This is a genomic window from Kitasatospora sp. MMS16-BH015, assembly GCF_002943525.1.
In the GTDB taxonomy this organism is placed as follows: Bacteria; Actinomycetota; Actinomycetes; order Streptomycetales; family Streptomycetaceae; genus Kitasatospora.
The window spans coordinates 5,208,264-5,265,934 of record NZ_CP025394.1; the positions used below are offsets into that span (position 1 = coordinate 5,208,264).

45 protein-coding genes, 1 tRNA gene and 1 pseudogene (2 of these 47 cut by a window edge) are annotated in these 57,671 nt (G+C 72.4%); 26 read left to right on the forward strand and 21 right to left on the reverse strand.

Translation table 11 applies throughout. The features are described from left to right. The 12 genes from CFP65_RS22605 to CFP65_RS22660 form a co-directional block, all read left to right on the forward strand. Positions 1 to 1,056 carry the 3' portion of an NADH-quinone oxidoreductase subunit D gene (locus CFP65_RS22605; RefSeq protein ID WP_104817903.1) on the forward strand. 291 nt of this gene lie to the left of the window's left edge, so the window shows 1,056 of its 1,347 coding nt (coding positions 292–1,347); its start codon lies beyond the left edge, outside the window; the stop codon is at positions 1,054 to 1,056. Positions 1,057 to 1,076: 20 nt separating this feature from the next. Beyond that, positions 1,077 to 1,796 (forward strand): NADH-quinone oxidoreductase subunit NuoE, encoded by a 720-nt coding sequence (nuoE, locus tag CFP65_RS22610; RefSeq protein WP_104821048.1) that lies wholly within the window; start codon positions 1,077 to 1,079, stop codon positions 1,794 to 1,796. Continuing rightward, a complete protein-coding gene (gene nuoF, locus CFP65_RS22615; protein ID WP_104817904.1) occupies positions 1,796 to 3,154 on the forward strand; it encodes an NADH-quinone oxidoreductase subunit NuoF in 1,359 nt (452 codons plus the stop codon). Before nuoE ends, nuoF begins: the two co-directional genes overlap by 1 nt. Continuing rightward, entirely contained in the window at positions 3,151 to 5,607 is a 2,457-nt protein-coding gene (locus CFP65_RS22620; RefSeq protein WP_104817905.1) for an NADH-quinone oxidoreductase subunit G, read from the forward strand. The genes nuoF and CFP65_RS22620 overlap by 4 nt, the downstream gene beginning before the upstream one ends. Then, the gene (gene nuoH, locus CFP65_RS22625; protein WP_104817906.1) at positions 5,604 to 6,932 is read left to right on the forward strand and encodes an NADH-quinone oxidoreductase subunit NuoH; all 1,329 of its coding nucleotides are present in this window, start codon (positions 5,604 to 5,606) and stop codon (positions 6,930 to 6,932) included. Before CFP65_RS22620 ends, nuoH begins: the two co-directional genes overlap by 4 nt. Positions 6,933 to 6,936: 4 nt before the next feature. Then, positions 6,937 to 7,536: an NADH-quinone oxidoreductase subunit NuoI gene (nuoI, locus tag CFP65_RS22630; RefSeq protein WP_104817907.1), complete on the forward strand. Its 600-nt coding sequence runs from the start codon at positions 6,937 to 6,939 to the stop codon at positions 7,534 to 7,536. Continuing rightward, on the forward strand, positions 7,533 to 8,390 hold the full coding sequence (locus tag CFP65_RS22635) for an NADH-quinone oxidoreductase subunit J (RefSeq protein WP_104817908.1): 858 nt from the start codon (positions 7,533 to 7,535) through the stop codon (positions 8,388 to 8,390). Before nuoI ends, CFP65_RS22635 begins: the two co-directional genes overlap by 4 nt. Beyond that, positions 8,387 to 8,686, forward strand: a complete 300-nt coding sequence (gene nuoK, locus CFP65_RS22640; RefSeq protein ID WP_104817909.1) for an NADH-quinone oxidoreductase subunit NuoK — start codon at positions 8,387 to 8,389, stop codon at positions 8,684 to 8,686. Before CFP65_RS22635 ends, nuoK begins: the two co-directional genes overlap by 4 nt. 8 nt (positions 8,687 to 8,694) lie before the next feature. Beyond that, a complete protein-coding gene (gene nuoL / locus CFP65_RS22645) occupies positions 8,695 to 10,614 on the forward strand; it encodes an NADH-quinone oxidoreductase subunit L (RefSeq protein WP_104817910.1) in 1,920 nt (639 codons plus the stop codon). A 34-nt stretch (positions 10,615 to 10,648) separates the two neighbouring features. After that, on the forward strand, positions 10,649 to 12,265 hold the full coding sequence (locus CFP65_RS22650) for an NADH-quinone oxidoreductase subunit M (protein WP_104817911.1): 1,617 nt from the start codon (positions 10,649 to 10,651) through the stop codon (positions 12,263 to 12,265). Next, entirely contained in the window at positions 12,262 to 13,899 is a 1,638-nt protein-coding gene (gene nuoN / locus CFP65_RS22655) for an NADH-quinone oxidoreductase subunit NuoN (RefSeq protein ID WP_104817912.1), read from the forward strand. The genes CFP65_RS22650 and nuoN overlap by 4 nt, the downstream gene beginning before the upstream one ends. Positions 13,900 to 14,087: 188 nt before the next feature. After that, the gene (locus CFP65_RS22660; protein ID WP_104821049.1) at positions 14,088 to 15,101 is read left to right on the forward strand and encodes a polyprenyl synthetase family protein; all 1,014 of its coding nucleotides are present in this window, start codon (positions 14,088 to 14,090) and stop codon (positions 15,099 to 15,101) included. Between the two features lie 196 nt (positions 15,102 to 15,297). On the opposite strand, the gene CFP65_RS22665 is transcribed toward CFP65_RS22660, so the two are convergent. After that, complete coding sequence (locus tag CFP65_RS22665) at positions 15,298 to 16,440, reverse strand: IS30 family transposase (RefSeq protein ID WP_371682514.1); 1,143 nt, start codon at positions 16,438 to 16,440, stop codon at positions 15,298 to 15,300. A gap of 184 nt (positions 16,441 to 16,624) precedes the next feature. Between CFP65_RS22665 and CFP65_RS22670 the strand changes: the two genes are divergently transcribed. From CFP65_RS22670 to CFP65_RS22680, 3 genes and pseudogenes are all read left to right on the forward strand, one after another. Next, on the forward strand, positions 16,625 to 17,287 hold the full coding sequence (locus tag CFP65_RS22670; RefSeq protein ID WP_168219622.1) for a response regulator transcription factor: 663 nt from the start codon (positions 16,625 to 16,627) through the stop codon (positions 17,285 to 17,287). A 328-nt stretch (positions 17,288 to 17,615) separates the two neighbouring features. Then, a pseudogene (locus CFP65_RS22675) lies at positions 17,616 to 19,490 on the forward strand (2-oxoacid:acceptor oxidoreductase subunit alpha); the annotation flags it as partial. A gap of 97 nt (positions 19,491 to 19,587) precedes the next feature. Continuing rightward, entirely contained in the window at positions 19,588 to 20,634 is a 1,047-nt protein-coding gene (locus CFP65_RS22680) for a 2-oxoacid:ferredoxin oxidoreductase subunit beta (RefSeq protein ID WP_104817915.1), read from the forward strand. Between the two features lie 65 nt (positions 20,635 to 20,699). On the opposite strand, the gene CFP65_RS22685 is transcribed toward CFP65_RS22680, so the two are convergent. After that, entirely contained in the window at positions 20,700 to 21,095 is a 396-nt protein-coding gene (locus CFP65_RS22685; protein WP_104817916.1) for a helix-turn-helix domain-containing protein, read from the reverse strand. A gap of 98 nt (positions 21,096 to 21,193) precedes the next feature. Here CFP65_RS22685 and CFP65_RS22690 point away from each other — a divergent pair, with 98 nt between their 5' ends. The 3 genes from CFP65_RS22690 to CFP65_RS22700 all read left to right on the forward strand — a co-directional run bounded on the left by CFP65_RS22690 (position 21,194) and on the right by CFP65_RS22700 (position 23,608). Then, a complete protein-coding gene (locus tag CFP65_RS22690; RefSeq protein WP_104817917.1) occupies positions 21,194 to 22,042 on the forward strand; it encodes an SDR family oxidoreductase in 849 nt (282 codons plus the stop codon). A 154-nt stretch (positions 22,043 to 22,196) separates the two neighbouring features. Continuing rightward, complete coding sequence (rarD, locus tag CFP65_RS22695) at positions 22,197 to 23,117, forward strand: EamA family transporter RarD (RefSeq protein ID WP_104817918.1); 921 nt, start codon at positions 22,197 to 22,199, stop codon at positions 23,115 to 23,117. Positions 23,118 to 23,251: 134 nt separating this feature from the next. Next, a complete protein-coding gene (locus CFP65_RS22700) occupies positions 23,252 to 23,608 on the forward strand; it encodes a hypothetical protein (RefSeq protein WP_104817919.1) in 357 nt (118 codons plus the stop codon). A gap of 14 nt (positions 23,609 to 23,622) precedes the next feature. Here CFP65_RS22700 and CFP65_RS22705 read toward each other — a convergent pair whose 3' ends face one another. Genes CFP65_RS22705 through CFP65_RS22715 form a run of 3 tightly spaced genes read right to left on the reverse strand, consistent with a single transcriptional unit; the run spans position 23,623 to position 26,722 of the window. Beyond that, a complete protein-coding gene (locus tag CFP65_RS22705) occupies positions 23,623 to 24,495 on the reverse strand; it encodes an ABC transporter permease (protein ID WP_104817920.1) in 873 nt (290 codons plus the stop codon). Next, entirely contained in the window at positions 24,482 to 25,453 is a 972-nt protein-coding gene (locus CFP65_RS22710; protein WP_174805563.1) for an ABC transporter ATP-binding protein, read from the reverse strand. The genes CFP65_RS22705 and CFP65_RS22710 overlap by 14 nt, the downstream gene beginning before the upstream one ends. Beyond that, complete coding sequence (locus tag CFP65_RS22715; RefSeq protein ID WP_104817921.1) at positions 25,454 to 26,722, reverse strand: DUF2092 domain-containing protein; 1,269 nt, start codon at positions 26,720 to 26,722, stop codon at positions 25,454 to 25,456. It abuts the gene before it with no gap. A gap of 232 nt (positions 26,723 to 26,954) precedes the next feature. On the opposite strand from CFP65_RS22715, the gene CFP65_RS22720 reads away from it, so the two are divergent. Next, positions 26,955 to 29,486, forward strand: coding sequence for a bifunctional FO biosynthesis protein CofGH (locus tag CFP65_RS22720; protein WP_371682545.1), 2,532 nt, complete (start codon positions 26,955 to 26,957; stop codon positions 29,484 to 29,486). A gap of 140 nt (positions 29,487 to 29,626) precedes the next feature. Further along, positions 29,627 to 30,730, forward strand: a complete 1,104-nt coding sequence (locus CFP65_RS22725) for an ADP-ribosylglycohydrolase family protein (protein ID WP_104817923.1) — start codon at positions 29,627 to 29,629, stop codon at positions 30,728 to 30,730. A gap of 82 nt (positions 30,731 to 30,812) precedes the next feature. Here the strand turns inward: CFP65_RS22725 and CFP65_RS22730 are convergent, their stop codons facing one another. From CFP65_RS22730 to CFP65_RS22740, 3 genes are all read right to left on the reverse strand, one after another. Beyond that, a complete protein-coding gene (locus CFP65_RS22730; RefSeq protein WP_104817924.1) occupies positions 30,813 to 31,010 on the reverse strand; it encodes a DUF397 domain-containing protein in 198 nt (65 codons plus the stop codon). Then, a complete protein-coding gene (locus CFP65_RS22735; protein WP_104817925.1) occupies positions 31,007 to 31,864 on the reverse strand; it encodes a helix-turn-helix transcriptional regulator in 858 nt (285 codons plus the stop codon). The genes CFP65_RS22730 and CFP65_RS22735 overlap by 4 nt, the downstream gene beginning before the upstream one ends. A 341-nt stretch (positions 31,865 to 32,205) precedes the next feature. After that, positions 32,206 to 32,925 carry a GPP34 family phosphoprotein gene (locus tag CFP65_RS22740; RefSeq protein WP_104817926.1) on the reverse strand — a complete coding sequence of 240 codons (720 nt, stop codon included), beginning with the start codon at positions 32,923 to 32,925 and terminating at the stop codon, positions 32,206 to 32,208. 305 nt (positions 32,926 to 33,230) lie between these two features. Between CFP65_RS22740 and CFP65_RS22745 the strand changes: the two genes are divergently transcribed. Further along, positions 33,231 to 35,672 (forward strand): D-alanyl-D-alanine carboxypeptidase, encoded by a 2,442-nt coding sequence (locus tag CFP65_RS22745; RefSeq protein WP_158702318.1) that lies wholly within the window; start codon positions 33,231 to 33,233, stop codon positions 35,670 to 35,672. Positions 35,673 to 35,696: 24 nt separating this feature from the next. Here CFP65_RS22745 and CFP65_RS22750 read toward each other — a convergent pair whose 3' ends face one another. The 7 genes from CFP65_RS22750 to CFP65_RS22780 form a co-directional block, all read right to left on the reverse strand. After that, complete coding sequence (locus CFP65_RS22750) at positions 35,697 to 36,614, reverse strand: YhjD/YihY/BrkB family envelope integrity protein (protein WP_104817928.1); 918 nt, start codon at positions 36,612 to 36,614, stop codon at positions 35,697 to 35,699. Between the two features lie 42 nt (positions 36,615 to 36,656). Next, complete coding sequence (locus CFP65_RS22755) at positions 36,657 to 37,424, reverse strand: polyprenol monophosphomannose synthase (protein WP_104817929.1); 768 nt, start codon at positions 37,422 to 37,424, stop codon at positions 36,657 to 36,659. Between the two features lie 34 nt (positions 37,425 to 37,458). Next, positions 37,459 to 38,928, reverse strand: a complete 1,470-nt coding sequence (locus tag CFP65_RS22760) for a glycosyltransferase family 39 protein (RefSeq protein ID WP_104817930.1) — start codon at positions 38,926 to 38,928, stop codon at positions 37,459 to 37,461. 179 nt (positions 38,929 to 39,107) lie between these two features. Next, positions 39,108 to 41,885, reverse strand: a complete 2,778-nt coding sequence (locus CFP65_RS22765; protein ID WP_104817931.1) for an FtsX-like permease family protein — start codon at positions 41,883 to 41,885, stop codon at positions 39,108 to 39,110. Next, complete coding sequence (locus CFP65_RS22770; protein WP_104817932.1) at positions 41,885 to 42,688, reverse strand: ABC transporter ATP-binding protein; 804 nt, start codon at positions 42,686 to 42,688, stop codon at positions 41,885 to 41,887. Before CFP65_RS22770 ends, CFP65_RS22765 begins: the two co-directional genes overlap by 1 nt. A gap of 127 nt (positions 42,689 to 42,815) precedes the next feature. Further along, a complete protein-coding gene (locus CFP65_RS22775; RefSeq protein ID WP_104817933.1) occupies positions 42,816 to 43,325 on the reverse strand; it encodes a histidine kinase in 510 nt (169 codons plus the stop codon). A gap of 201 nt (positions 43,326 to 43,526) precedes the next feature. Beyond that, positions 43,527 to 44,198, reverse strand: a complete 672-nt coding sequence (locus CFP65_RS22780; protein WP_104817934.1) for a phosphotransferase — start codon at positions 44,196 to 44,198, stop codon at positions 43,527 to 43,529. A gap of 115 nt (positions 44,199 to 44,313) precedes the next feature. On the opposite strand from CFP65_RS22780, the gene CFP65_RS22785 reads away from it, so the two are divergent. Then, positions 44,314 to 44,386 (forward strand) — tRNA-Arg (locus CFP65_RS22785). Between the two features lie 301 nt (positions 44,387 to 44,687). On the opposite strand, the gene CFP65_RS22790 is transcribed toward CFP65_RS22785, so the two are convergent. Continuing rightward, the gene (locus CFP65_RS22790; protein ID WP_104817935.1) at positions 44,688 to 45,116 is read right to left on the reverse strand and encodes an ester cyclase; all 429 of its coding nucleotides are present in this window, start codon (positions 45,114 to 45,116) and stop codon (positions 44,688 to 44,690) included. 199 nt (positions 45,117 to 45,315) lie between these two features. Here CFP65_RS22790 and CFP65_RS22795 point away from each other — a divergent pair, with 199 nt between their 5' ends. Together CFP65_RS22795 and CFP65_RS22800 are read left to right on the forward strand one after the other, a co-directional pair. Further along, entirely contained in the window at positions 45,316 to 46,932 is a 1,617-nt protein-coding gene (locus tag CFP65_RS22795; protein WP_104821051.1) for a ubiquinol-cytochrome c reductase cytochrome b subunit, read from the forward strand. 28 nt (positions 46,933 to 46,960) lie between these two features. Then, entirely contained in the window at positions 46,961 to 47,404 is a 444-nt protein-coding gene (locus CFP65_RS22800; protein WP_104817936.1) for a PPOX class F420-dependent oxidoreductase, read from the forward strand. A 19-nt stretch (positions 47,405 to 47,423) separates the two neighbouring features. On the opposite strand, the gene CFP65_RS22805 is transcribed toward CFP65_RS22800, so the two are convergent. Beyond that, positions 47,424 to 48,104, reverse strand: coding sequence for a TetR/AcrR family transcriptional regulator (locus CFP65_RS22805; protein ID WP_104817937.1), 681 nt, complete (start codon positions 48,102 to 48,104; stop codon positions 47,424 to 47,426). A gap of 241 nt (positions 48,105 to 48,345) precedes the next feature. On the opposite strand from CFP65_RS22805, the gene CFP65_RS22810 reads away from it, so the two are divergent. Together CFP65_RS22810 and CFP65_RS22815 are read left to right on the forward strand one after the other, a co-directional pair. Further along, a complete protein-coding gene (locus CFP65_RS22810; protein ID WP_254552522.1) occupies positions 48,346 to 49,047 on the forward strand; it encodes a maleylpyruvate isomerase family mycothiol-dependent enzyme in 702 nt (233 codons plus the stop codon). Positions 49,048 to 49,213: 166 nt separating this feature from the next. After that, on the forward strand, positions 49,214 to 50,602 hold the full coding sequence (locus CFP65_RS22815; protein WP_104817938.1) for an MFS transporter: 1,389 nt from the start codon (positions 49,214 to 49,216) through the stop codon (positions 50,600 to 50,602). A gap of 9 nt (positions 50,603 to 50,611) precedes the next feature. On the opposite strand, the gene CFP65_RS22820 is transcribed toward CFP65_RS22815, so the two are convergent. The 4 genes from CFP65_RS22820 to murJ all read right to left on the reverse strand — a co-directional run. After that, positions 50,612 to 51,814 carry a UbiD family decarboxylase domain-containing protein gene (locus CFP65_RS22820; RefSeq protein ID WP_104817939.1) on the reverse strand — a complete coding sequence of 401 codons (1,203 nt, stop codon included), beginning with the start codon at positions 51,812 to 51,814 and terminating at the stop codon, positions 50,612 to 50,614. Positions 51,815 to 51,909: 95 nt separating this feature from the next. After that, positions 51,910 to 52,347, reverse strand: coding sequence for a hypothetical protein (locus tag CFP65_RS22825; protein ID WP_104817940.1), 438 nt, complete (start codon positions 52,345 to 52,347; stop codon positions 51,910 to 51,912). A 90-nt stretch (positions 52,348 to 52,437) separates the two neighbouring features. Beyond that, positions 52,438 to 55,698, reverse strand: a complete 3,261-nt coding sequence (locus CFP65_RS22830; protein ID WP_104817941.1) for an N-acetylmuramoyl-L-alanine amidase — start codon at positions 55,696 to 55,698, stop codon at positions 52,438 to 52,440. A 329-nt stretch (positions 55,699 to 56,027) separates the two neighbouring features. Continuing rightward, a protein-coding gene (gene murJ, locus CFP65_RS22835) for a murein biosynthesis integral membrane protein MurJ (protein WP_104817942.1) crosses the window boundary here: on the reverse strand, positions 56,028 to 57,671 show its 3' portion. It continues 525 nt past the right edge of the window; the window shows 1,644 of its 2,169 coding nt (coding positions 526–2,169); the start codon falls outside the window, past its right edge; its stop codon occupies positions 56,028 to 56,030.

Here is a 57,671-nt window from a genome sequence, read left to right on the forward strand (position 1 = left end):
CAGGGCACCACCTTCGTGACCCGGATGGACTACCTCACCCCGCTGTTCAACGAGACGGCCTACTGCCTCGCGGTGGAGAAGCTGCTCGGCATCACGGCGGACGTGCCGGACCGGGCCAGCGTGATCCGGGTGCTGATGATGGAGCTCAACCGGATCTCCTCGCACCTGGTCTGCCTGGCCACCGGCGGCATGGAGATCGGCTCCACCACGCTGATGATCTACGGCTTCCGGGATCGCGAACTCATCCTGGACGTTTTCGAGTTGGTCACCGGCCTGCGGATGAACCACGCGTACGTCCGCCCCGGCGGGCTGGCCCAGGACCTGCCGCCCGGCGCGGTGGACCAGATCCGCGAGGCGGTGAAGACGCTCCGCTCGCGGATGCACGAGTACGACAAGCTGGCCACCGGCAATCCGGTGTTCAAGGCCCGCCTGGTGGACGTCGGCTTCCTCGACCTGCCCGGCTGCCTGGCCCTCGGCGCCACCGGCCCGATCCTGCGGGCCACCGGTCTGCCGCACGACCTGCGCAAGACCGACCCGTACTGCGGCTACGAGAGCTACGACTTCGAGGTCGCCACCGCCGACACCGCCGACTCCTACGGGCGCTTCCTGATCCGCCTGGAGGAGATGCACCAGTCGCTGCGGATCGTCGAGCAGTGCCTGGACCGGCTCAAGCCCGGCCCGGTCATGGTGGCCGACAAGAAGATCGCCTGGCCCGCCCAACTGGCCGTCGGGCCGGACGGGATGGGCAACTCGCTGGACCACATCCGGAAGATCATGGGCACCTCGATGGAGGCCCTGATCCACCACTTCAAGCTGGTCACCGAGGGCTTCCGGGTGCCCGTCGGCCAGGCGTACGCGGCGGTCGAGTCGCCCAAGGGTGAACTCGGGGTGCACGTGGTCAGCGACGGTGGGACGCGCCCGTACCGCGTCCACTTCCGCGACCCCTCGTTCACCAACCTGCAGACGATGGCGGCGATGTGCGAGGGCGGCCAGGTCGCCGACGTGATCGTCGCGGTGGCCGGGATCGACCCGGTGATGGGAGGCGTGGACAGGTGAGCAACAGCACTGATCTCGGGCTGCCGGCCCTGCCGGCCAGGCCCTACCCGGCCGAGGTGCAGGCCCGACTGGTCCAGGACGCGCGGGAGTTGATCGGGCGCTACCCGGTCTCCCGGTCCGCCCTGCTGCCGCTGCTGCACCTGGTGCAGGCCGAGGAGGGTTTCGTCTCCCCGAGCGGGATCCGCTTCTGCGCCGAGCAGTTGGAGCTCACCACGGCCGAGGTGACGGCCGTCGCGACCTTCTACAGCATGTACCGGCGCAAGCCCGCCGGCAGGTACCACGTCGGCGTCTGCACCAACACGCTCTGCGCGGTGCTCGGCGGCGACCAGATCTTCGCCGAGCTCCAGGATCACCTGGGCATCGGCAACAACGAGACCACCGCCGACGGCGAGATCTCGATCGAGCACATCGAGTGCAACGCGGCCTGCGACTACGCCCCCGTGGTGATGGTCAACTGGGAGTTCTTCGACAACCAGACGCCGCAGAGCGCCAAGCAGCTGGTCGACGACCTGCGGGCCGGCCGGGAGGCCGAGCCCACCCGGGGCGCCCGGCTCTGCTCCTTCAAGGACACCGCCCGCATCCTGGCCGGCTTCCCCGACGAGCGCCCCGGCGTGGTGGACGCCTCCGGGGCGGGCGGCGCCCCCTCGCTGGCGGGCCTCAGGCTCGCCAAGGGCGAGGCGTTGCCCGGCACTCCGGGCGCCAAGGTGGTCTCCCCCCGGCACGAAGGGACGGAAGCGTGATGACCTCCGCAGAGCCGGCCGAGAAACTGCTCTCGCCCGTACTCTCCGCCTCCTGGGACGACGCCCGCCCCTGGACCCTGGACACCTACCGCCGCCACGAGGGCTACGAAGGGCTGCGCGCCGCGCTGGCCATGCAGCCCGACGAGGTGATCGCCCTGGTCAAGGAGTCCGGCCTGCGCGGCCGCGGCGGGGCCGGCTTCCCCACCGGCATGAAGTGGCAGTTCATCCCGCAGAACGACGGCAAGCCGCACTACCTGGTGGTCAACGCCGACGAGTCCGAGCCGGGCACCTGCAAGGACATCCCGCTGCTCTTCGCCAACCCGCACGCGCTGATCGAGGGCATGATCATCGCGTCCTACGCGATCCGCTGCGACCACGCCTTCATCTACCTGCGCGGCGAGGTCGTGCCGGTGCTGCGGCGCCTGCACGCGGCCGTGGCGGAGGCGTACCGGGCCGGCTACCTCGGCAAGGACATCCTCGGCTCGGGCGTCGACCTCGACATCACCGTGCACGCGGGCGCCGGGGCGTACATCTGCGGCGAGGAGACGGCCCTGCTCGACTCGCTGGAGGGCCGCCGCGGCCAGCCGCGACTGCGGCCGCCGTTCCCGGCCATCGCCGGTCTGTACGCCTGCCCGACGGTGGTCAACAACGTCGAGTCGATCGCCTCGGTGCCGCCGATCCTGGCCAAGGGCACCGAGTGGTTCAAGTCGCTGGGCACCGAGAAGTCGCCCGGCTTCACGCTCTACTCGCTCTCCGGCCACGTCACCAACCCCGGTCAGTACGAGGCACCGCTGGGCGTCACGCTGCGCCAGCTGCTCGACGTCAGTGGCGGCATCCGGGCCGGGCACCGGCTCAAGTTCTGGACGCCCGGCGGGAGTTCGACGCCGATGTTCACCGACGAGCACCTCGACGTGCCGCTGGACTACGAGGGCGTGGGTGCGGCCGGCTCGATGCTCGGCACCAAGGCGCTGCAGGTCTTCGACGAGACCACCTGCGTGGTGCGGGCTGTCACCCGGTGGACGGAGTTCTACGCCCACGAGTCCTGCGGCAAGTGCACCCCCTGCCGCGAAGGCACCTACTGGCTGGTGCAGTTGCTCAAGCGGATCGAGGCGGGCCAGGGCGTGCCCGGCGACCTGGAGAAGCTGCTGGACATCGCCGACAACATCAACGGCAAGTCCTTCTGCGCGCTCGGCGACGGCGCCGCCAGCCCGATCGTCTCCTCGCTGCAGTACTTCCGCGCCGAGTACGAGCGCCACCTCAGCGAGCGGCGCTGCCCGTTCGACCCGGCCGCCGCCACCGTCTGGGCCGACCGGCCCCAGGCCCACGACTCCGCCACCGAGAGGGAGGTGCACGCGTGACCACCACAGAGACAAGCACCGACCTCGTCACTCTCACGATCGACGGTGTCGAAGTCCAGGTCCCCAAGGGGACGTTGGTGATCCGTGCGGCCGAGCAGATCGGCACCCAGATCCCGCGCTTCTGCGACCACCCGCTGCTCGACCCCGCCGGGGCCTGCCGCCAGTGCATCGTGGAGATCGAGGGCCAGCGCAAGCCCGTCGCCTCCTGCACCATCCCGGTGGCCGAGGGCATGGTGGTGCGCACCCAGCTCTCCTCGCCGGTGGCCGAGAAGGCCCAGCGCGGGGTGATGGAGCTGCTGCTGATCAACCACCCGCTGGACTGCCCGGTCTGCGACAAGGGCGGCGAGTGCCCGCTGCAGAACCAGGCGATGTCCACCGGCGAGACCGACTCGCGCTTCGAGGGCATGAAGCGCACCTACGAGAAGCCGGTGCCGATCTCCACCCAGGTGCTGCTCGACCGCGAGCGCTGCGTGCTCTGCGCCCGCTGCACCCGCTTCTCCCAGCAGATCGCCGGCGACCCGTTCATCGAGCTGGTCGAGCGCGGCGCGCTGCAGCAGGTCGGCACCGGGGCCGACGAGCCGTTCGCCTCGTACTTCTCCGGCAACACCATCCAGATCTGCCCGGTGGGCGCACTGACCTCGGCGGCTTATCGTTTCCGCTCGCGCCCGTTCGACCTGGCCTCCTCGCCGAGCGTCTGCGAGCACTGCTCCTCGGGCTGCTCGCTCCGCACCGACCACCGGCGCGGCAAGGTGCTGCGGCGCCTGGCCGGCGACGACCCGGCGGTGAACGAGGAGTGGAGCTGCGACAAGGGCCGGTTCGCCTTCCGGTACGGCCAGCTGCGCGAGCGGCTGACCACCCCGCTCATCCGCAACGGCGACGGCGAACTCGTGCCCGCCTCCTGGCCGGAGGCGCTGGCCGCCGCCGCCGAGGGGCTGCTCGGGGCGCGGGCCGCGGTGCTGGCCGGCGGCCGGGTGACGGTCGAGGACGCCTACGGCTACGGCAAGTTCGCCCGGGTGGTGCTCGGCACCAACGACGTGGACTTCCGGGCCCGCCCGCACAGTGCGGAGGAGGCCGACTTCCTGGCCGCCGCCGTGGCCGGGCACGGGGTCGACCTGGACGGGGAGGGCGTCTCCTACGACCAGTTGGAGGCCGCCCCGGCGGTGCTGCTCGCGGGCTTCGAGCCCGAGGAGGAGTCGCCGATCGTCTTCCTGCGGCTGCGCAAGGCCAACCGGGCCAAGGGCCTGCCGATCTTCTCGATCGCCACCCACCGCTCGCGCGGCCTCGGCAAGCTGCACGCCGCGCTGCTGCCCGCCGCCCCCGGCACCGAGGCCGAGTGGCTGGCCGCGCTGGCCGACGACGAGGCGCTGGGCGACGACGCCGGCAAGGCCGCCACGCTGCTCCGGCAGCCCGGCGCCGTGATCCTGGTCGGCGAGCGGCTGGCCGCCGTGGCCGGGGCGCTCACCGCCGCGCTGCGCCTGGCCCAGGCCACCGGCGCCCGGCTGGCCTGGGTGCCGCGCCGGGCCGGCGAGCGCGGGGCGATCGAGGCCGGCGCGCTGCCGGGCCTGCTGCCCGGCGGGCGGCCGGTGACGGCCGCCGCCGCGCGGGCCGAGGCCGCCGCCACCTGGGGGGTGGCCGACCTGCCGGCCCGGCTCGGCCGGGACACCGACCAGATCCTGGCCACCGCCGCGCACGGCGACCTGGACGCGCTGGTGATCGGCGGGCTCGACCTGGACGACCTGCCCGATCCGGCGCTGGCCGAGGAGGCGCTGGCCCGGGTCTCCTTCGTGGTCTCGCTGGAGCTGCGCCCGAGCCCGGTCACCGAGCGGGCCGACGTGGTGCTGCCGGTGGCCGCCGTGGCCGAGAAGGCCGGCACCTTCCTGGACTGGGAGGGCCGGGTGCGGATGTTCGAAGCCGCGCTCAAGGCCGATCAGTTGATGCAGCGTCAGCTGCACTCGGACGTGCGGGTGCTGAACATGCTGGCGGACGCGATCGGCGTGCCGCTCGGCCTGCCCGACGTCCGGGCGGCCCGGTTCGAGCTGGACCGGTTCACCCCCTGGGCGGGCGACCGCCCGGCCGCCCCCGCCGCGCACCCCGCGCCGCTGCCGCGCCCGGCCACCGGCCAGGCCGTGCTGGCCGGCCACCGGCTGCTGCTGGACGAGGGTTCGCTGCAGCGCGGGGACGAGCACCTGGCCGGCACCCGGCACCCGGCCGTGGCCCGGCTGAGCCCGGTGACGGCCAAGGAGATCGGCGCCGAGCAGGCCGTCCGGCTGACCGGCCCGGCCGGCTCGCTGGTGCTGCCGCTCGAGCTCACCGAGGAACTGCCCGACCGCACCGTCTGGATCCCGCTCAACTCCACGCCGGGCGGGGCCCACCGGGCGCTGGGCACCACCGTGGGCCACCTGGTGACCATCGCCGCCGCCCCGGCCGCCGTAGCGGGGGAGGAGACCTCGTGACCACTCTCTCCGCCGCCGAGACACTCGGCTTCTTCGGGCGCGACCCGTGGTGGCTGGTGCTGCTCAAGGCCGTGTTCGTGTTCGCCTTCCTGGTGCTCACGGTGCTGATCGCGATCGTCTGGGAGCGCAAGGTCGTCGCCTGGATGCAGCTGCGGATCGGCCCCAACCGGCACGGCCCCTGGGGCATGCTCCAGTCGCTGGCCGACGGCATCAAGCTGGCCCTCAAGGAGGACCTGGTGGTCGCCGGGGCCGACAAGGTGGTCTACGTGCTGGCCCCCGTGGTGGCCGCGATCCCGGCCTTCATGGCCTTCGCGGTGATCCCGTTCGGCCCGGCCGGCAACGAGATCTCCATCTTCGGCACCCGCACCCCGATGCAGCTCACCGACCTGCCGATCGCCCTGCTGTACATCCTGGCCACCGCCTCGATCGGCATCTACGGCATCGTGCTCGCCGGCTGGTCCTCGGGCTCCACGTACCCGCTGCTCGGCGGGCTCCGCTCGGCCGCCCAGATGGTCAGCTACGAGATCGCGATGGGGCTCTCCTTCGCGGCCGTCTTCATCTACTCGGGCTCGATGTCCACCTCGGAGATCGTCGCCTCCCAGCAGCCGACCTGGTTCGCGGTGCTGCTGCCGGTCTCGTTCATCGTGTACATCATCGCGATGGTCGGCGAGACCAACCGGGCGCCCTTCGACCTCCCGGAGGCCGAGGGCGAGCTGGTCGGCGGCTTCAACACCGAGTACAGCTCGCTGAAGTTCGCGATGTTCATGCTCGCCGAGTACGTCAACATGGTGACCGTCTCGGCCGTCGCCTCGACGCTCTTCCTCGGCGGCTGGCGGGCCCCCTGGCCGATCTCCACCTTCTGGGCCGGGGCCAACCACGGCTGGTGGCCGCTGCTCTGGATCACCCTGAAGATCCAGCTGCTGCTGTTCTTCTTCATCTGGCTGCGCGGCACCCTGCCCCGGCTGCGCTACGACCAGTTCATGAAGCTGGGCTGGAAGGTGCTCATCCCGGTCTCGCTGGTCTGGCTGGTGATGGTGGCCAGTGTCCGGGCGCTGCGCAACGAGGGCTACGACTTCGGCCAGGTGGTGCTCTACGTCGGGGCGCCGATCGGCGTGATCCTGCTGCTGGCCCTGCTGCGCGACTTCACCAAGCACCAGAAGGCGCCCGAACAGCCCGCCGCCGAGGCCGAGTTCGACCCGATGGCGGGCGGGTACCCGGTGCCGCCGCTGCCCGGGCAGGAGCTGCCGCCGGTGCCGCGCCGGCGCAGCCGCGCCCCGCAACTGCTGGAAGCCCTCAACGGGGCCGAGAATTCCGAGGGGAGCTGACCCGATGCCCGACTCCGAAACTGGCGCCAGTTCAACTTCTGGGCCTTCGATCCTGGGCCCGGCCGCAGGCTTCGGCGTGACCTTCAAGGCCATGTTCAAGAAGCGCCTGACCGAGCAGTACCCGGAGCAGAAGAAGCCCACCGCTCCGCGCTTCCACGGCCGCCACCAGCTGAACCGGCACCCGGACGGCCTGGAGAAGTGCGTCGGCTGCGAGCTCTGCGCCTGGGCCTGCCCGGCCGACGCGATCTACGTCGAGGGCGCCGACAACCACGACGAGGAGCGGTACTCCCCGGGCGAGCGCTACGGCGCCGTCTACCAGATCAACTACGCCCGCTGCATCCTCTGTGGGCTCTGCGTGGAAGCCTGCCCGACCCGGGCGCTCACCATGACCAACGAGTACGAACTCGCCGACTCCTCGCGGGAGTCGCTGATCTTCACCAAGGAACAGCTGCTGGTCGGCCTGACCGAGGGGATGGTCGACAGCCCGCACGCGTACTACCCGGGCACCGACGAGGGCGCGTACTACCGGGGCGAGGTCACCGAGGCCGCGCCCGGCACCGAGGTGCAGGAGCGCACGGCGCGGGACCGGGAGGTGTCCTCATGACCTCCACGGGTGAGGCCGTGCAGTTCTGGATCCTCGCGGTGATCGCGGTGGGCGGGGCGCTCGGCATGCTGCTGCTCAAGAAGGCCGTGCACAGTGCGCTCTGCCTGGCGGCCACCATGCTCGCGCTGGCGGTCTGCTACCTGGCCCAGGGGGCGGTCTTCCTGGGCATCGTGCAGATCGTGGTCTACACCGGCGCGATCATGATGCTCTTCCTGTTCGTGGTGATGCTGGTCGGCGTCACCTCGGCCGATTCGCTCAAGGAGCAGCTCAAGGGCCAGCGGGTGGCCGCCGTGCTCTGCGGCATCGGCTTCGGGGTGCTGCTGATCGCGGGCATCGCCAACGCGCACCTGAGCCACTTCACCGGGCTGGCCGAGGCCAACGCCGAGGGCAACGTGCCGGGCCTGGCCCGGCTGATCTTCACCAAGTACGTCTGGGCCTTCGAGGTCACCGGCGCGCTGCTGATCACCGCCGCGATCGGCGCCATGGTGCTGACCCACCGCGAGCACGTGAAGGCCCCGGCCACCCAGCGCGAGCTGGCCGCCCAGCGGGTCAAGGACAACATCCAGCTGCCGCCGCTGCCCGCCCCCGGCGTCTACGCCCGGCACAACGCGGTGGACGTGCCGGCCCTGCTGCCGGACGGCACCGTGGCCGAGGACTCGGTGATGGCCACCCTGCGCGAGCGCGGCCAGATCCGCGACGTCAGCCAGGACATGCTGCGCCGGATGGCCGAGCTGGAGGGCAACACCGCCGAGTGGCTGGGCCGCGCGCCCTCCGCCCGCCCGGCCGTGACCGGCCCCCGGCAGGAGCTCACCACCGCTTCGAAGGCTTCGCAGGGCAAGGAGGAGTCGGAGTGAACCCGGTCAACTACCTGTACCTGGCAGCGCTGTTGTTCACCATCGGCGCCTCCGGCGTGCTGATCCGGCGCAACGCCATCGTGCTGTTCATGTGCGTGGAGCTGATGCTCAACGCCTCGAACCTGGCGCTGGTGACCTTCTCCCGCCTGCACGGCAACCTGGACGGCCAGATCATCGCCTTCTTCACCATGGTGGTCGCGGCGGCCGAGGTGGTCGTCGGTCTCGCCATCATCGTGAGCATCTTCCGGGCGAGGCACTCGGCCTCGGTCGACGACAGCAACCTGATGAAGCTGTAGGGGCCAGGGTGAACACTCTCATTCCGCTGCTCGTGGCGGCCCCGCTGGCCGGCGCCACGCTGCTGCTGCTCGGCGGCCGCCGCCTGGACCGCTTCGGTCACTGGCTCGGCCTGCTCGCCGCCGTGCTCTCCTTCGTCTTCGGTCTGCTGCTCTTCGCCGACATGCTGGGCCGCTCCACCGAGGACCGCGCGGTGCACCAGCACCTGTTCAGCTGGATCCCGGTGAACGGCTTCCAGGCCGACGTCTCCTTCCAGCTCGACCAACTCTCCGTCACCTTCGTGCTGTTGATCACCGGTGTCGGTTCGCTGATCCACCTGTACTCGGTGGGGTACATGGCGCACGACGAGCGGCGCCGCCGGTTCTTCGGCTACCTCAACCTCTTCCTGGCCGCCATGCTGGTGCTGGTGCTGGCCGACAACTACCTGCTGCTGTACGTCGGTTGGGAGGGCGTGGGCCTCGCCTCCTACCTCCTGATCGGCTTCTGGCAGCACAAGCCGAGCGCCGCGGTGGCCGCCAAGAAGGCCTTCCTGGTCAACCGGGTCGGCGACGTCGGCCTCTCCATCGCGATCATGCTGATGTTCACCCAGTTCGGGGACTTCACCTTCGCCGGGGTCTTCCCCACCGCCCACGAGGCGAGCGAGGGCAAGCTCACCGCGATCGCGCTGATGCTGCTGCTGGCCGCCTGCGGCAAGTCGGCCCAGGTGCCGCTGCAGTCCTGGCTCGGGGACGCGATGGAGGGCCCGACCCCGGTCTCGGCCCTGATCCACGCGGCCACCATGGTGACCGCCGGCGTCTACCTGATCACCCGCTCGCACGCGATCTTCGACCTGGCGCCGGACGCGCAGACGGTCGTGGTCGTGGTCGGCGCCGTCACGCTCCTCTACGGTGCGATCGTCGGTTGCGCCAAGGACGACATCAAGAAGGCGCTGGCCGGCTCGACCATGTCGCAGATCGGCTACATGATCCTGGCGGCCGGGCTCGGCCCGATCGGGTACGCCTTCGCGATCATGCACCTGGTGACCCACGGCTTCTTCAAGGCCGGGCTCTTCCTCGGCGCCGGGTCGGTCATGCACGGCATGAACGACGAGGTGGACATGCGCCGCTACGGCGGCCTGCGGACGTACATGCCGGTCACCTTCATCACCTTCGGGCTCGGCTACCTGGCCATCATCGGCTTCCCCGGCCTGTCCGGCTTCTTCTCCAAGGACAAGATCATCGAGGCGGCCTTCGCCAAGGGCGGGACCGAGGGCTGGATCCTCGGCCTCTGTGCCCTGATCGGCGCCGGCGTCACCGCGTTCTACATGACCCGCGTGATGATCATGACCTTCTTCGGCGAGAAGCGCTGGCAGGCCACAGCAGACATCAGCGGCTCCGCCGCGGGGGAGGGCCACGAGCCGCACCCGCACGAGTCGCCCGCCACCATGACCCTGCCGATGATCGTGCTGGCCTTCGGCTCGGTCTTCGCCGGTGGGATCTTCGCCTTCGGCAGCTCCTTCCTCAACTGGCTGGAGCCGGTCACCGGCCACGCCGAGGGCGACTCCCCGCTCGGCGCGCTGACCATCAGCGTGATCACCGGGGTCGTGGTGGCCGCGGGCATCCTGGTCTCGTACCTGATGTACGGCCGCTCGCCCGTCCCGGCCACCCCGCCGGTCGGCTCGCTGCTCACCCGGGCGGCCCGGCGCGACCTGCTCCAGGACGACATCAACCACGCCGTCCTGGTCCGGCCCGGCTCGGCGCTCGCCGCCGCGCTGGTCTACTTCGACAGCCGCGGTCTGGACGGGTTCGTCAACGGCCTGGCCGCCGCCATCGGCGGTGTCTCCGGCCGGCTGCGCCGGATCCAGACCGGGTACGTCCGCTCCTACGCGCTCTCCATGCTCGGCGGCACGGTCGTGCTGGTCGCCACCACTCTCCTGATGAGGTCCGTCTGATGGGTCGTCAACTCTCTTGGTGGGAGGCCCGGCCATGAGCTACCTGCTGACCGCCACCTGCGCGGTGCCGGCGGCGGGCGCGGTGCTCACCGCCGCCCTGCCCGCCGGCTCCGACGAGACGCGCCGCCGCACCACCAAGGCCGTCGCGCTCACCGTCTCGCTGGCCACCCTGGCGCTGGCCGCCGTGGTCGCCGCCCGCTTCGACACCGGCGGCGACCGGTACCAACTCACCGAGTCCTACAGCTGGATCCGCTCCTTCGGGATCAGCTTCTCGCTCGGCGTGGACGGCATCGGCGCCGTGCTCACCCTGCTGACCGCCGTCCTGGTGCCGGTGGTCATGCTGGCCTCCTGGAACGACGCCGACCCGGTCCGCAATCCCGACGGCACCTTCGAGAACCTCCGCCGCACCCAGGCCTTCTTCGCCCTGGTGCTCGCGGTGGAGGCGATGGTGGTGGTCTCCTTCCTGGCCACCGACGTCTTCGTGTTCTACGTGTTCTTCGAAGCCATGCTGATCCCGATGTACTTCCTGATCGGCGGCTTCGGCGACCGCGCGGGCGGCCCCGACTCGGCGGCCCAACGCTCCTACGCCGCCGTCAAGTTCCTGCTCTACAACCTGCTCGGCGGGCTGGTCATGCTGGCCGCCGTGGTCGGCCTGTACGTGGTCGCCTCGAACCAGGGGTTCGCGAGCTTCGACCTGCCGACGCTGAGCAACGCCATCGCCGACGGCAAGCTGGTGATCGACCCGACGGCCGAGAAGGCGCTCTTCCTGGGCTTCTTCTTCGCCTTCGCGGTCAAGGCCCCGCTCTGGCCGCTGCACACCTGGCTGCCGAACGCGATGGGTGAGGCCACCGCCGGCACCGCCGTGCTGATCACGGCCGTGGTCGACAAGGTCGGCACCTTCGCGATGCTGCGCTTCTGCCTCGGCCTCTTCCCGCACGCCTCGCGCACCTTCGGCCCGGCCATCCTGGTGCTCGCACTGATCGGGATCGTCTACGGCGCGCTGCTGGCGGTGGGCCAGAAGGACATCAAGCGGCTGGTGGCCTACGCCTCCATCTCGCACTTCGGCTTCATCATCATGGGCATCTTCGCCTTCACCAGCCAGGGCCAGAGCGGCGCCACGCTCTACATGGTCAACCACGGCATCTCCACCGCCGCCTGGATGCTGGTGGCCGGCTTCCTGATCTCCCGCCGGGGCTCGCGCCTGATCGCCGACTTCGGCGGGGTGCAGAAGGTGGCCCCGGTGCTGGCCGGCACCTTCCTGATCGGCGGCCTGGCCACCCTCTCGCTGCCGGGCATGGCGCCCTTCGTCAGCGAATTCCTGGTGCTGGTCGGCACGTTCAGCAAGTACCCGGTGATCGGCATCATCGCCACCCTGGGCATCGTGCTCGCCGCGCTGTACGCGCTGCTGCTCTACCAGCGCACCATGACCGGCCCGGTCAAGGCCGGCGTGGAGGGCATGAGCGACCTTCGGCTGCGCGAACTGCTGGTGGTCGCCCCGCTGGTGGCGCTCACCCTGCTGCTGGGCGTCTACCCCAAGCCGCTCACCGACCTGGTGAACCCGGCCGTCAACGCGACCCTCTCCCAGGTGCACCAGTCCGACCCGGCACCGGCCCACCCGGTCGCCGCAACCTCCGGAGGTGAGCAGAAGTGAGCCACTCCCTCTACCTCGCGGCGGCGGGCGGCAACAGCCCGAGCATCCCGGCCCCGCACATCGAGTACGGCCAGCTCTCGCCGATGCTGATCGTCTTCGGCGCGGCCGTGCTCGGCATCCTGGCCGAGGCGTTCCTGCCCCGGAAGGCCCGCTACGCCACCCAGGTGACGATCGCGCTGGTCGGTCTGGCCGGCGCCTTCGCCGCCTTGGTGGTGCTCGCCACCCAGGGCTACGCCACCACCAAGGCGGGCCTGCTGGCGATGGGCGCCGTCGCCCTCGACGGGCCGGCGCTCTTCATCCAGGGCGTGATCCTGCTCTCCGCCGTGGTGGCCGTGCTCGGCTTCGGCGAGCGGCGGCTGGAGCCCCGGCTCAACGGCTCGCCGGTGGACGCCTTCGCCGCCCAAGGCGCCGCGGTGCCCGGCAGCGAGCAGGAGCGGCAGGCCACCATGGCCGGCTTCGCCACCACCGAGGTCTACCCGCTCACCCTGTTCGCCGTCGGCGGCCTGCTGCTCTTCCCGGCCGCCAACGACCTGCTGACCATGTTCGTGGCGCTGGAGGTCTTCTCCCTCCCGCTCTACCTGCTCTGCGCGCTCTCCCGCCGCCGGCGGCTGCTCTCGCAGGAGGCGGCGGTCAAGTACTTCCTGCTCGGCGCCTTCGCCTCGGCCTTCTTCCTGTTCGGCACCGCGCTGCTCTACGGCTACGCGGGCAGCGTCTCCCTCCCGGAGATCGCCGACGTGATCGCGGGCACCGCCCCGACCACCCCGGCGCTGGCCGTCACCACCCAGAACGACGCGCTGCTGCTGATCGGCCTGGCGATGCTCTCGGTCGGCCTGCTCTTCAAGGTCGGCGCGGTGCCCTTCCACTCCTGGACGCCTGACGTCTACCAGGGCGCCCCGACGCCGGTCACCGGCTTCATGGCCGCGGCCACCAAGACGGCGGCCTTCGGCGCGCTGCTCCGCCTCTTCTACGTCGCCTTCCCCGGCCTGCGCTGGGACTGGCGGCCGGTGATGTGGGGTGTGGCGATCCTCACCATGGTGGTCGGCGCGATCCTGGCCGTCACCCAGCAGGACGTGAAGCGGCTGCTCGCGTACTCCTCGATCGCCCACGCGGGCTTCATCCTCACCGGCGTGATCGCCACCAACAAGCAGGGCCTCGGGGCGGTGCTCTTCTACCTGCTCGCGTACTCCTTCGTGACCCTCGGCGCCTTCGCCGTGGTCACCCTGGTCCGCGACTCCAAGGGCGAGGCGACCCACCTGTCCTCGTGGGCCGGGCTCGGGCGGCGCTCGCCGCTGCTCGCGGCGGTCTTCGCGCTCTTCCTGCTCGCCTTTGCCGGCATCCCGCTGACCAGCGGTTTCACCGGGAAGTTCGCGGTCTTCCAGGCCGCGGCGGCCGGCGGGGCCACCCCGCTGGTGATCGTCGGTGTGCTCAGCTCGGCCGTCGCGGCCTTCTTCTACATCCGCGTCATCGTGCTCATGTTCTTCTCCGACCCGCAGCCCGGCGGCCCGGCCGTCGCGGTGCCCAGCGCGATGACGGCCACCGCCATCGCGCTCGGCGTGCTGGTCACCCTCGGTCTCGGACTGCTCCCGCAGTACTTCCTGGACCTCGCCTCGAAGGCCGCCGTCTTCGTGCGCTGACCGACCCCGTACGACAGAGCCCGTGGCACCCGACCACGGGCTCTGTCGTACGGCGACTCGGAGCAGACCCGCACGCCCGTGCAGTGATCCACTCACGACCGGATACCCTCCTTGTAGGCCAGCGGCGGCACGCAGGGAGCGGGCCGCAGATTCGGCCGCAGATTCGACCAGGGACAGGAGTGGTCTTCGTGACCGTCGTGGGGCCCTTCGGGCTGAGCGTGCAGGACCGCGATCTGACCCGGGACGTCCAGACCGGGATGGACGCCGTGGAGGCCGCGCTCGCCGAGGCCGTCAAGAGCGACATCCCCTTCATCACGATCACCGCCAGCCACCTCATCGAGGCCGGCGGCAAGCGCTTCCGCCCGCTGCTCGTGATGCTGGCCGCCCAGTTCGGCGACCCGTACGCCCCCGGTGTGGTGCCCTCCGCCGTGGTCGTCGAGCTCACCCACCTCGCCACGCTCTACCACGACGACGTGATGGACGAGGCCCCCGTCCGCCGGGGCGCCCCCAGCGCCAACGCCCGCTGGGACAACTCCGTCGCCATCCTCACCGGCGACTTCCTCTTCTCCCGCGCCTCCCAGGTGCTCGCCGACCTCGGCCCGGAGGCCGTCCGGATCCAGGCCGACGCGTTCGAGCGCCTGGTCACCGGGCAGATCCTGGAGACCGCGGGCCCGGCCGCCGGCCAGGACCAGCTCCAGCACTACCTCGACGTGCTCTCCGGCAAGACCGGCTCGCTGATCGCCGTCTCCTGCCGCTTCGGCGCGCTGATGGCCGGTGCCGAGTCCTGGATGGTCGACATCCTCACTCAGTACGGCGAGCGGATGGGCACCGCCTTCCAGCTCGCCGACGACGTGCTCGACATCGCCTCCGACGGCCACGAGTCCGGCAAGACCCCCGGCACCGACCTGCGGGAGGGCGTCCCGACCCTCCCGATCCTGCTCCTCCAGCAGACCGAGGCGGACCCGGCCGACCCGGAGGACGTCCGCCTGCGCGAGCTGCTGTCGCAGGACCTCTCCGAGGACGACGAGCTGCACGCCGAGGCGCTGCGGCTGCTGCGCCGCCACCCCGCGCTGGAGCGGGCCCGGCGGGAGACGCTGCGGTACGCGGAGGAGGCTCGCGCCCTGCTCGCTCCGCTGCCGGAGTGTCCGGCGAAGGACGCGCTGCAGGGGCTGTGCGACGCCGTAGCCATTCGTACTATGTGAACCACCAGGGGCGCGGGGCCCCTCTCGATTTACTGCGTGCGCGGCCGACCCTGCACTCTGCTGCTGTTTTACACCGTGAGCCAGTTGCACTGTCCGATGATGGTGCAGCTGGCTCTCTGTGCTGAGTGACAGCTCCGCTTCTTCCGATCTCGCGCAGGGTGGTTTCTAGCGGTCGTTGCAACACGTGGTTGGTTGTCTAGGCCGTGTGGAGTTTATGCAGGCGCTCGGCTGGGGTGTCCCAGTCGAGCGTTTTGCGTGGGCGGCCGTTGAGTTGGGCGGCGACGGCGGCCAGGTGTTCGGGGCTGTGGACGGACAGGTCGGTGCCCTTGGGGAAGTACTGGCGGAGCAGGCCGTTGGTGTTCTCGTTGGAGCCGCGCTGCCAGGGGCTGGCGGGGTCGCAGAAGTAGACCGGGACGTCGGTGGCGATCGTGAAGTCGGCGTGCCGGGCCATCTCGGCGCCCTGGTCCCAGGCCAGGGACCGCCTGAGGTGGGCGGGCAGGGTCTGGACGGTCGCCACGAGGGCGTCGCGGACCTGTTCGGCGCCGCGGCCGGCCGGGAGGTGCAGGAGCATGACGTAGCGGGTGGCGCGCTCGACCAGGGTGCCGATCGCCGAGGCGCCGTCCTTGCCGATGATCAGGTCGCCCTCCCAGTGGCCGGGGACGGCCCGGTCGTCCGCCTCCGCGGGGCGTTCGCTGATCATGACCATGGGGTGGGCGAAGCGGGGGCGGCGGGTGGCGGCCTGCCGGTGCGGGATCCGCCGGGCCCGGCCGGTGCGCAGGGCGGCGGCGACCTCGCGGCGCAACTCGCCCCGGCCCTGGAGGTAGAGGGTCTGGTAGACGGTTTCGACAGCCACGTGCATCTCCGGCCGGTCGGGGAAGGTTTCCCGTAGAGCCTGGCAGATCTGCTCCGGGCTCCACCTCAGGTCCAGGAGGTGCTGGATGAAGTCCCGCAGCTCGGGAGTCTGCCCGATCTTGCGCGGTTTGGGGCGGGGCCGGCGGGCGTTCGCGCGGGCCTGGGCCGCGTGCGGGCGGTAGGCGCCGCTGACCGGGTGGGCGTTGCGGGTGATCTCCCGGCTGACGGTGGACGGGCTGCGGCCGAGTTCCGCGGCGATTGCCCGGACGGTGGCCTTCTCCCGCAGCCGGTCGGCGATGTGGATCCGTTCCGCCTCGGTCAGGAACCGTGACCGCCCTGCCGGCCCGGTCGGCGGCGCCGGCTTCCCGTCGAGGTCGAGGGGAGCCGGCGCCGTGCGCTGGGTGCCGGTCGGCTTGCGCCCGTTACGCCACTTCTGGCCGGTCCTGCGGTCGACGCCGACGATCCGGCATGCCTCGGTGTTGCTCACGCCCTGCTGCACGAGCCGGGAGTATGCCGCCCGCTCCCGCAGCAGCTTCCGCCGACCCTGCGGTCTGCGGTTGCCACGGATCTCGAAGTCCATCGCATCCCCTGAACTGGGGTGTTGCAACGACTCCTAGAACCCAAGCAGTTCCCCGCGCCCCTAAAAACAAAAACGAACAGGGATCACCGACATGCTCCGTGTTGTCATCGCCGAGGACTCCGTGCTGCTGCGCGAGGGTCTGATCCGTCTGCTGACCGACCGGGGGCTGGAGGTGGTGGCCGCCGTCGGGGACGGGGAGGAGCTGCTCAAGGCGGTGCACGAGCTGGCCGCCGAGGGGGCTCTGCCGGACGTGGTGGTGGCGGATGTGCGGATGCCGCCCACGCACACGGACGAGGGCGTACGGGCCTGTGTGGCGCTGCGTGGGCTGTACCCCGGGCTGGGGGTGCTGGTGCTGTCGCAGTACGTCGAGGAGGAGTACGCGGGGGAGCTGCTGGCGGGCTCCACGCGGGGGGTGGGGTACCTGCTGAAGGACCGGGTGGCGGAGGTCCGCGAGTTCGTGGACGCCGTGGTGCGGGTGGCCGGGGGCGGCACGGCGCTCGACCCCGAGGTGGTGCAGCAGCTGCTCAGCCGGAGCCGGCGGGGCGACACGCTGGCGGGCCTCACGCCGCGCGAGCGGGAGGTGCTGGGGCTGATGGCCGAGGGCCGGACCAACGCGGCGGTGGCCAAGCAGCTGGTGGTCTCCGACGGCGCGGTCGAGAAGCACGTCAGCAGCATCTTCCAGAAGCTCGGCCTGGCCCAGTCCACCGAGGACCACCGGCGTGTCCTCGCGGTGCTCACCTACCTCGACTCCTGAGGGCCCTCACCTGCCCGTGGTCTCACTTGGTGGTCGATCCGGTCTCGCCCGGAGGGATTCGGGCGTCACCCGGACGGATCGGGTACGGTCGGGGATCGGTTCGTGGTTGAACTTGACGATGAGGTTTACACACCTACGTCGTTTGTCCTGAGTTCCGGCTCGCCGGTGGGCAGCCGCTCTAGGATGCGGGTGGTGCACCAGGCGGACGGGGCACACGGCTCACGCCCGCGGCTGGTCGCCCACGAGGAGGTCCGCGGCAGTGACCAGTCAGGTGGATCAGTCTGAGGCAGTGGACGGCTCGGACGGCGAGGGCGGTAGGGGCCCCACCGTGCCGAACGGTGGCACGGTACGGCCCGCGAAGCCGATCCGCCGGCTCGACCGGGTGATCATCCGCTTCGCCGGTGACTCGGGTGACGGCATGCAGCTCACGGGTGACCGGTTCACCTCGGAGACGGCCTCCTTCGGGAACGACCTCTCCACCCTGCCGAACTTCCCGGCCGAGATCCGGGCCCCTGCCGGTACCCTGCCGGGTGTCTCCAGCTTCCAGCTGCACTTCGCGGACCACGACATCCTCACCCCGGGCGACGCGCCGAACGTGCTGGTCGCGATGAACCCGGCCGCCCTCAAGGCCAACCTGGCCGACCTCCCGCGCGGCGCGGAGATCATCGTCAACACAGACGAGTTCACCAAGCGCGCGCTCACCAAGGTCGGCTACGCGGCCGACCCGCTGACCGACGGCTCGCTGGAGGCATACCACCTCCACCCGGTGCCGCTGACCTCCCTCACGCTGGAGGCGCTCAAGGAGAGCGGGCTGGCCCGCAAGGACGCCGAGCGGGCGAAGAACATGTTCGCGCTCGGCCTGCTCTCCTGGCTCTACCACCGGCCGACCCGGAGCACCGAGGCCTTCCTGCGGCAGAAGTTCGCCAGGAAGCCCGCCATCGCCGAGGCCAACATCCTGGCCTTCCGGGCGGGTTGGAACTTCGGCGAGACCACGGAGGACTTCGCGGTCTCCTACGAGGTGCCGCCGGCGAAGCTGCCGGCCGGCACCTACCGGAACATCTCCGGCAACCTCGCGCTCTCCTACGGCCTGATCGCCGCCGCCCAGCGCAGTGGCCTCCCGCTGTTCCTGGGCTCGTACCCGATCACCCCGGCCTCGGACATCCTGCACGAGCTGAGCAAGCACAAGAACTTCGGTGTCCGCACCTTCCAGGCCGAGGACGAGATCGCCGGCATCGGCGCCGCGCTGGGTGCGGCCTTCGGCGGCGCGCTTGGCGTGACCACCACCTCGGGCCCGGGCGTGGCGCTGAAGTCGGAGACCATCGGGCTCGCCGTCTCGCTCGAACTCCCGCTGCTGGTGGTGGACATCCAGCGCGGCGGGCCGTCCACCGGGCTGCCGACCAAGACCGAGCAGGCCGACCTGCTGCAGGCGATGTTCGGCCGCAACGGCGAGGCGCCGGTGCCGATCGTGGCCCCGGCCACGGCGGCCGACTGTTTCGACGCGGCGATCGAGGCGGCGCGCATCGCGGTGACCTACCGGACGCCGGTGCTGCTGCTCTCGGACGGCTACCTGGCCAACGGCTCCGAGCCCTGGCGGGTGCCGGGGGTCGACGAACTTCCGGAGATCAAGCCGGAGTTCGCCACCGGGCCGAACCACGTGCTGCCCGACGGCAGCGAGGTGTTCTGGCCGTACAAGCGGGACTCGCAGACGCTGGCCCGGCCGTGGGCGGTGCCCGGCACGGCCGGGCTCGAGCACCGGATCGGCGGGATCGAGAAGCAGGACGGCACCGGCAACATCTCCTACGACCCGGCCAACCACGACTTCATGGTCCGCACCCGCCAGGCCAAGGTGGACGGGATCGAGGTGGCCCCGGTGGAGGTGGACGACCCGAGCGGCGAGGCCCGGGTGCTGGTGCTCGGCTGGGGCTCGACCTACGGCCCGATCACGGCGGCTGTGCGCCGGGTGCGGGCCGACGGCGGCGCGGTGGCGCAGGCGCACCTGCGCAACCTGAACCCCTTCCCGGCCAACCTGGGCGCGGTGCTGCGCGGTTACGAGCGGGTGATCGTGCCCGAGATGAACCTGGGCCAGCTCGCCTTGCTGCTGCGGGCCAAGTACCTGGTGGACGCGCAGTCGTACAACCAGGTGCGCGGACTGCCCTTCAAGGCGGCCCAGTTGGCGGACGTGCTGTGGGTGGCCATCGGCACGCTCGACGCCGCTCTGGACGACAACGGGCTGGACGACAGCGGGCTGGGCGAGAACGAGCTGGACGAGAACGGTCCGGACGGGAACGAGGAGGAGCGCGATGTCTGAGGGATTCCCCTCGTTGAACCTGGTGCCGAAGTCGGAACTGCCCCTCGCAGCCCGTGACTTCAAGACCGACCAGGAAGTCCGCTGGTGCCCCGGCTGCGGCGACTACGCCATCCTCGCCGCCGTCCAGTCCTTCATGCCCGAACTCGGCATCAAACGCGAGAACACCGTCTTCGTCTCCGGCATCGGCTGCTCCTCCCGCTTCCCGTACTACATGAACACCTTCGGGATGCACTCCATCCACGGCCGCGCCCCGGCCATCGCCACCGGCCTCGCCGCCTCCCGACCCGACCTCTCCGTCTGGGTCGTCACCGGCGACGGCGACGCCCTCTCCATCGGCGGTAACCACCTCATCCACGCCCTGCGCCGCAACGTCAACCTCAAGATCCTGCTCTTCAACAACCGCATCTACGGCCTGACGAAGGGCCAGTACTCACCCACCAGCGAAGTCGGCAAGATCACCAAATCCACCCCCATGGGCTCCCTCGACCACCCCTTCAACCCCCTCTCCCTGGCCGTCGGCGCCGAAGCCACCTTCATCGCCCGCACCATCGACTCCGACCGCCAACACCTCACCTCCGTCCTCCGCGCCGCCGCCCGCCACCAAGGCACCGCCCTCGTCGAGATCTACCAGAACTGCAACATCTTCAACGACGGCGCCTTCGAACTCCTCAAAGAGCCCGGCACCCGCGACGAAGCCCTCATCCGCCTCGAACACGGACAACCCATCACCTTCGGCACCGACCAAGGCGTCTTCCGCGACCCCGACGGCGAACTGACCATCGACACCGTCACCGAGGCCAACCGCGACCGGGTGCTCGTCCACGACGCCCACCACCCCAGCGCCGCCCGGGCCTTCGCCCTCACCCGCCTCACCGACGCCGACCTCCTCCACCACACCCCCATCGGCGTCATCCGCGACACCGCCCGCCCCGTCTACGACACCCTGATGACCGATCAGGTGGAGGCGGCCGTGGCGAGCAAGGGCCGCGGCGACCTGGCCGGCCTGCTGGCCGGCAACGACACCTGGACCGTCGGCTAGCAGGCCCGCGCACGACGGAGGGGCCCGGAGTCGATCGACTCCGGGCCCCTCCGGTGCGTCCGGGCTCAGGCCCGGGCGTCGTACTCCTCGCGGGCCTCGGTGACGGCGCACATCCGGCCCTCCACCCAGTGGGCCAGGGCGGAGACCATCACGGCGGCCTCGGCGCCCAGCGGGGTGAGGCTGTAGTCGACCCGGGGCGGGATCACCGGGTGGACCACGCGCAGCACCAGGCCGTCGCGCTCCAGGGTCTGCAGGGTCTGGGCGAGCATCTTCTCGCTGACCCCGGCCACCCGGCGGCGCAGCTCGCTGAAGCGGTAGCCCCGCTCGTGCAGGGCGATCAGCACCAGCACGCCCCAGCGGCTGGTGACGTGCTCCAGTACGCCGCGCGAGGGGCACATCCGGTCGTAGACGTCGGGCAGCTTGTCGAGCAGGGTGCCCGGCTCGGGCGTGCTTACGTTCATATCAGTACCGTACTTCAGAGTGCGTACTTACGGAAGGAAAGTACCCCTCCTAGGGTGAGTGGGGAAGGCAGGACCCCACAACCCCTGAGGAGCACCAGATGATCGTCGTCACCGGAGCCACCGGACAGCTCGGCCGGCACGTGGTCGAGGGCCTGCTGGCCGTCGTCCCCGCGAGCGAGGTCGCGGTGGCCGTCCGCTCGGCCGAGAAGGCCGCGGACTGGGCCGCGCGCGGGGTCAGCGTGCGGGAGGTGGACTATGACCGGCCCGAGACGCTGGCCGGCGCCTTCGCGGCGGGGGACCGGGTGCTGCTGATCTCGGGTAACGAGATCGGCAAGCGCACCCCGCAGCACCTGGCCGTGGTCGAGGCGGCCAAGGCCGCCGGGGTCGGCCTGCTCGCGTACACCAGCATCCTGGGCGCCGCGACCTTCGGGCTGGCCGACGAGCACCGGGAGACGGAGGAGGCGGTGCTGGCCTCCGGCCTGCCCACCGTGCTGCTGCGCAACGGCTGGTACACCGAGAACTACACCGCCCACGCGGCCGGGGCGGTGGAGGGCGGCGCGGTGCTGGGCTCCAGCGGCGGCGGCCGGGTGGCCACCGCGCCCCGGCAGGACTACGCGGCGGCGGCCGTGGCGGTGCTCACCGGCGAGGGGCACGAGGGCCGGGTGTATGAGCTGAGCGGGGACGTGGCCTGGAGCCCCGAGGAGTACGCGGCGGTGCTGGCCGCCGAGTCGGGCCGGCCGGTGGTGGCGCGGGACCTGAGCGGGCCGGAGTACCACGAGGTGCTGGTCTCGATCGGGATGCCGGCGGCCTTCGCCGACGTGTTCGTGGACGTGGAGGAGGGCATCGGGCGCGGCGAGCTGGCCGGCACCTCGGGCGAGCTGGCCAGGCTGATCGGCCGGCCCACCGTGCCGCTGGCCGAGACGGTGAAGCAGGCGCTGTCCGCCTGACCTGCGGCGGTCGGTCCGGGGCCCGGCGCCCTGCCCGGTGCCGTACCCGGTGCCGTACCCGGTGTCATGACCAAAACGTGGATACGTAGATGACAGTCCTGCCCTCCGGGGGCTAGCGTCACCCCGACGACAGCACTCGAAGGGCAGGCCGGGCATGGTGGAGAAGAGCGAGGGGGAGGCGGCGCGCGGCCTCTGGTACGGGGCCGGGGCGTACGGGATCTGGGGGCTCTTCCCGCTGTTCTGGCCGCTGCTCGAGCCGGCCGGCCCGGTGGACATCCTGGCCAACCGGATGGCCTGGTCGCTGGTGGCCGTGGCCCTGATGCTGGCCGTCCAGCGCAAGTGGGCCTGGATCCGCCCGCTGCTCGCCGAGCCCCGGCGGCTCGCGCTGAGCGCGGCGGCGGCCGTCCTGGTCTCCGTCAACTGGGGCGTCTACATCTGGGGTGTGAACTCCGGGCACGTGGTGGAGACCAGCCTCGGGTACTTCATCAACCCGCTGGTGACCATCGGGCTCGGCGTGCTGGTGCTCGGCGAGCGGCTGCGCCCGGCCCAGTGGACGGCCGTCGGCATCGGCGGCCTCGCGGTGGCCGTGCTCGCCATCGGCTACGGGCGGCTGCCCTGGATCGCGCTGACCCTGGCCTTCACCTTCGCCGTCTACGGGCTGCTCAAGAAGAAGGTCGGGCTGGGCGGGGCCGAGAGCTTCGCGGTGGAGAGCGCGGTGCTCTTCCCGTTCGCCGTCGGGTACCTGGTCTACCTGGGCGTCACCGGCCGGGGCAGCCTCGGCCACGGCCTCGGGCACACCGGCCTGCTGATGCTCAGCGGGCTGATCACCGCCGTCCCGCTGCTCTGCTTCGGTGCGGCGGCCGTCCGGGTGCCGCTCAGCACGCTGGGGCTGCTCCAGTACCTGGCCCCGGTCTTCCAGTTCCTGATCGGCGTCGCCGTCTTCCACGAGTCGATGCCGCCGGCCCGCTGGGCCGGGTTCGCACTGGTCTGGGCCGCGCTCGCGGTGCTCAGCTGGGACGCGCTGCGGGGCTTGCGCGATCGGGCAGCGGCGCAGGCCCGGGAGGCCACTGCCTGAAGATCACCGAGCGGTCAGCGCGTGAAGATCTCGTTTCCGGATCTCCTCAACCGTGGTCCAGTCCTGCTAACGTCCCCCTTGCCGTACCTACCCCGCTCGGCTGCCCCGCCGACGCGCCACAGGATGGGGTCGCGATGGTCCACCTCACCGGGCAGTTCGCCCGCCCGTTCCGCCGTGCCGGTGGTCTGCCCCGGCCGGACGGGGAGGCCGTGCGGGTGCCCGCCGTGCGGCGGGAGATGGACGCGGCCGAGACCGGCGAACTGCTGATCACCCCGGGCCTGATCCGCTGGCAGCGGCACGGCCGCCCGGCCATCGTCCTCGAACGCCCGTACCGGCTCGACCGGGTGGAGCTCAAGGGCTCGCACCGGGCCCGACTGCACGGCCTCACCGCAGGCGTCCGGCTGGTCTGCCCCGACTGGTCGCCGCTCTTCCTGATCGCCCCCGCGCAGCTGCCGGTACTGGCCTGCGCGGCGGCGACGTCCAGGGTCTGACCAGGCACTTTCGCCTACGAGCTGATGTCCCGCCCGGTGAACCGGGCCCAGGCGGCCGAGCCGAAGACGGCCACGTAGACCGCCTGGAGGCCCAGGTCCTCCAGCACGTTGTCCCAGTGCATCGGCTGCCGCAGCAGATCCGAGAAGCTCAGCCACTGGTGGGTGAAGAGGAACGGCTGGATCGGCGCGAGCTGGGGGAAGTTGTCCAGGATCTGCACCGTGATCACCAGGCCGACCGTCACCGCCATCGCGGCCACTCCGCTGCCGGTCAGGGTGGAGACGAAGAGGCCGATCGCGGCCAGGCCGGCCAGCGAGAGGGCCACCACCGCGGCGATCAGCACGGCCCGCAGCAGGGCGTCGCCGAAGCCGATGGTGTCGCCCGAGAGCAGGGTGGCCTTGCCGAGCGGGAAGAGCGCGGCGCCGGTGGCCAGGGCGGCCAGGGCGACCGTCACGGTGGCCGCCAGGCAGAAGAAGAGCGCGGCGGAGAACTTGGCCAGCAGCAGCCGGGTGCGCCCCGCCGGGGCGACCAGCAGGTAGCGCAGGGTGCCGGTGCTCGCCTCGCCGGCGATCGAGTCGCCCGCGACCACGCCCACCGTCATCGGCAGGAAGACCGGTAGGGAGAGGGCGAGTGAAGTGAAGACCAGGAAGAGGCCGTTCTGGGTCACCTGGGCGACGAAGGCCGGGCCCTCGCCCCGGGCGGCGCCGCCGGTCTGGATCCGGATCACCACGCCGATCAGCACCGGCAGCGCGGCCAGGATGCCGAGCATGGCGATCGTCCGGGCCTTGCGGAAGGTCAGCGAGAGCTCGCTGCGGAACAGGGCCAGGAAGCCGCCCAGGCTGGCCCGCCGGACCCCCAGTGGCAGCGGCAGCGCCTCAGCCTGCGACATCGAAACCCTCCCCGGTCATCGCCACGAAGGCGTCCTCCAAGGTGCCGCGCCGGACACCGAAGCCCTGCACCCGGACGCCGGCCTCCACCAGTGCCGCGCACAGCTTGGCCAGCCCGTCCCCGTCCAACTGCCCGGCGGCGGCCGCCACCTCGCCCTCCTCGACCTGCAGGCCGTCGAGCCGGTGCCCGGCCAGCACCTCGGCGGCCAGCGCGGTGTCGGGCGTGCGGACGGTCAGCCGGCCCTGGGCCCGGGCGGCCAGCTCGGCCACCGTGCCCTGGACGATCAGCCGGCCCTTGGACATCACGGCGGCGTGCGTGCAGACCTGCTCGATCTCGTCCAGCAGGTGCGAGGAGAGGAAGACCGTGGTGCCCTCGGCCGCGACCTCGCGGACCAGGGTGCGGATCTCCCGCATGCCCTGCGGGTCGAGGCCGTTGGTCGGCTCGTCGAGCACCAGCAGCTCGCGCGGCTGGAGCAGCGCCGAGGCCAGGCCCAGGCGCTGCTTCATGCCCAGCGAGTACGCCTTGGCCCGCTTGCCGGCCGCCGCCGTCAGGCCCACCCGCTCCAGCGCGTGGTCGATCCGGGCGGCCCGGGTGCGGCCCTCGGAGGTCGGGTCGGCGGCGTCGAACCGGGCCAGATTGGCCCGGCCGGTGAGGTGCCCGTACAGCGCCGGGCCCTCGATGAGCGCTCCCACCCGGGGCAGCACCGCGCCGACCGACTGCGGCATCGGCGCGCCCAGGACGGCGGCCGAACCGGAGGTCGGGGCGATCAAGCCCATCAGCATCCGGATGGTGGTGGTCTTGCCGGAGCCGTTCGGCCCGAGGAAGCCGAACACGCTGCCCCGGGGCACCGACAGGTCGAGCCCGTCCACGGCGAGCTGGCCGCCGCGGAACCGCTTGGTCAACCCGCGGGTGCGGATCACGTCGTCCGGGGCCTCGCCCCGGGCAGGAGCGCCCGTCACCTACTTCACCCCGGCGGCGTTCTGGAGCACCGGCAGGGTGACGGCACCGGCGAAGTACCGGCCGTCGTCGGTGATCAGCACGTTGACCAGCTTGGTGCTGATCAGGTGGCCGCCGTCCACCGGCTTGCCGAGCGACTTGAACAGGCCGGCCGCACCCGCCGGCAGCCCGTGCTGCCCGGCCGCCCCGGCCGAGGCCGCTCCGGTGGGCAGCGAGCCGCTGACCACGGTGAGCCAGTCGGTGCCCGTCACCCCGGACTTGGCGCCCGCCGGCTTGCCGGCCTCGGGCTTGGCACCCTGCGGCTTCGCGCCCTCGGCCTTGCCGAGGAAGGTCCAGGGGTCGTCCTCCGGCTTGACCGCACCCGGCTTCGGCGCGCCCTGGCCGGCCTTCTGCTCCGTCACCTTGGCGCCCTTGGGGGCGGTGAACTCGAAGGTCTTGGCGTCGGGCTTGGCGAAGGAGACCTGGCTGAAGTGGGTGTCCAGCACCGTCGCGCCGGCGTCCGACTTCACGATCACCGAGAGGGGCACGCCGTTGTCGGCGTCCACCGCGATGCGGATCTGGCCGATCGTCGAGCCGCTCTGCTTGGGCTTGACGCTCAGCAGGTACGCCTTCTGCCCGGCCACCGTCGCGGTGCCGTCCACGGTGACCGAGGTGGTGTCGCCGGTGTGCGCGAGCAGCTGCTTCGCCGCCTCCTGCGGGGTGACCGGTGCGTCGGCCAGACCGCGCTTGGGCAGCACGTGCTTGTCGGCCGCGCCGCCCGCGCCCTGCGGGGCCGTCAGGTGCACGGCCTCGTTGCTCCGGCTGTCCCAGGCCCAGACCTCCGAGCCGTTGTGCACCAGCTCGTAGCCGGAGAGCTTGTCGACCAGGCCGATCCGCTGCCGGTCCGGCCCGTCCACCGCGACCTGGATGGTGTGGTCGCCGCCGAGCAGGGCCATCGCCTGGCCCTTCGGGTCGGCCTTGCTCGCCTCGTCCGAGCCGCCGTGGCCCGAGCCGCCCCGGCCGAGCATGCCGCCCGCCGCGCCCATCAGCTCGGTGGGCAGGCCCAGGTCGACCGAGAGCTTGACCGTGCCCGACATCGACTGCACGTCGGCCGAGGCCACCTTGGCCACCAGCTGCTCCGCCGTCAGCGTGGGCAGGCTCGGGGCCGAATCGCTCGCCAGCGCGGGCACCAGGCCCACCCCGGCGCCGATGGCCGCGACCACCGCGACCGGCACCAGCACCCGCACGGCCCGGCGCCGACCCGGCCGGTACGACACGTCCTTCTGCTCCATGACGCCTTCCCCTCCGCCAGAAAATCCTCAACTTCCCTGCACCACCATTGAAACCGCCCGCACCCCCGCCCGGCATCGTCCTGGGGAGCCAACTCCGCGTACGTCTGTCGGGGCAATCGACCCTGACACGGTCTCAGGGTTGCCGTAGTCCCGGAGGAGTAGTCGGTTCGCGTAAGGTCACTCCATGGCTACGCATGACTCCAGTCCCACCGCCGGTCCGACCGCCAACGCGATGCGACGGGCGCTGCACCGGGCCCGCACGGGTGTCTCGCTCGACGTGGCCGAGGCGGCGGTGCTGCTGCAGGCCAGGGGCGAGGACCTGCGGGAGCTGTGCGCGAGTGCGGCGGCAGTGCGCGATGCCGGGCTGGCGGCGGCCGGGCGGCCGGGCGTGGTCACGTACTCGAAGAAGGTCTTCATCCCGCTCACCCGGCTCTGCCGGGACCGCTGCCACTACTGCACCTTCGTCACGGTGCCGGGCAAGCTGCGGGCCGAGGGCAAGGGGCTGTTCCTCTCCCCGGACGAGGTGCTCGAGATCGCCCGGCAGGGCGCCGCGCTCGGCTGCAAGGAGGCCCTCTTCACCCTGGGTGACCGGCCCGAGGACCGCTGGCCCGAGGCGCGGGAGTGGCTGGACGCGCACGGGTACGACGACACCCTGGCCTACGTGCGGGCGATGGCGATCCGGGTGCTGGAGGAGACCGGCCTGCTGCCGCACCTCAACCCCGGGGTGCTGAGCTGGCAGGACTTCCAGCGGCTCAAGCCGGTGGCGCCCTCGATGGGCATGATGCTGGAGACCACGGCGACCAGGCTCTGGAGCGAGCCCGGCGGCCCGCACCACGGCTCGCCGGACAAGGAACCGGCCGTCCGGCTGCGGGTGTTGGAGGACGCGGGCCGCAGCGCCGTGCCGTTCACCACCGGGGTGCTGATCGGGATCGGCGAGGACTTCACCGAGCGGGCCGAGGCCTTCTTCGCGATCCGCCGCACCGCCCGGCAGTACCACGGCATCCAGGAGGTGATCGTGCAGAACTTCCGGGCCAAGCCGGACACCGCGATGCGGGCGATGCCCGACGCCGAGCTGGAGGAGCTGGCCGCCGCGATCGCGGTGGGCCGGCTGGTGCTCGGGCCCTCGGCCCGGATCCAGGCCCCGCCGAACCTGGTGGCGGGGGAGTACGGCCTGATCATCGGCGCGGGCATCGACGACTGGGGCGGGGTCTCGCCGTTGACCCCCGACCACGTCAACCCCGAGCGGCCCTGGCCGCACCTGGACGAGCTGGCCGCCCGCACCGCCGAGCACGGCTTCGAGCTGCGCGAGCGGCTCACCGTGCACCCCGAGTACCTGCAGCGCGGCGAGCCCTGGCTCGACCCGCGGCTGCTGCCGCACGTGCGCGCGCTGGCCGACCCGGAGACCGGGCTGGCCCGTGAGGACGCGATGCCCGTCGGCCTGCCCTGGCAGGAGCCGGAGGAGCTGCAGACCTCGGGCCGCACCGAGCTGCACCGCACCATCGACACCGAGGGCCGCACCGGCGACCGCCGGGCCGACTTCGAGGAGGTCTACGGCGACTGGGAGGCGCTGCGCGAGCAACTGCCCGCCCAGGTCGAGCGGTTGACCGGAGACGTGCGGGCCGCGCTGGCCGTGGCGGCGGCGGACCCGACCCGGCTGACCGACGAGCAGGCGCTGACCCTCTTCCACGCCGAGGGCCCGGCCCTGGACGCCCTCTGCGGCATCGCCGACGACGTGCGGCGGGACACCGTGGGCGACACCGTCACCTACTGCGTCACCCGGAACATCAACTTCACCAACGTCTGCTACACCGGCTGCCGGTTCTGCGCCTTCGCCCAGCGCCGCACCGACGCCGACGCCTACACCCTCTCGCTGGAGCAGGTGGCCGAACGGGCCGCCCAGGCCTGGGAGGTGGGCGCCACCGAGGTCTGCATGCAGGGCGGCATCCACCCGGACCTGCCGGGCACCGCCTACTTCGACATCGCGCGGGCGGTGAAGGAGCGGGTGCCGGGCATCCACGTGCACGCCTTCTCGCCCATGGAGGTGGTCAACGGCGCCAGCCGGACGGGGCTTTCGATCCGCGAGTGGCTCACCCGGGCCAAGGAGGCGGGCCTGGACTCCATCCCCGGCACGGCCGCCGAGATCCTGGACGACGAGGTCCGCTGGGTGCTCACCAAGGGCAAGCTGCCGGCCGCCACCTGGGTCGAAGTGGTCTCCACCGCACACGAGTTGGGCATCCGGTCCTCCTCCACCATGATGTACGGCCACGTGGACACCCCGAGCCACTGGCTGGGCCACCTGCGGCTGCTCGCGGAGATACAGCAACGGACCGGCGGCTTCACGGAGTTCGTCACCCTCCCGTTCGTCCACACCAACGCGCCGGTCTACCTGGCGGGCATCGCCCGGCCCGGCCCCACCGCCCGGGACAACCGCGCGGTGATGGCCATGGCCCGGCTGCTGCTGCACCCGCACATCCCCAACATCCAGACCAGCTGGGTGAAGCTGGGCGCCGAGGGCGCCGCCGAGATGCTCCGCTCCGGCGCCAACGACCTGGGCGGCACCCTGATGGAGGAGACCATCTCCCGGATGGCCGGCTCCGCCTACGGCAGCTACAAGTCCGTCCGCGACCTGCAGGCCATCGCCGAGGCGGCGGGCCGCCCGCACCGCCAGCGCACCACCCTCTACGGCGAGGTGCCGGAGGAGCGCCGGCAGGCGGCCCTGGCCTCGGACGGCCACCTGCCCGAGCTGCTCCCGGTGCTGGACTGAATCTTTCCTCCGGGTGACGATCTGCTGAAGGGCTGGTGTTCCCACTTCCCGGCTGACCCGGCCAGGCATTCGAATACAGTGCGAGTGCGCTCCGACCCCGGCGGCGCTGCCCCGAGGTCGACGGAAGGTGCCAGCCGGTGATGCCCCTGTGGTCGCGAGCCCAGCAGCAGGACTACCGGAGCCGGGTGCGCGGCTGCCTGCTCGGTGGCGCGATCGGCGACGCGCTGGGCGCCGGGGTGGAGTTCGAGCAGCTGGCCGCGATCCGCGAGGCGCACGGCCCGATGGGCGTCACGGGCTACCTGCCCGCGTACGGGCGCCGGGGCGCCGTCACCGACGACACGCAGATGGTGCTGTTCACCCTGGACGGCCTGATCCGGGCCCACATCCGCCGGGACGGCGGCAGTTGGCACCCGCCCACCGACGTGCACCGGGCCTACCTGCGCTGGGCGGCCACCCAGCAGGACTGGGGCCCGGACGAGCGGCGCAAGGACCTCGGCTGGCTGGGCCGGGAGGAGTGGCTCTACAGCCGGCGCGCCCCTGGCGAGACCTGCCTGGCCGGGCTGACCGGCCCGGACGCCGAGCGGCTCGGCACCCTGGACGAGCCGCGCAACCCGCAGTCCAAGGGCTGCGGCACGGTGATGCGGGCCGCGCCGTTCGGCCTGCTGACCGCCTGGGAGCCCGGCCTGGTCTTCCAACTGGCCGTGGAGTGCTCGGTGCTGACCCACGGCCACCCCACCGGCTACCTGGCGGCGGGCGCGCTGGCCGTGATCGTGCACACCGTCACCCGGGGCGGCACACTGGAGGAGGGCGTGCACCTCGCGCTGGCGCTGCTCTCCGAGCGCCCCGCGCACGAGGAGACCACGGCCGCGCTGCGGGCCGCGCTGGACGCCGTCCGGGCCGGCGAGCCCTCGGCCGAGCGGGTCGAGGCGCTGGGGGCCGGCTGGGTGGCCGAGGAGGCGCTGGCGATCGGGGTCTACTGCGCACTGGTGGCTCACGACGTCACCTCGGGCCTGCTGCTGGCGGTCAACCACTCCGGCGACAGCGACTCCACCGGCACCGTCTGCGGCAGCCTGCTGGGCGCCCTGCACGGCGAGACGGCCCTGCCGCCCGCCCTGGTGGCCGGGTTGGAGGGCCGGGCCACCCTGCTCGAACTCGCCGACGACTTCGTCCTGGAGCTGCTGCACGGCCCCGAGCTGCACAGCGCGGGCGAGCGCACCCCGTGGCTGGAGCGGTACCCGATCTGACGCACCGGCATCCGGAAACGGCGGTGCCCGCCGTACGGGGGGCGGCGGGCACCGGGCCGGTCAGGCCGGGGAGTCGAACGTTTCAGACGGTACCGAAGTCACCGGATCCGGCGGCGGCGGCGAAGGCGGCCCAGGCCTCCTGGGAGAAGTGCAGCTGGGGGCCCTCGGGGTCCTTGGAGTCACGGACGGCCACGGTGACGGCGGTCGGGACGGCGATCTCGACGCAGTTGCCGTTCGGGCCGCTGTAGGTGCTCTTGCGCCAGGTCAGGTTGCTGCTCATTTCGTGAACCTCTCGACGTAGGTGTTCATGAGGTGGCGAGTCTCCGCGACGCTGCACGCGGCCGCTCGCAGGTGGTCGTACATATGGGTATAGCGGCGGACGTCGGTCTCCTTCTCGAGGTAGAGGTCGCTCGTCACTCCTTCGAAGTAGACCACCGTGGAATCCGCCGACTCCGGGAACTCCATCAGGGAGAATGTCCCGGTCATGCCGGGGTGGGCCCCGTGGCTGAACGGGATCACCTGGATGTTGATGTTGGGCCGCTCGCCGAGCTCCAGCAGTTGGTAGAGCTGGTCCGCCATCACCTGCGGCCCGCCCACCTCCCGTCGGAGCACGGCCTCGTCTATGACCACCCAGAAGCTGCCCAGTGGGTTGTCCCCGTAGACCCGGCTCTGCCGTTTCAGCCGCACGTCGACCCGGCGCCGCACGGCGGCCGCGTCGTAGTCGGGCGAACTGCCCGCCACCACGGCCTCGGCGTAGCCCCGGGTCTGCAGCAGCCCGGGCACGTAGCTGGTCTCGTACGCCCGGATCGAGGAGGCCTCGGCCTCCAGGCCGATGTAGACGCTGTACGGGATGTCCCCGAACTCGTGCCACCAGCCGCGCTGGCGGGACTCGCGGGCCATCTCCATCAGCCCGGCCCGGACCCGCTCGTCACCGACCTCGTACACGTCGCAGAGGTCGCGCACGTCCCGCTGGCTGATGCTGCGTCGGCCGTTCTCCAGTCTGCTGATCTTCGACTGGGAGACCATCAGGCGGCCGGCCACCTCCTCGGCCGTCATGCCGCGCAACTCGCGCAGGCGCCGCAACTCGGCACCGAGACGCCGTCGGCGCACTGTCGGATTGATGCTGGCGGACACATCGACCTCCGGCCGGACCTCTGGCACGCCAAGGACCGACGTGCCACGGAAGAGTGTGGAAATTGGTACCAACCCCCCTGACTTGGAGCAGCATGTCATCTTGGCTCGGGTCGGCGCCGGGGAATCGACCCAGGACGATAGAACAGATCGTCAGAAAATCACTCATAAGTGACAGTGCTACTTGCGCCCGACCCACCGGAGCCGGTAATGCGCCGGCACCACGTTCGGCAGCCTGCCCGGGGCACGGCCGCGGAAACGGAAACAGGGCGGCCCTCCCGGCAAGCTGCTGCCGGGAGGGCCGCCCCGAGGTGCTCAGTGCTGATGGGGCCTGGCCCCCTTGCTCACCGGGCGCCGACCTGGGTGGCCACGCCTCGACCACCCGCGACGGCCCGGGCGGCGACCGGACGGCCTCCGCCGGTGCTCCGGCCCTGCTGCGCCGGAAGGCCGTTCTGCACGTCCATGACGGCGTGCGCGACCATCCCGCCGAGCGGGTCGTAACGGATCAGGTCGCGCAGCCGTGACCGCGAGGACCGTCCCTCGTTACCCGGATAGAGGTGCTTCCCGAGGCCGACCGAGTGCGCCAGTGCGGCCAGTGCGGCCGTCCTGGGGTCCGGTGGCACGCCGGTCCGGATGGCGGTGTCCAGCCGCTGCTTGATCGCGGCATTGGTGCAGTCGTCCGACGCCTGGTACCGCGTCGTCGGCAGCACGCCGCACACCTGGCCCGGCACGGCCGTCACCATGCCGCACCGTTCCAGGTGCGCCAGGTAGGTCTGCCGGAGCCCCAGTCGGGGCCCGCCGATCCAGTGTGCGGCCCGCACCGGGCTGCCGCGTCGGCGCAGCAGTTCCAGTGCGTGGTCCAGGGTCGGATCACCGGTCGGCCGTGGCATCACCACGGCGATCCGATCTCCGTCCGGGACGATTCGTCCGGCCAGGGACAGCTCGACGAGCTGTGCCCCGGCGAGTCCGAGGTCGAGGGTCTGCGGCTGCGCTGTGGTGCCCGTGGTCGGGTCCAGAGCGAGCAGCAGGAGTTCCTCGGGAATGGTTCTGCGGCTCTTGCCCATCCAAGCCTCCCCGCGTGGATGGAAGACAGAGTGACGCCTCTCACAGCGGCTTGTCGAGTACGCCTCCGAATCGTGACCTTGCGGAGGCCGCGCGGAACCGCCCCCGGCGCGGTCGGCGTCCCTCACGGGGTACGGCCCGCGGCGCGGCCCGCGCTCGGCCGCCCGGAAGAATAACGGCCGGTCGGGCGGGGTGTGGCCGTCGTTACGGCGCCCGGTGGCGGAGACTGTACAGCTACGGGAGTGCGGCGGGAAGCCGTGCGAAATGAGCTTCGGCCCTTCACGGGCGGACGAGGAGGAATGGTCACGTGGGCGAGTCCCCCGACAGTGTGCGGCGCGACGGTGAAGGGGATACCCCTACCCCCGAAGAGGGCCGCCCGAACTCGACGGTGACCCTGCGGGTCCGCGAAGTCGACAACAAGACCACCACCCTCCGCCTCCCCGCGGACAACAGGACCACCGCGATCCGCCTCCCGGCCGACCCGGTGGTGGCGGCGGCTGAGCCTGCGGCAGACGCGGCGGCGAAGGCCGGCAAGCCGGCGGCACCCTCGGCGAAGGCCGGGGAGCCTGCGGCGAAGGCCGGGGAGCCTGCGGCACCTTCGGCGGACGCCGGGAAGTCTGCGGCGAAGCCCGGGAAGCCTGCTGCGGACGCTGATCAGCCCGAGGCCGTCGAGCCCGCAGCCGAGTCGGCGGAGGTCGCCGTCGAGCACGCCGGCCCCGAGCGGGCGAGCGCGGAGCAGGCCGGAGCCGAGGCCGAGCAGCCCGAGCCCGAGGCCGAGTCTGCGCGGGCGGTCGACACCGGGGTGGGCGCGGAGACGAAGATGCTCCGGCTGCCCGCGAAGCCGAAGGAGCCCGCCGCCGAAGGTGCGACCGCCGGCGGCTCCGCCGCGCCCGGCGCTGCTGCTGCCGAGAGTGCTCCCGAGGTGCCGGCGGTCGACACGGGGGTGGGCGCGGAGACGAAGATGCTCCGGCTGCCCGCGAAGCCGAAGGAGCCCGCCGCCGGCTCCGCTGCCGACGGGAGTGCTCCCGAGGCACCGGTGGCCGACGCCGGGGTGAGCGCCGAGACCAAGATGCTCCGGCTGCCGCCCAAGCCCGCCTCCGCTGCCGCCTCCGCCGGTTCTGCCGCCGCAGGCTCCGCCGCTGCGACCTCCGCTGCCGTCGGCGCCCCCTCCTCCCGGCCCTCGGCCGCCGAGGCTGCCGAGGGTGTCGAGCCCGGTGGGGTCGACCCGCGTCTCGCCATACGGGACAGCCGGGGCCTCGCCGGTGCCGAGCTCAAGGGTGCCGCCAAGGCCCCCGCCGGTGCGCCCGTCGGCGGGACGGTGCCCGAGCCGCCCGTCGAGCCGGAGCCCGTGCCGGAGCCGGGCCCGGAGCCGGAGCCTGCGCCCGTGCCGACGCCGGTACCTGCGCCGAAGCCGGTGCCGGTCCCGCAGCCGGTGCCGCCGCTGCCCGTGCCGGATCCGGCGCCGCTGCCGGCGCCGGAGACCACGTCCGAGGCGATGGAGGTGCTGGCGGCGCTCAGCGCGCGGCCGGTCTCGCCGCTGCGCCGGGCCGTCAAGCGTTTCACCATCTGGACGGTCTTCCTGGGCTTCGTGCTCGGGCTGGTGGTCGCCGGGCAGCTGCTCCGCCCGCTGCCGGATCCGAAGACCAAGCTCTCGCTCGCCGATTCCTTCACCTTCGCCGGTGACCAGCCGGCGCTGCCCTGGCCCGGGAAGGGCCAGGCGGTGGCCGAGGTGGTCGGGGTGGGCAGCCTGGGCAGCTCGGGAACGGAGACCCCGGCGCCGATCGCGAGCGTCACCAAGGTGATGAACGCGCTGCTGATCCTCCAGGACCACCCGCTCAAGAAGGGTGAGAGCGGCCCGAAGCTCACCGTGGACAAGCAGGCGGCGCAGGAGTCCAGCGACGCCGACCAGTCCCGGGTCACCCTCACGGAGGGCCAGCAGCTCACCGAGTACGAGGCGCTCGAGATGCTGATGCTGCCCTCGGCCAACAACGTGGCCCGGCTGCTGGCCCGCTGGGACGCGGGCAGCGAGCAGGCGTTCGTGAAGAAGATGAACGACCAGGCCGCCAAGCTGGGCATGACCAACACCACCTACGCCGACCCGGCCGGGTACGACAACAACACCAAGAGCACCGCCAAGGACCAGCTCAAGCTGGCCGAGCTCGCGATGCAGAACGAGATCTTCCGTCAGGTGGTCGCCACCCCGGACACCACCTTCAACGGGCAGCGGGTCTACAACACCAACTACCTGCTCTCGGCGAAGAACGGCGTGATCGGCGTCAAGACCGGCTCCTCCACCCCGGCCGGCTCCTGCCTGATGTGGGCGGCGGTCAAGGAGATCGGCGGCGTCAAGCGGCTGATCCTCGGGGTGACGCTCGGTCAGCCGGCCACGACCTCCGACAACATCCTCAAGGCGGCCCAGACCGTCAGCCAGAAGATCATCACGGCCGCGCAGAACGGCCTCACCGGTCAGACCCTGGCCAAGCAGGGCCAGGTGGTCGGGTACGTGGACAACGGGCTCGGCGGCAAGACCTCGGTGGTCGCGGCCCAGGACCTGACGGTCGCGGGCTGGCCCGGCATCACGGCCAAGGTGACGCTGGACAAGGCCAAGCTCGGTCACACGGTGAAGTCCGGCACCCAGGTCGGCACCGTCTCGGCCGGCGAGGGCGACGGCAAGGTCGAGGTGCCGGTCACCCTCCAGGGCGACCTCAACCCGCCGTCGATCATGTCCCGCCTGCTGCGCCTGCTCTGAGGAGCACCGGGGCGGGGAGCGGGGTCAGCCGACCCGCTCCCCGCCCCGAGGCGTGTCCGGGCCCGGCTCCCCGCCCGGGGCCGGGCTCGGCGGGCCGCCCCAGTGGCCGGGTTCGGTGCGGGTGCCGAGCCACCGGGCCAGGGGCGGCTCCTCGGCCAGCACGCGGCCCAGCGCGATCGCGCAGGTGACGGCGGTGAACAGCACGATCAGCCAGCTCAGCGAGGTGAACACCACTCCGTACGGGCCGAACTTCTGCACGCTCTGGGTCATCGCCCGGGGGAGGTAGACCTGCCCGGCCACGCTGACGCCGACCACGGAGACGCCGCAGAGCAGGGCCCCCGGCAGCAGCGGGTACCACCGCACCCGGCCGCCGAGCAGCAGGTGCTGGGTCCACCACCAGATGGCGGTGGCGGCCAGGGCGAGCAGCGGCAGCCCGAGGCCCGGGCCGGCTCCGAAGCCCTTGCGCAGCGGGCCCTCGAAGACCAGGAAGGCCAGCCAGACCACCAGCCAGGCGAGCCAGCGCCAGGCGGCCACCCGGGCGCCGCTCTTGGGCGACTCCCAGCAGCGTTCGCAGACCCGCTGCATGGCCCGGCTCAGCGTGGTGGCGGAGAGCAGGGTGACCAGCACCCCGAGCAGGCCGAAGCTGTCCGAGACGTCGCTGCGCCCGGCCGCCATCAGCTGCTGCACCTGCTCCTGGGCCGGGCCGGAGAGGCCCAGCTGGTCGCGGAGCGAGCCGGTCACCCCGCTGCGCACCGCCGCCGGGGCGAAGACGGCGAGCACCAGCAGGGCGGGCAGGGCGCTGAGGAAGGCCTGGGCGGCCAGCCGGGTGGCGCAGTCCAGCAGGTTCACCCGAACGAGCTGCCCGACGGCCCGCCCCACCAGGGGCACCCGATCGGGCACCGCCCGCAGCTCGCCCCACCTGGCCCGCCAGTCCGTGCGCACACCCCATGGTCACCCGGCCCCCGGGCTGACGCACCTTCAGCGCTACCTGCCGGTCTTGCCGGTGAGCTTCTGGATGCGGCTGTTGATGCCCCAGCCGGTGACGCGGAAGAGGGCTTCGACGAGGATGTTGCGGCTCATCTTGGAGGCGCCGAATTCGCGCTCGATGAAGGTGATCGGGACCTCGACGACCTTGAAGCCGGCCTTGACGGTGCGCCAGGCGAGGTCGACCTGGAAGCAGTAGCCGGCGGAGGCGACCTCGTCCATGCCGATGCCCAGGAGGGTCTCCTTGCGGAAGGCGCGGTAGCCGCCGGTGACGTCCTTGATGGGGACGCCGAGCATCATGCGGGAGTAGAAGGAGCCGCCGCGGGAGATGAGGAGGCGGGACTTGGGCCAGTTGACGACCTTGCCGCCGGGGACCCAGCGGGAGCCCTGGACGAGGTCGGCGCCGCGCAGGGCGGTGAGGAGGCGGTGGAGTTCCTCGGGCTGGTGGGAGCCGTCGGCGTCCATTTCGACGAGGACGCTGTAGCCGTGGTCGATGCCCCAGCGGAAGCCGGCGAGGTAGGCGGCGCCGAGGCCTTCCTTGCCCTTGCGGTGCATGACCTGGACGTGGTCGTCGGTGGCGGCGAGCTTGTCGGCGATGTCGCCGGTGCCGTCGGGGCTGTTGTCGTCGGCGACGAGGACGTGGACCTCGGGGACGGCGGCACGGACGCGGGAGACGATCCGCTCGACGTTCTCGGCCTCGTTGTAGGTCGGGATGATCACCAGGACCTTGCCGAGATCGGCGAAGGTCGTCTCCTCAGGGGCAGTCACGTCTGAGCCTTCCGTCGTGCGGGGGGTCTGTGGTTCAGGGGCGGGTCCGCCTCAGCAGCGAGACGGTGAGCATGCGGGGGTGGCTGATCTCCACCGGGGTGAACACCGACCGCAGCGCCGCGGTCTGGTCCGCCGGCAGGTTCGCGTACGGGTCGTTCCCCGGCCCGATGGTAACGACCCAGGCCCGGGTCACGGCACCGATGCAGGCCGCCGGGTCCGGACAGGGCACGGGGTAGAGGTCGTCCGCCCGCACCGCCGTCTCGGCCAGCAGGAAAGGGTACGGCCGGACCCGGGCCGGCAGGTAGTAGGCCACCCCCGGTCCGATCATCCGCCAGGCGTCCCAGCCGGCCAGCGCGACGATGCCGTCCCCGGGCCGGTACCCGGCGGCGATCACCTGCGCCGCGCCTCGGAAGTCCACCGCGCTGTGCGCGATCTCCTGGCGGTTCCGCCGCTGCTCCGGCACCCCGAGCAGCAGCACGGTCACGCCCAGCGCGAGCGCGAGCAGCACCCGCACCCAGGCGGCGGGCCCGCGCCGGGTGGCCAGGCAGCCGGCCGCCAGCATGGCCCAGGCCGGGAGGGTGAAGAGCAGGTACCGGTCGAGGAAATACGAGGTGGAGCCGTGCGAGTAGGCCCAGACCGCGAGGGCGGGCAGGGCGGCCATGGCCAGCGGGCCCAGCGCCCGCCGGTGCACCAGCAGCAGGGCCAGCACGGTGAGCACCTCGAAGGCGTGCCAGACGTGCCAGCCGCCGACCAGCGAGGGCCCGAAGGTGCGCAGCGCGTCCAGGGTGGGCGCGGGGATCCAGCCCAGCTGGCGGTCGGACTGCCGGCGCCCGAGCAGGGCCAGCGGCACCAGCGGCAGCACCGTGACGGTCACGGTCAGCGCCCACTGCCGCACCAGCCGCCAGGGCTGCCGGGCCGGCCAGGCGACCAGGGCCACCACCACGGCGTGGCCGATCAGGCCGGTCAGCGAGACCAGGTGCAGCGCCCCGGCGGCCACCGTGCAGCCGCCGTACCAGGCCCACCGCCCGAAGGCGGGCCGGTCCAGGGCGCGCAGCAGGCAGAGGGTGGCGCCGGCCGCCGCGCAGGTCACCAGCGCGTAGGCGCGCACCTCCTGCGCGTACGCTGAGACGCTCGGGCAGACCGCGAAGAGCAGCCCGGCCGCCAGCCCGGCGGGGGCGCTGCCGTACCAGCGGCGGGTGGCCAGGGCGGTGAGGCCGGCGGCCCCGCCCATGGCCAGGGCGGAGGGCAGCCGCAGGCTCAGGGTGGAGTCGCCGAAGAGCGCGCTCCACAGGTGCAGCAGCACGTAGTAGGTGCCGCTGCTGGCGTCCACGTTGCCGAGCATCGCGAAGAGCTCCGGCAGCGGCCGGGCGGCGGCGCTCCAGCTGGAGATCTCGTCCCGCCAGAGTTCGGGGGTGTCGATCCGGTAGAGCCCGAGCAGCAGGGCGAGCAGGCCGGGGAGGAGCCAGCCGGAGGGGGAGCGGAGGGTGCGGATGGCGACGCTCAAGAGCCTTTGATCCGATCATCCGATCGGCGTACTGGTCTGACGATCCGTCAGGAGTGTGCCGAAGAGAGCAGATCAGGATACCCAGCGCCCGGTGGGGGTGAGCGCCCCCGCGCTCACCCCCACCCCGTCGGCGGTCGCTCATTCGGCCCGCCCGTCGTTCGTCCCGGCCTGACGGCCGCTCATTCGGCCCGACGGGCCAGCGGCAGCCGGGCCCGGGTGCAGAGGCCGGCCAGCAGCACCGCCGCGAGCGGCACCCCGATCAGGATCACCAGCAGCTCCGTCCAGGGCACGGCCACCGGGGCGACCACCACGTGCACCCCCTCGCCGGAGAGCCCGCGCATCGCGCTGTTGCGCAGCTCGCGCAGGGCCACGGCCGGCACGAAGCCGCTCACCGTGCCCAGCACCGCGCCCAGGGTGGCGATCACCCCGGCCTGGAAGCCGCTCAGCCGGCGGCGGATGCCCGGGGTGGCGCCGACGGCCGCGAGGGTGGTCAGGTCCTGCTGCGAATCGGCGGCGGCCAGCCCGGTGGCGATGCCCGCCGCGCCGAGCGCGACCAGCGCCGAGAAGGCGGTCAGCGCCAGCGGCACCAGGTCGTAGCTCGGGTGGAACCCGCGCTCCACCCGGACCTCGCTGTGCACCCCGAGGGAGGCCGCGGCGGCGGCGCCGCGCTGCTCCTCCTTGGCGCTGGGCACCTGCGCGGGCAGCCAGACCGCCCCGGTCACCTGCGCCTGGAGCCCGGCCCCCTGGGCGGCGGCCTTGCTCAGCAGCACCGGCCCGAACGCGGCGGCCGCCGGCCGGTCGAACACCACCGCGTCCACGCTCACGTAGCTGACGGCGGGCTTCGGCGTCTGCCCGGGCTGCACCACCCCGGCGCTGCCGGTCAGCTTGAGCGAGATCTTGCCGTCCTTGACGTACGCGGGGTCGAAGACCACCGTCTTGCCCGAGCCGAGCGCCGCCTCCACGGCCGGGTCGCGCACCCCGAACAGGTTGTGCAGCAGGGTGGTGTCACCCACCCGCACCCCGGGGAAGCCGGAGAGCCGGGAGCCCGGCTGCGGGGTGGCGCCGGCCGGGACCTGGAGCTCGGCATAGCTGCTGCAGGTCGGGCAGAACACGTAGGTCGCGGTCCCCACGTCGGCCCGCTCGCCCAGGCCGGGCATGGCAGTGGCGAGCGCCGCCACCGCTCCGGGCAGCTTGGCCTGGTCGCCGAAGAGCTGCAGCGAGACGGCGCCGCTCGGCATGGTGGCGTGGTACTCGGCCCGGGCCTGCGCGTCCGAGCTGGCCGTGTAGATGCCGACGGCCACCGAGCCGGCGACGGCGGCCAGCACGGCCGCCACGGCGGGGGCGGTCCTGGCCCGGTGCCGGACGGCGTCGCGCAGCGCCAGCCGCGGGCTGAGCGGCAGCCAGCGGCCGAGCCGCCCGATCTGGCCGACCAGGAAGGGGGTGCAGATCACCACGCCGAGCTCGGCGGCGATCGAGCCGCCCGCCACGGCCAGCATCGGCCGGTCCATCCCGGCGGCCACGATCATGCCCCGGCCGGAGTCGGTCACCGCGCCGTACAGCGCCAGCGCCGCACCGCCGGCCAGCATCAGTGCGCCGAGCACGGCCGGCCTGCCGTTGGCGGGCTTGGGCGAGCGCCGTGCCCGCAGCGCCTCGGTGACCTCCTGGCGGGCCGCCTGCACGGCGGGCACCAGGGCGGCCAGCAGACCGGTGGCCAGACCGAGCAGCGCGATGCCGGCGAGCTCCGCCGGCTCCAGGGCGAAGTGCCCGAACCGGGCCCCGGCGATCGCCTCCGCCCAGGGGCGGGTCACCGCGACGGCCAGGACGCCGGCCGCCACGCCGACCACCGCACCCGCGGCCCCGAGCACGGCACCGCTGCCCAGGACGACGGACCGCACGTGCGAGCGGTCACCGCCGGTGGCGGCCAGCAGCCCGAGCTGGCGGCGCGAGCGGCGCGCACCGACCGCGAAGGCCGGGCCGGCCAGCAGCACCACCTCCAGCAGCGCCATCACCGTCACCACCGCGACCACCGCCATGGTCAGCTGGTCCGAGCTGTCCGTGAGGCTCACCCGGTTCGCGTAGTAGGGGACGTCGGACTTGGGCGGCAGGTGCAGCGCCACCTCGTGCGAAGTCGCCGTGTAGCCGTACTTGTTGAGCTCGCGGACCTTGGCCCAGTCCGCGGTGGCGGCCGCGCCGGTGGGCAGCTCCACCAGCCAACTGGCACCACCCTTGGGCCTGTTGGCCGTCGGGTCGGCGGGCCCGCCGACCGGTGGGTTCAACTTATCCAGCGCGGGCAGCAGTTCACCCGGCCGTGCGACCAGCTCGACCTTGCGCAGATCACCCGGGTGCTCGACCACCCCGGTGATGGTGAAGGGCGTCGACTCCAGCCCCTGCACCTTGGTGGTGTCGCCCACCTTCAGCCCGGCCTGGTCCAGGAACGCCTGGGTGGCGGCCAGTTGACCGGCGGCCGACGGCGCCTTGCCGTCCACCAGGTCCAGCCGGCCCGCCCAGGCCTTGTCGGTCAGGTCGGCCTCGGTGGTCTCGGTCCGGAGCAGCCCCTCGCGGGAGCTCGCCCCGACCGTCGGGCCGGTCTTCACCGGGGTGAACTTGCTGCCGGCGGGCAGCAGTTCGGCGATCAGCTTGGCCGGGTCGGCGGTCGAGCTGCGCTGCTGCTCGACGGTGAGCGGCTTGGCCTGGGTGCTGAGGAACTCCGTGTCGGAGTTGGGTGCCTGCAGCACCGTCTCGCCCGGGGCGATGGAGCGGACGAACAGATCGGCGCCGCCGATCTGCCGGGCCGCCTGCTCGACCGGGGTCAACTGGGCCGAGCGGTAGACGATGTCGGCACCCGTCACGCCCAGCACGGGCAGCGCGATCATGGCGAGGACGAGGGCGCTGCGGCCCTTGGCGCGCAGGGCGTCACGGCGGGCGATCCGCAGCGCGGGACCCCAGGAGGAGAGCATCACCGGGCCACCTGGCCACGGCCGAACCGGTCGTTGCCCGGCTGGCCCTCGGCGTACTGGCCCTCGCCGTACCGACTCTCGCCGTACTGGCCGGGGATCTTCCGCTCCATCTGCCGCTGGTCGACCTTCTGGCCGTCCGATAGGTAGACCACCCGGTCCGCCCAACTGGCGTGCCGGGTCTCGTGGGTGACCATCATCGCGGCGGCCCCCGCATCGCAGCGGGCCCGCAGCACCGCGAGCACGGCCTCACCCGTCGCGGAGTCCAGCGCGCCGGTCGGTTCGTCCGCCAGCACCAACCGGCGGTCGCCGATCAGCGAGCGGGCGATCGCCACCCGCTGCTGCTGGCCGCCCGAGAGCTGGTCCGGGAAGCGGTCCGCCAGGTCCTCGATGCCCAGCTCGGTCAGCGCGGCCACCGCCTCGCGCCGGGCCGCCCGGCTGGCTATCCCGTCCAACTCGCGCGGCAGCGCCACGTTCTCCGCCGCGGTGAGGGCCGGGATCAGGTTGTAGTCCTGGAACACGTAGCCGACGCTGCGCCGCCGCACCCGGGCCAGCCCCTTGCGGCTGAGCTGCCCGAGCACCGTCCCCTCGACCACCACCTGACCCTGGGACGGCGAGTCCAGCCCGCCGGCCAGGGTCAGCAGGGTCGACTTGCCCGAGCCGGACGGGCCCATCACCGCGACGAACTCACCCGCCCGTACCTCCAGGTCCACCCCTCTGAGGGCATGGACCTGGGCGGCGCCCTGGCCGTGGACGCGCGTGACGCCCTGGAGCTGAAGCACGGGCTGTGGAGTCGGTGAGCTCACGTTGTCTCCCCCTTGAAAGTCGGCATGGCGGTGCCGCAGTAACTGCGCAGCACCTATCGGCATACCGAGTATGTATACCCGGTATGCAGCCACCGCTCAAGGCCGACCCCCTGTCCCTGCCCCTCGGCTATCCCTCCTCTTCCTCTTCTTTCTCCTCGGCCGCCGCCTCGGCACTGCGCACCTGCTCGGCGAACTCCTCCGCCGGGATGCGCTCCACCGTCGCGCCGTGGCGGGCGGCCAACTCGTCCGTCGGGGCGGGGGAGTGCTCGTGCAGTTCGACCACCAGCAGGGCCGTCCCGTCCTCGACCCGGGCGGCCAGTACGATCAGGCCCGCGCCTCCCTCGGTGTCGCGGTTGCTCTCCGCCGCGTTCCCGAGCGCCGCGCCGGCGGCCATCCCGAGCAGGGCCCCGATCGGCCCGCCGAGTGCCCCGACCAGCCCGCCGACCACGCTCGCCCCGGCCGTCGGCATGCCCGCGTTCTTGGCCCAGCTCTCCGGCACCTGCAGCTCGCCGTCGGCCGACCGGACCACCGCGGACACCTGTCGCACCCCCGGCAGATGCCGGGCCTCCTCGTACGCGGCCTGCCACCCGTCGCTGCCGGCGAAGCCCAGCAGCACCACGTTGTGCGCGTCCGACATCGCCCCTCCTCTCGCCTCGTCCCGCCCGGCGGCCTGCTCCCGCCCGGTCCCGCATCGATCCGCCCCATCCTGATCGCGCCGCCCCACCCCGCCCCGGAGGCCAGCCCGGCCGGCCGCCCGCGTCACCGGAACGGCGGTAGCCGCGCCCGTCGTCGGCGCGGTCGTACTCGTCCTGGCCGGGGGCTCGTCACCGCGAGGCGCCTACCGTCCCAACTCCCGCTCCACCTCGGCGATCAGCGCCAAGGCCCCGTCCAGGGCGGCGATCTCCGTCGCGCTCATGGTCGGATTGTCGGCCCGCCGGGCCCTGGCCTGGGTCAGCAACATCCCCTCCGTGCCGCCCAGTTGCCGCAGCAGCCCGCGCAGCGTGGCCCGCGCCACCGCCCCGACCTCGGGCATGGTGAGGGCGGCCTGGGCCAGGATCAACGCGGACATCGCCCGGTCCAGCCCGGGTGGCCCGTCCATAGCGGTGGCCCAGTCGATCACCACCGGGCCCCGGGCGGTCAGGAAGACGTTGTCGGGGTGCAGGTCCAGGTGCAGCACCCGGTGCGCGGGGTCGGTCGACTCCTGGGCCGGCACCGCGTGCAGCCGCTCCAACAGTTGCCCCAGCACCGCCCCGGCCCACTCTCCGTCCACCTCCCCGGCGAGCAGCCCGGCCATCATCGTCCCCCCGTCCAACCGCTCCAGCACCAGCTCGGCCGCTCCGCCCCCGGCCCACACCGCCGGCACCGGATACCCGTGTCGGCGTAGGTGCGTCATCACCGTGACCTCCCAGGACGCGTCGAACCCGTCCCGGTACCGCCGCAGCACCCGCCCGCCCCCGTACTCGAACACATCCGCCGTCCGCCCGATCCCGACCAACGCCCCGATCTCCATGCGCGGCAGGCTAGCCCCGGCCCCCGTCGACTCCTATACCTGGGCGACCCCCGCCGAAGGATCCGCTAATGTGTCAGAGGTCAGCTTGTGGATCAGCACCACCGGCCGGACCCCCGCCTCATTAGCTCAGGGGATAGAGCACGGCTCTCCTAAAGCCGGTGTCGCAGGTTCGAATCCTGCATGGGGCACGCAGCGCGAAGCGCTGGAGAACGCGAGAAGGGCCAGCTCACGGGGTGTTTCCCCGGAGGCTGGCCCTTCGTCGTTCTCGGACTGCGCGGGCCGCTCAGTCCGGTCGTGCCACCAGCCTTCGGCGGATCCTGCCCGCCCAGCGCCCGGTCAGCAGCATCTGCCGGGCCGAAGCGGGGAGCCCTGCGAGGGTTTGCTCGGCGCTGGGGTCTCCTGACCGGACCTCGGGCTTCGCAGCCTGGGTGTTTCTGTCTCGCCAAGTCGCTTGTGCGTAATCGGCAATGCCTGTGGGGCGAGGCGGGGTCAGCGCTCGGTGGCCGCTTGCTGCAGCTGGGCGGTGATGCCCTGCCGGTCGATCTGGATCCAGTACTCGACGATGAGTCCGTCCTCGACGCGATAGACCGCACTGGTCATCGCCGTGACCTGTGCACCGGTCGGCGGGTGGTGGTCCACCAGTCCGAGGTGTCGCCCGTGCTGGGTCCAGCGGGCGTAGACCCGGTCTCCTTCGGCGAGGAGCTCGTCCACGGTGAGGGTGAAAGGGCCGTACGCGTCGATCATCTCCTGGACGTGCTCGGTGTACTGCTGCGGCGTCCGCTCCACGACCACCGGTGCCTCCGAGGCGACCTGATGGGCTCGGACCCGGTCGGCCATGAAGTGACCGGCTCGGTCGGGGTGCAGGCCCGAGCGCACCTGCAGCAGGAACTGGCGGACGGTCTCCTTGGAATTGGTCATTGGCGAAGTGTGGCAGCACGCTCAGGCCCGGCGGGTTCGGGGCGTTCGGTGAGGTGACCGTTCTCGGCTCGGGCGCCGGGGCGGACGGGGGGCGGTGGGGTGACCGCGGCCCCCGGGGGATGTGGGTGGGGAGGGGGAGGCTATGGTGAGACTGAAACGGGGAGCTATCCCCGTTTGGGGTCGAGCGAGGGGCGTGGGCATGATCCAGCGTCAGGATCCGGGGCGGGGGCGGGGGCAGCGTGCTGCGGACTGGGCGGACGGCCGGCTGGGGGTCTACACCGTGGCCAGGGCCAACCTGCGCAAGATCTTTCCGGACCACTGGTCCTTCATGCTCGGGGAGATCTGCCTCTACAGCTTCGCCATCATCATCCTGACGGGTGTCTACCTGACGCTGTTCTTCAAGCCCGGCATGGGTGAGGTGGTCTACCACGGGGCCTACGCCCCGCTGAACGGCATCCGGATGTCCGAGGCATACGCCTCCACCATGGACATCAGCTTCGAGGTGCGGGGCGGGCTGCTGATCCGTCAGATCCACCACTGGGCAGCCGTGGTGTTCATCGCGGCGATGTTCGTGCACATGATGCGGGTGTTCTTCACCGGGGCGTTCCGCAAGCCCCGTGAGATCAACTGGGTCTTCGGCTTCCTGCTGCTGTTCCTCGGCATGTTCGACGGCTTCATGGGCTACTCGCTCCCGGACGACCTGCTCTCCGGCACGGGCATCCGCTTCATGGAGGGCGCCGTCCTGGCGGTGCCGCTGGTCGGCTCGTACCTGCAGATGTTCCTGTTCGGCGGGGAGTTCCCGGGCACCGACATCGTGCCGCGCCTGTTCACCGTGCATGTGCTGCTGATCCCCGGCGTCATGGTGGGGCTGCTGGTGGCCCACCTGATCCTGGTCTTCCACCACAAGCACACCCAGTGGGCCGGGCCCGGCAGGACCGAGCAGAACGTGGTCGGCATGCCGCTGATGCCGGTCTACCTGGCCAAGGCCGGTGGCTTCTTCTTCCTGGTGTTCGGCGTGATCGCGTTGATGTCCGCGATCGCCACCATCAACCCGATCTGGGCGTACGGCCCGTACCGCCCGGACCAGGTCTCCACCGACGCCCAGCCGGACTGGTACATGGGCTTCGCCGAGGGCTTGATCCGGGTGATGCCGGGCTGGGAGGTCCGGGCCTGGGGGCACACCCTCAACCTGGGGGTCTTCATCCCGCTGACCCTCTTCCCGGTGATCCTCTTGGCCATCGCCGCGTACCCGTTCATCGAGGGGTGGGCCACCCGGAGCGGGCGGGAGCACCACCTGCTCGACCGCCCGCGCAACGCGCCCGTGCGGACCGCACTCGTGGCGGCCTGGATCAGCCTCTACCTGGTGATGCTGGTGGGCGGCGGCAACGACCTCTTCGCGACGCACCTGCACCTCTCGCTCAACACCATCACCTACGCCGCCCGGGCGGGGTTCTTCCTGGTGCCGGTGGTCACCTTCTGGGTGACCAAGCGGTGGTGCCTGGGGCTGCAGCGCCGCGACCGCGACAAGGTGCTGCACGGCCGGGAGACCGGGGTGATCAAGCGCCTGCCGCACGGCGAGTTCGTCGAGGTCCACGCCCCGCTGCCGCAGGACGAGCTGTTCAAGCTCACCGCGCACGAGCAGCCCGGCCCGATCGCACTGCCCGCTCCGGCGGACGCCAACGGCGTGGCGCGCCCTGCCGGTGCGCTCGACCGGCTCCGGGCGGGTCTGTCGCAGGGCATCCACGGGGAGCACGCCCGGGTGCCGAAGCCCACCGCCGAGGAGTACCGCGAGAGCGCCGCGGGCCACGGCCACTGACCGGCGCTGCCGACCGAGGGAGGACACCGTGCGCAACCCGGCCGACCAGCTCGCCGACAGTAAGTACCTGCTCCTCACCACCTTCGACGAGACCGGTGGCCGGGCCCACGCCAGCCGGCTGTGGGTGGTGGCCGACGGGCCGGCGCTCGGGGTCTGGGCCCCCGCCGACTCGGGCGAGGCCCGGCGGATCCGGCGTCGGTCCCGGGTGCTGGTCGGTCCGTGCGACGCCCACGGGCGGCCGACCGGACAGCCGGTGCCGGCCCGGGCCGGCCTCTGCGACGCGGACGCGACGGCCCGCTACCGCAGCTCGCTGATCGACAAGTACGGCCTGACGGCGATGGTCACCCTGGCCGTCAGCCGGCTGCGGGTGGGGCTGGCCGGGACGGTGGGGATCAGGATCACCCCGAGCGAGCTGGAACGGCGGCTGGTCGGGCCGGAGTGGCGGCCGCCGAGCACGTACTGCCCCAACTGAACCCGCTCCCGGCCGGGGCTCAGGTCTGCCAGAGCCGGCTGAAGGTCTGGTCGAGCCGCTCCGGGGGCACCGGGGTGCCCGGGAGGGGGTGGCCGGTGGGGCGGAAGGCGTCCAGGAGCAGGGCCAGCGGGCGGCGCCACCCCTCGGGGTGGTCGGCGACCAGGGCGGGCATGGCCCGGAGCAGCGGGCCCATCAGGACGAGCACGTCCATGGCCGCCACGTCGGTGCGCAGGGTGCCCTCCTCCTGGGCGCGGGCGACCAGGGTGGTGACGGTGGCCGCGTTGCCCCGGGAGATGTCGTCGAGAAAGGCCGAACGGCCGGCGGCGGCGGTGACCAGGTCGTTGAGGCCGCGGTCGCGGGAGACCAGGGCGAAGATCCGCTCGAAGTAGCCGGCCAGGGCGGGCCAGGCCTCGTCCCGGGCGAGGGCCTCGGCGGCGGCCTCGCCGAGCGTCTCGGCGGTGCCCCGGAAGATCTCCTCCACCAGCGCGTCGCGGTCGGGGAAGTGCCGGTAGAAGGTGGCGTTGCCGATCCCGGCGGCCTTGGCGATCCGGTCCGTCGGCACCTGGAGCCCCTCCCGCGCGAAGAGTTCGCGGGCCGCGTCGATCAGGGCCTGCCGGTTGCGGGCCGCGTCCCGGCGCTTCGGGCCGGTCGAGGGGCCGCCCGGCGCAGTGGGACGGGCGGGGTCCGGCGGGACGGGCATGGCGGTGGCCTCGGATGGGTCGGGAAGGCGGCGGCCCGGGCCGCTCCGGTGGTCCGGACCCGGGAGGCCCGCGGCGGGCTGCCGGGGACCGTGACCGGTTCACCCTCCCACAGATGCGGGGCGTCGGACCTCGGCCCGCCCGACGCCCGGCCCCGACGCCTGGACCCGACGCCTGGCCCCGACGGTCTGCCCGGCCCGCGCGCCCTCGCGCCCGCGCGCGCCGGGGCTCTAGGGTGCGCGGGTGATCACTGTCATCGGGGAAGTCATGGCGGCCGGCGAGCGGATGGCTCGGGGGCTGGCGGGGTTGGACGAGGCGGCCGTGCGGGGGGATTCGGGGCTGGCCGGGTGGAGCCGGGGGTACGCCGCCTCGCACGTGGTGCGGAGCATCGACGCGTACCTGTGGTTGCTGGCCTGGGCCCGGGACGGGGTGCAGCCGGGGCCGCGGGCGACCGGGGCGGAGATCGCCGCGGCGGTCGAGGCCGGGGCCGGCGGGAGCGGCGGCGAGCTGGCGGCGGAGCTGCGCGGCAGGCTGGCGACGCTGGAGGAGGCGGTGGCGGGGATGCCGGCCGAGCGGTGGGAGTTCCTGGTCTCGGCGCTGCCGGGGTGGCGGCATCCGGCCTGGTACACGGTGAACCGGTGCTGGCGGGAGATCGAGACGCACCACGTGGACCTGGCGGTCGGGTACCGGCCGGCGGACTGGTCGGCGGCGTACGTGCGGTGGGCGCTGGACGACACCCTGGCGGCTTTGGCGGCACGGGAGTTCCCGGTGGGGGAGGTCAAGGCGACGGACCTCGGCCGGAGTTGGCGAGTCGACGGCGAGGGTCCGGTGGTCGGTGCGCCCGGACACGTGCTGCTCGCCTGGTTGAGCGGACGTGGCCCGGGGGAGAACGGCTGGCCCGCGCCGCCGACTTGGCCGTTGCCGCCGAGTCCGGGGTGGGGGTGAAGGGACCGGCACCCGGTGGGGGTGAAGGGTCCAAGGACATGCCGACGGGTGACCAAAGTCCCTAAGTAGGGAGTGAAGATCGGGGGCAGGGTGGGTGAGTTGGTCTTGGCGCCGGGAGCCCGGTGCGAGGGCCGACCGGTCCTGTCCCCGAGTAGATCCGAGTTCCATGTCGACCGTCATAGACACCGCGCCGTACAGCCCGTTCCACCGGCGGCTCGCCCTGGCCTGCTCGGGCGGGCCCTTGCTCGACGGGTACATCCTGAGCATCGTCGGGGTGGCCCTGATCGGGATGAAGCCGGAACTGGGGTTGAGCGCCGCCGAGGTGAGCCTGATCGGGGCCGCGGCGCTGATCGGGATGTTCGTCGGCGGGGCGGTGTTCGGGGTGCTGACGGACAAGGTCGGGCGGGAGGTGATGTACACCGCCGACCTGCTGGTGATGGTGGCGTGTTCGGTGGCCTCGTTCTGGGCCACCGACGTCTGGGTGATCGTGGTGCTGAGGTTCGTGCTCGGCATGGCGGTGGCCGCCGACTACCCGATCGCGACCTCGCTGCTGGCCGAGTGGCTGCCGATCAAGGACCGGGGGCGGCTGCTGGGCAAGCAGATCGTCGCCTGGTACGCGGGCTCGGTGCTGGCGTACGTGGTGGGCTACCTCTTCCTCCGCCTCGGCGGGGACGGCAGCTGGCGCTGGATGCTGGCGAGCTCGGCGCTGCTCTGCGGGTTCTTCCTGGTGGTGCGGCGCGGGTCGCCGGAGTCGCCGCTCTGGCTGGCGCAGCACGGCCGCGGCGAGGAGGCCGTCGCGGTGGTCCGCAAGCACCTGGGCCGGGAGGTGACGGTCGCCGAGCTGACGGCCGGAACGGACGATCAAGGCGGCGCGGGCGGGTTCCGTGAGCTGTTCAGCCCCGAGTACCGGCGGCGGACGCTGTTCTGCGGGCTGTTCTTCCTCTGCCAGGTGGCGCCGCTGTTCGCGATGCTGACCTTCGGGCCGCAGATCCTCGGCTCCTTCGGGATGCCGGGCGGCACCGCGATGGACACCCTCGGCACCGGCGTGATCAGCCTGGTCTTCCTGGTCGGCTGCTACCCGGCGCTGCGCGCGATCGACACCCACGGCCGACGGCCCACCATCATCTGGTCGTTCGCGCTGATGATCGTGCCGCTGGCCTTCCTCGGCGTCTGGCCCACGGCTCCGGCGCTGCTCGCGCTGCTGGCCCTGTGCGCGTACGCCTTCCTCTGCGGCGGCCCGAACGTGCTCGACTGGACCTACCCGAACGAGCTCTTCCCGACCCGGATCCGGGCCACGGCGGTGGGGTTCGCGACCTCGGTGAGCCGGATCGGCGCCGCCGTCGGCACGTACCTGCTGCCGCTCGCGCTGAGCGGGATCGGCATCGGCCCGACCATGCTGATCGCGGCCGGGCTGACGGCGGCGGGGTGGCTGGTGTGCGTGCTCTGGGCGGAGGAGACCCGGGGCGCGGGTCTCCAGCAGGCGGCGGACGTGGTGCGGAGTGCGCCGGTGGTCGGAGGGTCGGAGGTGGCTGACCGTCAGTTGGCCTCCCGCTGAGGGGCCTGGTCAGGCCGGGACGGCGGCCGGGCGGCGGGTGGCGTCTAGCAGCCGGGCCGGGCCGGCCGCCAGGGCGCGGAGCACCTGGGGGAGGTCGAAGGGGTCGACGGAGTCGTCCACGGTGATCACCGAGAGTTCGGGGGCGAGGGCGCGACAGTGGGCGGTGACGGCCTCGACCAGGGCGGGGTGACGCGGGGCCAGGGCGAGGACGGCCAGTCGGCCGTCCCCGTACACGGCGTTGACGGCCCGCACCTCGGGGTGGACGGCACGCAGCCGGCGGAGCAGCCGGACGCTGGTGGCCGGGCCGGTGAGGTGTTCGGTGGGCTGATCGGCAGGGGGGCGCAGCGAGTCGAAGACCGGGCTCGCGCGGTGGGCGACCCGGTCGACCCGGACCACGGGGGACCGGCAGGGGCCGGGCACCCGGGCCTCGATCACCCCTTCGAGCAGCAGCTCGCTGCCCCAGGGCACGGTGAGCCCGGTGAGGGGTGCGGCCGTCACCGGGCAGGGGGCCTGCCGCAGGGCGGCGGCAAGCTCGAAGCACGAGCGGCCGTCCGGCGAACTTCCCCCGGCGGTGGGGCCGGTGGTGGCTGCGGCCACCGTGAGCAGGGGGTCGTTGCCGAGCGAGAGCACCACCGGGAGGTCGGCCGTCAGCGGGTGGCGGGCGAGCGGGTCGGCGGGGTCGAGCCGTAGGGTGAGGCGGTTGCGGGAGCGGGCCTCGAAGCGGCAGAGCCGGCCGTAGGGCTCCGGGCCGGCAGGAAGGGCCGTGAGCACCAGGGCCCGGTCGGCGGGGTCGGGGGCTTGGTCCTCCTCGGCGGTGCCGAACAGCGGCAGCAGCGCGCCGAGGTCCACCTCTGCGCCGAACAGCGCGTACTCGTCCCAGGGCGGGTCGGCGCGGTCGACGGTGGGTGCGGGCGGGACGGCCTCCCAACGGCGGCCGAACTCCTCGACCTGGGTGCGGAGCGGCGTGCGCACGGGCAGGCCGAGCGCGACGGCGTGGTTGGCCCAGGAGCCGAGCAGGCCGGTGGTCAGTTGGGCGTCGGGGTGGTCGCGCAGGTTGTCCAGGTAGAGCCCGGGCGCGTGGTCACCCAGCTCGGCGGCGGCCCGGACGGCCCGGGGCAGGCCGAGTTCGGTGTCCAACTCCTCGGTGATGTGTAGGAGTTGCTGTTCGAGGTCGAGGGCGTCGAGGTAGGCACGGAGGTCGTCGTACGGCACAGGGTGGGCGCCTTTCTCTACGAGCGTTCGTCCTGCTCAGATCAGACCACAGCGCCCCCGGCCAAGCCGGGATTGAAGCGGCGCGAGCGGCTTGCTCAGCGGGTGATCCGGGCCAGCCAGGGGGTGAGGGTCGGCAGCGGCACCGGCTCCCGGTAGCTCGGCTCGCCGGGCACGGCGACCACCAGGGTGGTGGCGGGCGGGAAGGCGCGGGTGCGGACGTGGGCCAGGCCGGACCAGACGGCGGCGAGGAAGGCGGCCACCGAGGCCTTGGGCACGTCGAAGGCCACGCCGTCCACCGTCACCCGGGCGTCCTCGTGGGTGAACAGGCAGACCTCGACGGCGGGTTGGCCGCCCAGCTCGATCAGCGCCTCGTGCGCGAAGAACTCCGCCGGGTCGGCGGAGGGGGCGGCGGTGAGCGCGGCGGAGGTCCGGTCGGCGCCGATCTCCTCGGTGATCCGGACGGGCCGGTCGAAGCGGTGGGCGGCGGCGGAGACGGCGGTGAGGACGCTCTGGGTGCTGGGGGAATCGGTCACGGTGGCTCCGGTAACGGGTTGGGGGTACGCCGGTGGCCCGGCCTCCACCCGGGTGGGCGGGGGCCGGGCCACCGGTCAGGGCGGTGCGGCTCAGCCGGTGTAGTAGCCGGTGATGTCGGCGACCAGGTTGACGTTGCCGGCCTTGTTGTAGAGGGACACCTTGCCGTCGGCACCGACCGGCACGATCACCAGGTTCGGGATGACCTGCCCGGTGGTGAAGTTCAGGTTGGAGACGGTCGGCAGCGAGGTGCCGCTCGGGTAGACCGCGACGAAGCCGGGGGCGGTCGGGGTGACGGCGGTGACGTTCAGCACGACCGCCTTGACGCCGGTGGCCGGCAGGCCGGCCTTGCCGGCGACCTGGAGGGCGATGGCCGAGTCCGGGCCCACCGGGGCGGCCTTGGCGGCGCCGAGGCCGGTCCGGGTGTCCAGCAGGCGGGCCGGGCCCACGCTGGTGAACTTCGAGACGCCGCTGGGGGTGTAGTAGCCGGTGATGTCGGCGATCAGGTTGACGCTGCCGGCCTTGTTGTAGAGGTCGACCTTGCCGTTGGTGATCGGCACCACCACCAGGTTCGGGATGGTCTGCCCGGCGGTGAAGTTGAGGTTCGAGACGGTCGGCATCGTCCCGCCGTTCGGGTAGACCGTGACGAAGCTGGAGGCGGTCGGGCCGGTGGCCGTCACGTTCAGCACCACGCCGGTGGCGTTGGCGGGCACGCCCGCCTTGCCGGCGATGTCCAGGGTCACCTTGCCGTCGGGGCCGACGGGGGCCTTCGCGGCGCCCAGGCCGGCGCGGGTGTCGAGCAGCCGGGTCGGCGTGGTGGTGGTGAACTTCGAGGCGCCGCGCGGCGAGTAGTACCCGGTCACGTCGGCGACCAGGTTGACCGAGCCGGCCTGGTTGTAGAAGTTGACCTTGCCGTTGACGACCGGCACGACCACCAGGTTCGGGATGGTCTGCCCGGCCACGAAGTTGAGGTTCGAGGCGAGCGGCCTGGGCTGCCCGTTGGGGTAGACCGTCACGTAGCTGCCGGCGGTCGGGCCGACGGCGGTCACGTTCAGGATCACCGAGGTGGCGTCGGCCGGGATGCCGGTGCCGCTGCCGGTGACCTTGAGCGAGACGGTGCCGCCGCCGTTCACCGCTCCCCTGGCGACGCCCTGCCCGATCCGGGTGTCCATGACGCGGGTCGGACCGTACGGGGTGTAGCCACCGGACGGGTAGACCACGTCCACGTCGGTGGACTTCAGGAAGGCGAGGCGGTGGTTGAACCGGATCGGGAAGTAGGTGTCGTTGCCGACCACCAGCGTCCGGTCGTGCGGCGCGCTGCCGTCGATGGTCTGGGCGTAGTAGAAGTAGCCCGGCACCTGCGAGTCGCCGCCGGCCACGTAGCCCTGACCGGCGGCGATGGTCGCGGTCAGCGGGGCGGGCGCCTGCCCCGGGGCAAAGAGACCCGGGTACGCCGCGTACGCGGACTGCTCCGGATAGGTGCGGCCGTAGACCGGGATGCTCGCGAGCCCGGCCTTCGGGGTCAGCACCGGTGCGTCGGTGCCCTGGTCGGCGACGCCGGTGGTGCCGCTCGGGTTGTAGAACCAGGCCTTGACGCCGCCGTACCAGATCGCCGTCCAGTCACCGGAGAGGTCGGCCACCACGAAGCTGGCGCCGGTGACGGCCTTGTCCGTCCAGTCGGCCGCCTTGGTCGAACCGCCGTTGATCAGCGGGGCGTTGGCGTCCGGCGAGGTGCGCAGGTAGACGAAGTTCTGCGGCCGGTCGGCGGTGCCGTCCACCGGCGGCTGGTTGCTCGCGTCGAAGGCGGGCGAGACGACCACCTTGCCGCCGATGGCCAGCAGGCCACCGGCGTCGGCCTTGACCGGCGCGCCGAGCAGGTCCATGTAGTGGTTCCAGTCCCAGAACGTGCCCGGGTCCCAGTGCATCCCGTTGACCAGGGACTGGATCGGGCCGGGCACGTCGTCGTGGCCGATGACGTGCTGCCGGTCCAGCGGGATCCCGTACTTGGCGGCCAGGTACTTCACCAGGGTCGCGGAGGACTGGTAGAGCTGCTCGGAGTACCAGGTCGGCTTGTCGGTCGGGAAGGCGTAGCCCTCGTGCTCGATGCCGATGCTGTGCATGTTGATCGACTTGTTGCCGGCGTGCCAGGCGATGTTCTTGTTGTCCACCAGCTGGGTCACGTGACCGTCGCCGGAGCGGACGATGTAGTGCGCGCTGGCCACCGAGGCCGGGTCCTGGAAGGTCCTGATCGCGCTGTCGAAGCCGCTCTCGGTGTCGTGGATGACGATGTAGTTGATCTTGTCGCCGTCGGCCGGACGGTTCGCCTGGTTGTAGTTCCCGTACGAGGTCTTGTCGTTGGGGTTGGTCAGCGCGTACGCGGCCGGGTTGAAGTCGCAGCCGAGTCCGGCCGGGCAGTCGGCCTGCTGTGCAGCCGCCTGCTGGGTGTCGGCGGCGAGCGAGCGCGGCGCGGCGGCCGGGGCCTGGGCGGTGGCCGGGGCCTGGGCGGTGGCCACCCTGGGGGTGCGGACGTTCGGGTCGGCGGCGAGCCGGACGGACTGGCCGTCGGAGGTGGTGCCGGCGGCGCCGGTGCGCAGGGTGGCGAACACCCGGTCGGCGAAGGCGTCGCCGCTCGCGGCGTCCGGGGACTGGCTGAACCTCGCCACGGCGCCGTACCAGGCACCCGGGTCGGTGGCCTGGTCGGCGGCCGGGGCCTGGCCGAGCTCCTTCCGGTACCGGACCAGCAGGGCGGCGGCGCCGCGGATGCTCTGCGCGGAGTCGGTCTTCAACTGGTCGGCCGGGCGGCCCAGCAGTTTGGCGGCGGCGTCCAGGGTGTGCAGCGCGGGGCCGTCCACCACGGCGGGGGCGGGCGCCTGCGCGGTACTGGCAGGGGCGTCCTCGCCCCGGCCGTCGACCTCGGGGCCCGGGCCGTTCGCGAGGGCCTTGGTGACGGCGGCCGCGTCGACCTGGGTCAGGCCCATCACGTTGTAGTTGCCGGTGGTGCTCGGCGCGCCCTGGTGCGACTCCCAGCGGGTCTGCTGGTACGAGAGCGCGATCAGCACGCTCGCCGGCACCTTGAACTCGGCCGCGGCGGCGGCGAACTGCTGCTGCAGCCCGTTGGTCGCCTGGTCCTGGGCCTGGTTCTGGTTCTGGTCCTGAGCCTGGGCCTGGGCCTGGTCCTGGGCCTGGGCCGAGGCGGCGGTGGCGGTGCCGGCCAGCGCCAGGCAGGAGGCGGAGGTGGCCAGGGCGGCGGCGATGGCCAGCGGAGCGGTCAGCCGGTGCTTGCGACGGCGGGTGCTCCCGGCCGTGGCACGCTGCGTGCCCTCACCGGAGCGGGCTCCCTGTATGGCAGTCATACGGAGTCTCTGGACCTTCCCCTGTGTACCGGCCGACGGCTGGAATCTGGTCAGCGCTCTCCCCGGGGGCACTCGGCTATGGGGTGGACCACCGGCCGGTGCGCCGTACACGGAGGAGACGAGAGGACGCTAACACCTCTACCTGGCCACCTCGGTGGCGCGGAACTGTCCGGGGCGTCACGGCTCTGTCACAGATCACCCGGAAGCGGAACCGCACCGGGTGCATGCTGCACCGGAGCCCCTGACCAATGGTCAGGGGCTCCGTTTCGAGTCCGGGGCGGTCGCCCGCTCGCCCGCTCGCCCGCTCGGTTGCTCTGCTGCTCTTCCGCTCAGCGGCGGTGCTTGCCACCGTTGCCGTTGCCGTTGGTGGCGGCAGCCGGGGTGGGGTAGGGCAGGCGCAGCTTCCGGGCCAGCGGGGCCACGGCTGACCCGGCGCCCAGCGGGCGGGCCAGCAGGAAGAGCGAGGCGAGCACGGTGACCGAGCCCAGGCCCAGGCCGATCAGATTGCCGATCAGGCCGCCGCCGAGGGCGCTCGCGGTGGATTCGGCGAGCCAGTGGCCGGCCAGCGCACCCGGCACGCAGGCCAGCGTGAGCATCACGTGCAGCACCACGACGCGGACCCCGTCCAGCCCGCTCCTGCCCGCAACGCCCTTGCCGGCGGCGCTCCGCTGGGCCGCGCCGGTGCCGGCCGCGCCCTGGCGCAGGTTGAGCATCATGGTGGCCTCGCTGTCCGGGGCGGGGCGGCGCAGATTGAGCATCATCGTGGCGTCCGGGCCCTGCGGCTGCTGCTGCGGCTGCGGGGGCTGCTGGGGGTGGGCCGGCCGCGGCTGCTGCGGCACGGCGGCCTGGAGCGGGGCGGGCGCCGGCGACTGCCGCAGGCGGCGGCCCAGTGCCCAGCCGGTCAGCACGATGCTGACCACGCAGGCGACGGTCTGCGCGCCGGCCATCCCGATGATGATCCAACGCGGCGAGAAGACCCAGTACGCGACCAGCGAGAGCCCGGCGTTGGTCCCGGTGGTGGCGACGGTCAGCCAGAACGGCGTCTTGGCGTCCCCCATCGCGTAGAACCCACGGGCCAGCGCGTACTGCGCGCAGAACGCGGGCAGGCCGATCGCGAAGGCGATCAGGGTCTGGGAGATGACCTGCACGTCGGCGGCGGTCACCCGGGTCCCGTGCAGGTAAGCGACCCGGCAGATCGGGCCCGCCAGGGCGACCATCAGCACCGTGGCCGGGATGATCATTCCAGCAGAGGTCCGGAGGACGCCCGCGAGGTCCCGGCCGATCGCTGGCAGGTTCCCTGCCGTGGCGGACCGGGACATCTGGGGCAGCAGCGCCGTCACCAGTGAGATCGTGATGACGCCCTGGGGCACCACGAAGAGCTGGTAGGCCGAGTTGTAGGCCGCGTTGCCGACACCGGGCAGGTGCAGCGCCTCGCCCTGGGAGCCCGCGCCGGTGGTCAGCTGGGTGATGACGGCGAAGGACAGCTGGGTGACGAGCACCAGCAGCAGTGCCCAGCCCGCCGAGCGAAGCGGTCTGGCCAGCCCGGCACCCCGCCAGTCGAAGCGTGGCCGGTAGCGGAACTTGGCCGCGCGCAGCGAGGGCAGCAGACCGAGCGCCTGTATCACGATGCCCAGGGTGCTGCCCAGGCCGAGCAGCATCGTCTGGCCCGAGGTCATCTGCTCGGCCTTGATGTCGGCCGTGTGGTCGCTGATCGCGATGAAGAGGCCGAAGACGCCGATCGCCACCACGTTGTTCAGCACCGGTGTCCACATCATCGCGCCGAACTTGTCGCGAGCGTTGAGGACCTGGCCGAGCAGGGTGAACAGGCCGTAGAAGAAGATCTGCGGCAGGCAGTAGCGGGCGAAGGCGATGGTGAGGTCGCGCTGCGCGCCGCTGTAGTTGGAGTAGAGGTCGACGATCGCCGGCGCGAAGAGCCACGCGCCGAGCGTGAGGACCACCAGCAGCACGCCGCA

Excerpts from the sequence above, each read along its gene's own strand:
- CFP65_RS22805 (WP_104817937.1), bottom strand. The coding sequence starts at position 48,104 with ATGCCCGTCCCGCCGGACCCCGCCCGTCCCACTGCGCCGGGCGGCCCC.
- CFP65_RS22795 (WP_104821051.1), top strand. The coding sequence starts at position 45,316 with ATGATCCAGCGTCAGGATCCGGGGCGGGGGCGGGGGCAGCGTGCTGCG.
- CFP65_RS22780 (WP_104817934.1), bottom strand. The coding sequence starts at position 44,198 with ATGGAGATCGGGGCGTTGGTCGGGATCGGGCGGACGGCGGATGTGTTC.
- CFP65_RS22830 (WP_104817941.1), bottom strand. The coding sequence starts at position 55,698 with ATGACTGCCATACAGGGAGCCCGCTCCGGTGAGGGCACGCAGCGTGCC.
- CFP65_RS22670 (WP_168219622.1), top strand. The coding sequence starts at position 16,625 with ATGCTCCGTGTTGTCATCGCCGAGGACTCCGTGCTGCTGCGCGAGGGT.
- CFP65_RS22705 (WP_104817920.1), bottom strand. The coding sequence starts at position 24,495 with ATGTCGCAGGCTGAGGCGCTGCCGCTGCCACTGGGGGTCCGGCGGGCC.
- CFP65_RS22650 (WP_104817911.1), top strand. The coding sequence starts at position 10,649 with ATGAGCTACCTGCTGACCGCCACCTGCGCGGTGCCGGCGGCGGGCGCG.
- CFP65_RS22730 (WP_104817924.1), bottom strand. The coding sequence starts at position 31,010 with ATGAGCAGCAACCTGACCTGGCGCAAGAGCACCTACAGCGGCCCGAAC.
- CFP65_RS22715 (WP_104817921.1), bottom strand. The coding sequence starts at position 26,722 with ATGGAGCAGAAGGACGTGTCGTACCGGCCGGGTCGGCGCCGGGCCGTG.
- CFP65_RS22690 (WP_104817917.1), top strand. The coding sequence starts at position 21,194 with ATGATCGTCGTCACCGGAGCCACCGGACAGCTCGGCCGGCACGTGGTC.
- CFP65_RS22725 (WP_104817923.1), top strand. The coding sequence starts at position 29,627 with ATGCCCCTGTGGTCGCGAGCCCAGCAGCAGGACTACCGGAGCCGGGTG.
- CFP65_RS22765 (WP_104817931.1), bottom strand. The coding sequence starts at position 41,885 with ATGCTCTCCTCCTGGGGTCCCGCGCTGCGGATCGCCCGCCGTGACGCC.
- nuoI (WP_104817907.1), top strand. The coding sequence starts at position 6,937 with ATGCCCGACTCCGAAACTGGCGCCAGTTCAACTTCTGGGCCTTCGATC.
- CFP65_RS22700 (WP_104817919.1), top strand. The coding sequence starts at position 23,252 with ATGGTCCACCTCACCGGGCAGTTCGCCCGCCCGTTCCGCCGTGCCGGT.
- CFP65_RS22815 (WP_104817938.1), top strand. The coding sequence starts at position 49,214 with ATGTCGACCGTCATAGACACCGCGCCGTACAGCCCGTTCCACCGGCGG.
- CFP65_RS22790 (WP_104817935.1), bottom strand. The coding sequence starts at position 45,116 with ATGACCAATTCCAAGGAGACCGTCCGCCAGTTCCTGCTGCAGGTGCGC.
- CFP65_RS22740 (WP_104817926.1), bottom strand. The coding sequence starts at position 32,925 with ATGGGCAAGAGCCGCAGAACCATTCCCGAGGAACTCCTGCTGCTCGCT.
- nuoF (WP_104817904.1), top strand. The coding sequence starts at position 1,796 with ATGACCTCCGCAGAGCCGGCCGAGAAACTGCTCTCGCCCGTACTCTCC.
- CFP65_RS22775 (WP_104817933.1), bottom strand. The coding sequence starts at position 43,325 with ATGTCGGACGCGCACAACGTGGTGCTGCTGGGCTTCGCCGGCAGCGAC.
- CFP65_RS22720 (WP_371682545.1), top strand. The coding sequence starts at position 26,955 with ATGCGACGGGCGCTGCACCGGGCCCGCACGGGTGTCTCGCTCGACGTG.
- CFP65_RS22635 (WP_104817908.1), top strand. The coding sequence starts at position 7,533 with ATGACCTCCACGGGTGAGGCCGTGCAGTTCTGGATCCTCGCGGTGATC.
- rarD (WP_104817918.1), top strand. The coding sequence starts at position 22,197 with ATGGTGGAGAAGAGCGAGGGGGAGGCGGCGCGCGGCCTCTGGTACGGG.
- CFP65_RS22685 (WP_104817916.1), bottom strand. The coding sequence starts at position 21,095 with ATGAACGTAAGCACGCCCGAGCCGGGCACCCTGCTCGACAAGCTGCCC.
- CFP65_RS22680 (WP_104817915.1), top strand. The coding sequence starts at position 19,588 with ATGTCTGAGGGATTCCCCTCGTTGAACCTGGTGCCGAAGTCGGAACTG.